The organism is Nocardia amamiensis NBRC 102102 (genome assembly GCF_001612745.1).
Lineage (GTDB): Bacteria > Actinomycetota > Actinomycetes > Mycobacteriales > Mycobacteriaceae > Nocardia > Nocardia amamiensis.
Genome location: NZ_BDBA01000018.1, coordinates 1 through 57248 on the forward strand (window position 1 = coordinate 1; position 57248 = coordinate 57248).

At 68.5% G+C, this 57248-nt stretch carries 51 protein-coding genes (1 of these 51 running past the window's edge); 19 read left to right on the top strand and 32 right to left on the bottom strand.

Translation table 11 applies throughout. The features are described from left to right. Positions 1–287: 287 nt before the first annotated feature. Entirely contained in the window at positions 288–1253 is a 966-nt protein-coding gene (locus tag NA4_RS04800; RefSeq protein ID WP_067464447.1) for an AraC family transcriptional regulator, read from the bottom strand. Positions 1254–1503: 250 nt separating this feature from the next. Here NA4_RS04800 and NA4_RS04805 point away from each other — a divergent pair, with 250 nt between their 5' ends. The 3 genes from NA4_RS04805 (at position 1504) to NA4_RS04815 (ending at position 5504) form a co-directional block, all read left to right on the top strand. After that, positions 1504–2760: a PucR family transcriptional regulator gene (locus NA4_RS04805; protein WP_067464450.1), complete on the top strand. Its 1257-nt coding sequence runs from the start codon at positions 1504–1506 to the stop codon at positions 2758–2760. A 282-nt stretch (positions 2761–3042) separates the two neighbouring features. Continuing rightward, positions 3043–4635 carry a long-chain-fatty-acid--CoA ligase gene (locus NA4_RS04810; protein ID WP_067464453.1) on the top strand — a complete coding sequence of 531 codons (1593 nt, stop codon included), beginning with the start codon at positions 3043–3045 and terminating at the stop codon, positions 4633–4635. Between the two features lie 92 nt (positions 4636–4727). Then, entirely contained in the window at positions 4728–5504 is a 777-nt protein-coding gene (locus NA4_RS04815) for an AfsR/SARP family transcriptional regulator (RefSeq protein ID WP_067464456.1), read from the top strand. 36 nt (positions 5505–5540) lie between these two features. Here the strand turns inward: NA4_RS04815 and NA4_RS04820 are convergent, their stop codons facing one another. From NA4_RS04820 to NA4_RS04840, 5 genes are all read right to left on the bottom strand, one after another. Next, a complete protein-coding gene (locus NA4_RS04820; protein ID WP_067464458.1) occupies positions 5541–12293 on the bottom strand; it encodes a type I polyketide synthase in 6753 nt (2250 codons plus the stop codon). Between the two features lie 107 nt (positions 12294–12400). Continuing rightward, positions 12401–13702 (bottom strand): protoporphyrinogen/coproporphyrinogen oxidase, encoded by a 1302-nt coding sequence (locus NA4_RS04825; RefSeq protein WP_067464461.1) that lies wholly within the window; start codon positions 13700–13702, stop codon positions 12401–12403. A 2-nt stretch (positions 13703–13704) separates the two neighbouring features. After that, positions 13705–16188: a type I polyketide synthase gene (locus NA4_RS04830; RefSeq protein ID WP_067464464.1), complete on the bottom strand. Its 2484-nt coding sequence runs from the start codon at positions 16186–16188 to the stop codon at positions 13705–13707. Positions 16189–16191: 3 nt separating this feature from the next. Continuing rightward, the gene (locus tag NA4_RS04835) at positions 16192–17325 is read right to left on the bottom strand and encodes a 3-oxoacyl-[acyl-carrier-protein] synthase III C-terminal domain-containing protein (protein ID WP_067464598.1); all 1134 of its coding nucleotides are present in this window, start codon (positions 17323–17325) and stop codon (positions 16192–16194) included. Positions 17326–17330: 5 nt separating this feature from the next. Further along, positions 17331–17597, bottom strand: coding sequence for an acyl carrier protein (locus tag NA4_RS04840; protein WP_067464467.1), 267 nt, complete (start codon positions 17595–17597; stop codon positions 17331–17333). Between the two features lie 246 nt (positions 17598–17843). Here NA4_RS04840 and NA4_RS41260 point away from each other — a divergent pair, with 246 nt between their 5' ends. After that, positions 17844–19142 carry an FAD-dependent oxidoreductase gene (locus NA4_RS41260; RefSeq protein ID WP_169810976.1) on the top strand — a complete coding sequence of 433 codons (1299 nt, stop codon included), beginning with the start codon at positions 17844–17846 and terminating at the stop codon, positions 19140–19142. 11 nt (positions 19143–19153) lie between these two features. Further along, entirely contained in the window at positions 19154–20248 is a 1095-nt protein-coding gene (locus NA4_RS41265) for a methyltransferase (protein ID WP_067464473.1), read from the top strand. On the opposite strand, the gene NA4_RS04855 is transcribed toward NA4_RS41265, so the two are convergent. Then, complete coding sequence (locus tag NA4_RS04855; RefSeq protein ID WP_067464476.1) at positions 20226–20990, bottom strand: thioesterase II family protein; 765 nt, start codon at positions 20988–20990, stop codon at positions 20226–20228. The two genes, NA4_RS41265 and NA4_RS04855, sit on opposite strands and share 23 nt — an antisense overlap. Next, positions 20984–23170 carry a helix-turn-helix transcriptional regulator gene (locus NA4_RS04860; RefSeq protein WP_067464479.1) on the bottom strand — a complete coding sequence of 729 codons (2187 nt, stop codon included), beginning with the start codon at positions 23168–23170 and terminating at the stop codon, positions 20984–20986. The genes NA4_RS04855 and NA4_RS04860 overlap by 7 nt, the downstream gene beginning before the upstream one ends. A 301-nt stretch (positions 23171–23471) precedes the next feature. Here NA4_RS04860 and NA4_RS04865 point away from each other — a divergent pair, with 301 nt between their 5' ends. Both NA4_RS04865 and NA4_RS04870 read left to right on the top strand, forming a co-directional pair. Further along, positions 23472–24071, top strand: a complete 600-nt coding sequence (locus tag NA4_RS04865) for a chorismate--pyruvate lyase family protein (RefSeq protein ID WP_084496815.1) — start codon at positions 23472–23474, stop codon at positions 24069–24071. A 106-nt stretch (positions 24072–24177) separates the two neighbouring features. Continuing rightward, positions 24178–25062, top strand: coding sequence for an AMP-binding protein (locus NA4_RS04870; RefSeq protein ID WP_067464487.1), 885 nt, complete (start codon positions 24178–24180; stop codon positions 25060–25062). Between the two features lie 15 nt (positions 25063–25077). Here NA4_RS04870 and NA4_RS04875 read toward each other — a convergent pair whose 3' ends face one another. From NA4_RS04875 to NA4_RS04910, 8 genes are all read right to left on the bottom strand, one after another. Next, positions 25078–25992 carry a cutinase family protein gene (locus NA4_RS04875; protein ID WP_067464493.1) on the bottom strand — a complete coding sequence of 305 codons (915 nt, stop codon included), beginning with the start codon at positions 25990–25992 and terminating at the stop codon, positions 25078–25080. 297 nt (positions 25993–26289) lie between these two features. Further along, positions 26290–27285 carry a DUF4185 domain-containing protein gene (locus tag NA4_RS04880; RefSeq protein ID WP_084496816.1) on the bottom strand — a complete coding sequence of 332 codons (996 nt, stop codon included), beginning with the start codon at positions 27283–27285 and terminating at the stop codon, positions 26290–26292. Positions 27286–27473: 188 nt separating this feature from the next. Then, positions 27474–28883 (bottom strand): AMP-binding protein, encoded by a 1410-nt coding sequence (locus NA4_RS04885; protein WP_067464495.1) that lies wholly within the window; start codon positions 28881–28883, stop codon positions 27474–27476. Then, complete coding sequence (locus NA4_RS04890) at positions 28876–29478, bottom strand: energy-coupling factor transporter transmembrane component T family protein (RefSeq protein WP_067464498.1); 603 nt, start codon at positions 29476–29478, stop codon at positions 28876–28878. Before NA4_RS04890 ends, NA4_RS04885 begins: the two co-directional genes overlap by 8 nt. Beyond that, positions 29475–30155 carry an energy-coupling factor ABC transporter ATP-binding protein gene (locus tag NA4_RS04895; protein ID WP_067464500.1) on the bottom strand — a complete coding sequence of 227 codons (681 nt, stop codon included), beginning with the start codon at positions 30153–30155 and terminating at the stop codon, positions 29475–29477. Before NA4_RS04895 ends, NA4_RS04890 begins: the two co-directional genes overlap by 4 nt. Then, a complete protein-coding gene (locus NA4_RS04900) occupies positions 30152–31279 on the bottom strand; it encodes a thiolase family protein (protein WP_067464502.1) in 1128 nt (375 codons plus the stop codon). The genes NA4_RS04895 and NA4_RS04900 overlap by 4 nt, the downstream gene beginning before the upstream one ends. Further along, positions 31276–32397 (bottom strand): AMP-binding enzyme, encoded by a 1122-nt coding sequence (locus NA4_RS04905; RefSeq protein ID WP_067464505.1) that lies wholly within the window; start codon positions 32395–32397, stop codon positions 31276–31278. Before NA4_RS04905 ends, NA4_RS04900 begins: the two co-directional genes overlap by 4 nt. Further along, entirely contained in the window at positions 32390–32974 is a 585-nt protein-coding gene (locus NA4_RS04910) for a biotin transporter BioY (protein ID WP_174552906.1), read from the bottom strand. The genes NA4_RS04905 and NA4_RS04910 overlap by 8 nt, the downstream gene beginning before the upstream one ends. A gap of 173 nt (positions 32975–33147) precedes the next feature. Between NA4_RS04910 and NA4_RS04915 the strand changes: the two genes are divergently transcribed. After that, positions 33148–33600 carry a CBS domain-containing protein gene (locus NA4_RS04915; protein WP_067464506.1) on the top strand — a complete coding sequence of 151 codons (453 nt, stop codon included), beginning with the start codon at positions 33148–33150 and terminating at the stop codon, positions 33598–33600. A gap of 268 nt (positions 33601–33868) precedes the next feature. On the opposite strand, the gene NA4_RS04920 is transcribed toward NA4_RS04915, so the two are convergent. After that, the gene (locus NA4_RS04920) at positions 33869–35074 is read right to left on the bottom strand and encodes an esterase/lipase family protein (protein WP_067464507.1); all 1206 of its coding nucleotides are present in this window, start codon (positions 35072–35074) and stop codon (positions 33869–33871) included. Positions 35075–35640: 566 nt separating this feature from the next. On the opposite strand from NA4_RS04920, the gene NA4_RS04925 reads away from it, so the two are divergent. Beyond that, entirely contained in the window at positions 35641–36699 is a 1059-nt protein-coding gene (locus tag NA4_RS04925) for a fused (3R)-hydroxyacyl-ACP dehydratase subunits HadA/HadB (RefSeq protein WP_067464510.1), read from the top strand. On the opposite strand, the gene NA4_RS43195 is transcribed toward NA4_RS04925, so the two are convergent. The 11 genes from NA4_RS43195 to NA4_RS04975 form a co-directional block, all read right to left on the bottom strand. Continuing rightward, positions 36700–36831, bottom strand: a complete 132-nt coding sequence (locus NA4_RS43195) for a hypothetical protein (RefSeq protein ID WP_281179971.1) — start codon at positions 36829–36831, stop codon at positions 36700–36702. A gap of 84 nt (positions 36832–36915) precedes the next feature. Then, the gene (locus tag NA4_RS04930; RefSeq protein ID WP_067464512.1) at positions 36916–37959 is read right to left on the bottom strand and encodes an alpha/beta hydrolase; all 1044 of its coding nucleotides are present in this window, start codon (positions 37957–37959) and stop codon (positions 36916–36918) included. After that, positions 37956–38363, bottom strand: coding sequence for a ferritin family protein (locus tag NA4_RS04935; protein WP_157128812.1), 408 nt, complete (start codon positions 38361–38363; stop codon positions 37956–37958). Before NA4_RS04935 ends, NA4_RS04930 begins: the two co-directional genes overlap by 4 nt. A 58-nt stretch (positions 38364–38421) precedes the next feature. Continuing rightward, a complete protein-coding gene (locus NA4_RS04940; protein ID WP_245671113.1) occupies positions 38422–39369 on the bottom strand; it encodes an RsbRD N-terminal domain-containing protein in 948 nt (315 codons plus the stop codon). A gap of 582 nt (positions 39370–39951) precedes the next feature. Then, complete coding sequence (locus NA4_RS04945) at positions 39952–40533, bottom strand: Rv1733c family protein (RefSeq protein ID WP_157128813.1); 582 nt, start codon at positions 40531–40533, stop codon at positions 39952–39954. Further along, positions 40515–41174, bottom strand: a complete 660-nt coding sequence (locus tag NA4_RS04950) for a TetR/AcrR family transcriptional regulator (RefSeq protein WP_067464519.1) — start codon at positions 41172–41174, stop codon at positions 40515–40517. The genes NA4_RS04945 and NA4_RS04950 overlap by 19 nt, the downstream gene beginning before the upstream one ends. Positions 41175–41262: 88 nt before the next feature. Further along, complete coding sequence (locus NA4_RS04955; RefSeq protein WP_067464521.1) at positions 41263–42222, bottom strand: Sco1979 family transcriptional regulator; 960 nt, start codon at positions 42220–42222, stop codon at positions 41263–41265. A gap of 87 nt (positions 42223–42309) precedes the next feature. Further along, positions 42310–43254, bottom strand: a complete 945-nt coding sequence (locus NA4_RS04960; protein ID WP_084496818.1) for a Sco1979 family transcriptional regulator — start codon at positions 43252–43254, stop codon at positions 42310–42312. A 180-nt stretch (positions 43255–43434) separates the two neighbouring features. Beyond that, on the bottom strand, positions 43435–44496 hold the full coding sequence (locus tag NA4_RS04965; protein WP_067464532.1) for a fused (3R)-hydroxyacyl-ACP dehydratase subunits HadA/HadB: 1062 nt from the start codon (positions 44494–44496) through the stop codon (positions 43435–43437). Positions 44497–44587: 91 nt separating this feature from the next. After that, complete coding sequence (locus NA4_RS04970; RefSeq protein WP_067464537.1) at positions 44588–45991, bottom strand: lipase family protein; 1404 nt, start codon at positions 45989–45991, stop codon at positions 44588–44590. Between the two features lie 229 nt (positions 45992–46220). Next, positions 46221–47396, bottom strand: coding sequence for a lipase family protein (locus NA4_RS04975; RefSeq protein ID WP_067464608.1), 1176 nt, complete (start codon positions 47394–47396; stop codon positions 46221–46223). Positions 47397–47741: 345 nt separating this feature from the next. On the opposite strand from NA4_RS04975, the gene NA4_RS04980 reads away from it, so the two are divergent. Next, a complete protein-coding gene (locus NA4_RS04980) occupies positions 47742–47984 on the top strand; it encodes a hypothetical protein (protein ID WP_067464542.1) in 243 nt (80 codons plus the stop codon). A gap of 10 nt (positions 47985–47994) precedes the next feature. On the opposite strand, the gene NA4_RS04985 is transcribed toward NA4_RS04980, so the two are convergent. After that, positions 47995–49104, bottom strand: a complete 1110-nt coding sequence (locus NA4_RS04985; RefSeq protein ID WP_067464545.1) for a lipase family protein — start codon at positions 49102–49104, stop codon at positions 47995–47997. Positions 49105–49306: 202 nt separating this feature from the next. On the opposite strand from NA4_RS04985, the gene NA4_RS04990 reads away from it, so the two are divergent. The 4 genes from NA4_RS04990 (at position 49307) to NA4_RS05005 (ending at position 51408) form a co-directional block, all read left to right on the top strand. Further along, the gene (locus NA4_RS04990) at positions 49307–49825 is read left to right on the top strand and encodes a DUF2599 domain-containing protein (RefSeq protein WP_067464548.1); all 519 of its coding nucleotides are present in this window, start codon (positions 49307–49309) and stop codon (positions 49823–49825) included. A 34-nt stretch (positions 49826–49859) separates the two neighbouring features. Next, entirely contained in the window at positions 49860–50519 is a 660-nt protein-coding gene (locus NA4_RS04995; RefSeq protein ID WP_067464550.1) for an NAD(P)H-binding protein, read from the top strand. 84 nt (positions 50520–50603) lie between these two features. Further along, positions 50604–50885 (top strand): putative quinol monooxygenase, encoded by a 282-nt coding sequence (locus tag NA4_RS05000; protein ID WP_245671114.1) that lies wholly within the window; start codon positions 50604–50606, stop codon positions 50883–50885. Between the two features lie 217 nt (positions 50886–51102). Beyond that, positions 51103–51408, top strand: a complete 306-nt coding sequence (locus NA4_RS05005; RefSeq protein ID WP_157128815.1) for a hypothetical protein — start codon at positions 51103–51105, stop codon at positions 51406–51408. Positions 51409–51645: 237 nt separating this feature from the next. On the opposite strand, the gene NA4_RS05010 is transcribed toward NA4_RS05005, so the two are convergent. After that, the gene (locus NA4_RS05010) at positions 51646–52533 is read right to left on the bottom strand and encodes a Sco1979 family transcriptional regulator (RefSeq protein ID WP_067464557.1); all 888 of its coding nucleotides are present in this window, start codon (positions 52531–52533) and stop codon (positions 51646–51648) included. A 90-nt stretch (positions 52534–52623) separates the two neighbouring features. Beyond that, entirely contained in the window at positions 52624–52845 is a 222-nt protein-coding gene (locus NA4_RS05015) for a DUF397 domain-containing protein (protein ID WP_067464616.1), read from the bottom strand. Between the two features lie 320 nt (positions 52846–53165). Between NA4_RS05015 and NA4_RS05020 the strand changes: the two genes are divergently transcribed. From NA4_RS05020 to NA4_RS05035, 4 genes are all read left to right on the top strand, one after another. Continuing rightward, positions 53166–53963, top strand: coding sequence for an SAM-dependent methyltransferase (locus tag NA4_RS05020; RefSeq protein ID WP_067464619.1), 798 nt, complete (start codon positions 53166–53168; stop codon positions 53961–53963). 222 nt (positions 53964–54185) lie between these two features. Further along, positions 54186–54422, top strand: a complete 237-nt coding sequence (locus NA4_RS05025) for a hypothetical protein (RefSeq protein ID WP_067464559.1) — start codon at positions 54186–54188, stop codon at positions 54420–54422. A 238-nt stretch (positions 54423–54660) separates the two neighbouring features. Then, positions 54661–55923: a PucR family transcriptional regulator gene (locus tag NA4_RS05030; protein WP_084496819.1), complete on the top strand. Its 1263-nt coding sequence runs from the start codon at positions 54661–54663 to the stop codon at positions 55921–55923. A 102-nt stretch (positions 55924–56025) separates the two neighbouring features. Continuing rightward, complete coding sequence (locus tag NA4_RS05035; protein WP_067464561.1) at positions 56026–56460, top strand: CBS domain-containing protein; 435 nt, start codon at positions 56026–56028, stop codon at positions 56458–56460. Here the strand turns inward: NA4_RS05035 and NA4_RS05040 are convergent. Further along, the gene (locus NA4_RS05040) at positions 56457–56888 is read right to left on the bottom strand and encodes a pyridoxamine 5'-phosphate oxidase family protein (protein WP_067464563.1); all 432 of its coding nucleotides are present in this window, start codon (positions 56886–56888) and stop codon (positions 56457–56459) included. The genes NA4_RS05035 and NA4_RS05040 overlap by 4 nt on opposite strands. A gap of 187 nt (positions 56889–57075) precedes the next feature. On the opposite strand from NA4_RS05040, the gene NA4_RS05045 reads away from it, so the two are divergent. Then, positions 57076–57248, top strand: the 5' end (the start) of a protein-coding gene (locus tag NA4_RS05045; RefSeq protein WP_067464565.1) for an aminotransferase class V-fold PLP-dependent enzyme. The gene runs 1033 nt beyond the window's last position; the window shows 173 of its 1206 coding nt (coding positions 1–173); its start codon is at positions 57076–57078; its stop codon lies beyond the right edge, outside the window.

Genomic DNA, 57248 nt, shown 5'->3' on the forward strand with positions numbered 1-57248 from the left:
GCTCGCGGCTGGCGGCGCCCGCACTGGTCGACGGGGGCGTAGGCATCCTGGTCGCGCCGCACGGCCGGCTCCTGCTGGCGCTCAGGGTCGCCGTGCGGTGCGACCGCGTCGACGCCTACGAAGTGATCGCCGATCCCGCCCGGCTGCGGCGGCTGACGATCACCATGCTGCCCGACTGATCCCGATCAACCGCGTCCTTGCGCCGACGGCCGCTCGCGCTTCCCGTGCAAACTGAATCGGCCGCGTAAGCGCGGAGGGGAACCACTCGCCGGGCCACTCCCGTTCGATCAGCGCGTGGCCAGCGGCTCCCGATCGCCGTTGGGCTCGGCCAGTTCCGCCAGCCTGCGTCGGCGGAAATCCCGTGGTGTCTCACCGAAGCGCGCCTTGAACGCCGAGGAGAACCACGCGGGGGTGAATCCGGCGTGGACGGCCAGTTCCTGGATCGGGACTTCCTCGCGGGCCGGATCCTCGAGCAGATCACGTGCGGCGCGCAGCGCCTCGTCCCGCCGCACGTCGCGGTAGGTGGTGCCCATTTGTTGCAGCACCGACCGCAGCTGCCGCGGCGACCAGCCCAACGCGCGCGCCACGGCGGGCAGTCGCAGGTCACCTCGTCCGACGTTGGCTCGCACGTACTGCCGGACCTGCGCGGCGATCTTGGCGTGATGGGCTCGCTGCGGGTGGGTGTCGCCGAGCGAGATCAGGCACAGCAGCTCGGCGATGCGGTCGCAGACCGCGTTGAACTCGCGGTCGGAGAGGTTCTCCTGTTCGGTGTGGGTGCTGCGGATCATGGCCTGCGCGACGCGGCCGAGGCCGGAGTCCAGGTCGATCGTCATGCTCCGCGCGGCAATGGGTCCCGCACGGTTATCCAGTTCCGCGCGCGGAACCTGGAAGGCGTACGCGGACAACAGCGGGATGTGCAACTGGCACAGGTCGTCCAATGCGGTCACCGCGGCCTGGCCGGACCGCGCCTGCGTCACCTCATCCCGGTATCGAACCGAGTACACGCCCTGCTGGGGGACGACAACCCAGTAGAAGTCGTCGCACGGCTCATGGCGGATGTTCGTCCGCGTGCGATAGGACGTAGAGATGCCGCGCTGCTCCCAGCGCAATAGTCGATAGACAGCCGATTCCTGAACCGTCAGCCCCGAATACCACCGCTCGGGATCGCCGTACTCGTAGTCCATGGGAACGAAGCTGTTGGCGATTGTGGTCCACGACTTCGCATCGCTCGCGGTCACGCCATAGCACTTCATGGTGACAACCTATCGCCGTCGGTTCACCGATGCCCTATTGTCCACCAACACAGCACGATCCGCTGGTGTTCCACGCTGCGCACCCGCCCCATCGAGGACCAGCAGTGTGCCCATCCTCTGTGACCGTTCACAGCGACGCATCGACCGGCCTCCCGTGCTCGCACAGAACCCGTGGATCGGGTCCGTGACGAGGATCGACGGATTAGTGTGAATGCGCTGCACACCAATTGTGGGCGGAAGGGAGTCGCCAATGTCCGTCGACAGTTCGGCCCGGCCGAGCCTCACCCTGTCCGGGAAGCCGATGTCGTCCCCGCTGAAAGACGTCCGCGGGGTATCGCGTCAGATGGTCGGCCACTTCGTCGAGAACGTCATCCCGTGCGGCACCCTGCCGGGCGATGCCATCTCCGGCGACGTCACCACCATCACCCGGGTCTGCCTGGAGCTGGCGGTGAGCATGCTGGACGGACAGGACCTGCCGGAGAAGCTCCAGCGGCTCGGCGACGCCGCGGCGGGATGGGCGCGCGAGGGCGTGCCGATCGACACCATCCACCACTCCATCCACGAGGGCTTCAAGATGGGGCTCGACCTCGTGGTGTCCAACGCGTCGATCAAGGACTACGACAACCTGGTCGACGGCGCCAAAATGGTCGTCGAGATGCTCGACATGATCAACTCGGCGGTCTCCTTGGCGTACGTCCGCGAGCTGCGGGCAGTCGTCAGCGAGCACCATACGGCGGTGCACACGCTGACCTCCGCGCTGCTGGGCGGGCACAGCACCTCCACCATGGCGCGCGAATGCGGCATCGCCATCGCGTCCTCGTATGCCGTGCTGGCCGTGGCGATTCCGCCGCACCGCGAGGAACGCAATCCCATGGTGGACGGCAAGGTGGTCGCGCGCAGGAAACTGCGCCGGGTCCAGGCCGAGCTGGCCACCCGGTGTGGCGAGGCCGCCCTCTCGCTGCTGAGCGTGGACGGCGGCACCGTGCTGATCCCGACCGGCCACCTCGACAACGACCAGCTGGACGCGCTGGTCACCCAGCTTTCGCACGCCGCGCAGGTAGGTATCACCGCGACAATGGTCGAGGCCGCCCCCGCACAGATTCCCACCGCCGCCGACCAGGCGCACGAACTGCTCGACATGGTGCAGCGGTTGCAGGCGGTAGCCGGACTCTACCGCTTCGATGAGCTGGCGCTGGAATACCAGCTGACCCGGCCGGGGCCCGGCCGGGAATACCTCGGCTCCCTGCTGGACCCGCTGGACGCACACCCCGAGCTGCTGGAGACGCTCCAGCGGCACATCGCCAACAACCTCAACCGGCAGCGCACCGCCCGCGTGCTGCACGTGCACACCAACACCGTGGACTACCGGCTCAAGCGGATCGGGCAGCTCACCGGTTTCGATCCGACGCAGCCGTCGGGCCTGTGGTACCTGCGCTCGGCGCTGGTGGCGCGCACGTATCGCCGCACACCGATGGCCACGTCAGCCGATTCCGACCGCTCGAGCTGACCGGCGCGACTAGCTAGGTCATGTCTCCTGATAGCTTCAGCCGTTCAACCGCAAGCGCCATGACAATCCCGGCCCGATAGCTACAGGCCGGCTTGTCATAGCGAGTCGCCACACCACGCCAGTGCTCGGCCTTGTCGAACGCGTTAGCGCGCGAACGGCGAACCCACCCACGTGCTTCCGCTGAAACTCCCCTCCGAGCATCGGCGTTACCCGTGGATTACCGGCCATCCATATCGTGTCAGGCAGGGGTTCGCCCGCAGCACAACAGTTTTGGGACGTATCATGACTTCGCACCCAGTCGCGGTTTCCGGTCCGGTCACGGTGGGGCTCGCTTCGGTGATCGCCGAGCACAAAGCGCGCCGTCCCGATGCCGTCGCCCTGATCTGCGGTGAGCGGGAAATCACCTATTCAACCTTGCATCGCGTTGCATGTCGTGCTGCCAATGCGATCCTGGCTGCGGGACTGGAACCCAGCGCCCGCATCGGTTATCTCGGCCTGGACAGTGCACGGTACTACCAGTTGCTTGTCGCCGCGGCGCACACGGGGGTTGTGCTGGTGCCGATCAACCGTCGGCTGACCATGAATGAAATTGCCTATGTTCTGGACGATTCCGATTGCAGCCTGCTTTTTGCCGACAGTGCTCACGAGACGGTCGCGCGGCAGGCGGTGCGGGGCAGCGCTGCCGATACCCGCCTGCTGCTCCTCGACGGCGACGGTACCCCGGGCTCGGATTTCGCCGCATGGTGCGCCCCATTTTCCGAGCACTGTCCTGAGTCCGTTGTCCCGCAGCATGATCCGATATTGCAGCTGTACACCAGCGGCACCACGGGACAGCCCAAGGGTGTGGTCATTTCGCAGCAGACCCTGTTCGCGGTGCGGGACATGCGGCGCGCGCCGGACATGCCCTGGCTCGCGGTGCCGCAGGGCGAGCGGTGCCTCGTCGCCATCCCGGGTTTTCATATGGCCGGGCTGACCTGGGTGGTCCAGGGTTTGCTCGACGGCATCACGACCGTTGTTCTCCCGGAGTTCACACCCGGCTCGGCCGTGCGCACGATTCGGGAGCGAGCGGTCACCGCACTCTGTGCGGTTCCGGCGATGCTGGCGCTGCTCATCGCCGAACCAGATGTGACCGAAGGGGATTTCGCGAGTCTGCGTCAAGTGGCCTATGCGGGTTCCCCGATACCCGACGATGTGCTCACCCGCTGTCTGGCCCGGTTCGGCTGCGACTTCCTCCAGTTCTACGGCATGACCGAGACCGGGACGCCGATCACGTTCCTGTCGCCGCAGGACCACGTCCCAGGCAGCCCACGGCTCCGGTCGGCGGGCCGCCCGCATTCCCTCGCCGAGGTCATGGTGGTCGATCGGACCGGAGATCCCGTGCCGCCCCGAGAAGTCGGAGAGATCGTCGTGCTCGGTCCGGCACCGATGCTCGGCTATTGGAAACGTCCCGATGCCACCGCGGCCACCCTGGCCGACGGCTGGGTCCGCACCGGCGATGCGGGCTGGCTGGACGAGGACGGCTACCTCTTCATCAGCGACCGGATCAAGGACGTCATCATCGTCGCCGGTGAGAACGTCTATCCGGCCGAGGTCGAGAACGCGATCGCGGCGCATCCGGCGGTGCGCGAGGTCGCTGTCGTCGGCGTGCCCGACGATCGCTGGGGCGAGGCCGTGCGCGCCTTCGTCGTACTGACCTCCGGGCAATCGGTCACTCCGTTCGAATTGACGCTGCATCTACGCGACCGGCTGGCCTCCTTCAAGCGCCCCGGACACATCGAGTTCGTCGACGCGCTGCCACGCAATGCCGCAGGCAAGGTGCTGCGCCGCACCCTGCGCGATCCGTTCTGGTCCGGCCGTGAGCGAGCGGTGAACTAGCGATAAGGGGGCGCGGCATAGGGGTACTGCGCCGAGCGGCCGTGCTGCTACACCTGGGTGACCGCATTGGTCACTGATCGGGAGGCGGCAGAATGGAATTCCGTATGCTCGGCGCGCTGGAGATCAGGGCCGACGGCGACCGGATCGTTCTGGGCGGCATCACGCGCCGCGCCGTGCTCGGTTATCTGCTGCTGCATGACAATCAGGTCGTCGCGACCAGCCGGATCCGGGATGCGCTCTGGCACGGCGATCCACCGCCGACGGCGCGCAAGATCGTGCAGAACGCGGTGTCGGCCATCCGCAAAACGCTTCCCGACGGCGACGGCGCCCCGCGGCTGCTGACCGAAGCACCGGGCTACCGGCTCCGCGTCGACCCGGAATCGATCGACCTGCATCGCTTTCGGAGATCGAGCCGGCTCGGCCGGGCGGCGCTGGCCGCCGGGGCCGCCGAACGCGGTCGGGTGCTGCTGCGGGCGGCGGTGGGGATGTGGTCCGGGGACGCGCTCGCCGATCTGGTGGAAGGCGGCATGCTGTGGAACGAGCTGACCGCACTCGAGGACGAACGGCTCACCGTCCACGAGGACTGCCTGGAGGCCGAACTCGCCTGCGGGCGGCACCGCGAGATCACCCCGGAACTGGAGATGCTCACCACGACGACGCCGCTGCGGGAGGGTTTCCACCGGCAGTACATGCTTGCGCTGTACCGGTCGGGGCGCCAGGCGGACGCGCTGGCGGTGTATCACCGCTCCCGCGCCGCACTCGTCGACAGCCTCGGCATCGAGCCGGGCCGCGAGCTCCAGCGGCTGTACCAGCTGATCTTGGAGCAAGATTTTTCCTTGCAAGCCACCGCTTTTCGGCCACCGGCCTGATCCGGCCAGGGGCGGGGATCACCCGCCCCGGCCGGGTCAGTCCAGCTGATCGATGAACTCGAACAGCTCGCTGTCGTCGGCGGTGCCGAGATCACCAGCGAGCACAGTCTCGGGAGTGTCGTCGTCGAGTTCCCGAAGCACGGCCCGCAGGCGCGCCGCCAGATCGCGACGGTCCTCGGCGGACAGTTCCGCCGCGGCGCAATCGTGGGCCAGCGCCTCCACCTCGCCCCGCAATCGTGCGGGGGCATCGTCGACGGGCGCGATCTCCTGCCGGATGTACTGCGCGAGCGCGGCGGGCGTGGGGTGGTCGAAGACCACCGTGGCGCCGAGGTTGATCCCCACGGCCGATTTGAGCCGGTTGCGGAATTCGAGGACACCGAGGGAGTCGAAACCGAGTTCCTGGAACGGCCGGTTCGGGTCGATCGCATCGGGTGTGGCATGGCCGAGCACCGCGGCGGCGTGCGCGCGGATGGCGTCGACGATGACGCGGGTCTGCTCGGCTGGATCGAGACCGAGCAGGCCAGCGGCGAATTTCGCCGGTTCACTCGACCGTGCCGCCGCCGCGCGGCGGGAGGTCCGGGCCAGGCCCCGCAGCATCGCGGGTAGCTCCGCCGGATCCATGGCCGACAGGACCGAAGTGTCCAGCCGGGCCGCCACTACCGCGGCCTGCCCACTCCCCAGCGCGGCGTCGAACAGCGCCATACCCTGTTCGTCACCGATGGGCAGCATGCCCTCCCGCCGCATCCGAGCCCAGTCCTGGTCGCCCAGGTGGGCGGTCATTCCGCTGCCGCTGCGCCAGGCGCCCCAGGCAACCGCGGTCGCCGGGCGACCGGCCAGACGCCGCTGCCGGGCCAGTGCGTCGAGGAAGGCGTTGGCGGCGGCATAGTTCGCCTGTCCGGGGCTGCCCAGCACACCCGCGATCGAGGAGTACACGACGAAGGCCGCGAGGTCGGCGTCGGCGGTGAGCTCGTGCAGATGCCACGCGGCATCGACTTTGGGGCCGAAGACCGCGGCCAGGCGCTCGGCGGTCATCGATTCGAAGGTACCGTCGTCGAGCACACCGGCGGTGTGGATCACCGCCGTCAACGGATGCTCCGGCGCGATCGCCGACACGACGCCCGCGAGCGCGTTCCGGTCGGCGGCATCGGCGGCGACGATATCGACGTGGGCCCCGTGTGCGGTGAGTTCGGCGGCCAGCTCGGCGGCGCCGTCCGCCGCCGGACCACGGCGGCTCACCAGAACCAGGCGCCGGGCCCCGCGGGTGGTGACCAGGTGGCGGGCAGCCACGGCGCCGAGGCCGCCCGTGCCACCGGTCACCAGCACGGTGCCCGCCGGATCCAGCGGCACGGGCACAGACAGGACGTTCTTGCCGATGTGGCGCGCCTGACTCATGAAGCGGAACAGATCGGGCGTTTCGCGGATATCCCATGCGGTCACCGGAATCGGTTGCAACGCATCGGATTCGAACAGCATGGCCAGGGCTCTCAGCATCTCGCCGAGCCGGTCGGGCCCGGCTTCGGCGAGATGGAAGGCACGGTAGCGCACTCCGGGATGGTCGCGGGCCACCTCGTCCGGGTCACGCCGGTCGGTCATGCCCATCTCGATGAACCGGCCGCCATCGGACAGCAGCCGCAACGACGCGTCCACGAAGTCACCGGCGAGCGAGTCGAGGACGACGTCGACGCCGCGGCCGCCGGTGGCGGACCGGAATTTCTCCTCGAAGTCGAGGGTGCGTGAGTCGCCGATGTGCGCGTCGTCGAATCCCAGGCCGCGCAGTACTTCCCATTTCGGTGTGCTGGCGGTGACGTATAGTTCCGCGCCCAGGTGCCGCGCCAGCTGCACCGCTGCCATACCGACTCCTCCGGTGGCGGCGTGCAGCAGCAGCGTCTCTTCTGCCCGTAGTCCGGCCAGATCGACGAGCCCGTAGTAGGCGGTGGCGAACACCACCGGTGTCGACGCGCCCTGCGCGAAGGTCCACCGCTGCGGCATCCGCACCACCAGACGCCGATCGGTGACGGCGGTCGAGCCGATCCCGGGCAGGAATCCCATCACGCGGTCGCCGGGCGCGAAATCCGTGACGTCCGGGGCGACCTCGATGATGACACCGGCGCCCTCACCGCCGATCGTCGCCTCCGGATCGGGATACATGCCGAGCACGATCAGCACATCACGGAAGTTCACGCCGACTGCGCGGACGGCGATGCGGAGCTGACCGGGCAGCAGCGGTGCGGACGCGTCGGGATCGGCGGCGAAGCCGAGGTTGTCCGCGCTCAGGGTGCCTTTTCCGAGGGGCCGCAGCTGCCAGGCGGTGGTGTCGAGCAGCTCGCTCGGCTCGATGGTCTCGGTGCTCGGCCGGCTCAGCCGGGTGGTGAACAGGACGCCGCGGCGCACGGCCAGCTCCGGCTGCGCCGTGGCCACCGCCCGCTGCACCGCATCCCGGTACCGTTCGGGGTCGTCGAGGTCGAGCAGCACCAGGCGTCCTGGGTTTTCGTTCTGCGCGCTGCGCAGCAGACCCCAGACCGCCGCGCCCGCCGGATCGGGAGCCTCGGCGTCCTCGACGGCCACCGCCCGCCGGGTCACCACGATCAGTGTCCGGTCTGCGACGGCCTCGTCGACCAGCAGCCGCTGCACCCGCTCTTGGACGGCGCTCACTTGCCGCAGTGTGAATGAGGCTGCGCTGCCCGCGCTTTCACTTTCGGTGCCGTCCTCGAAGGCGAACACCACCGCGACGGGGCGGCCGTTCACGGTCACCGTGGCAGCGGCGGCGTCGCCCGGCGCTACCGGCGTGGCCGACCACGGTTCATCGAGGGCGGCGGCCGCGTCCGGCACCTGCGTCCAGCTCGCTACCAGCAGATCGGTGTTGGCCGCCCGCTTGACCGTCAGCGATTCGCGCGGCAGCGCCCGCAGCGATAGCGCGGCCACCTTGCCGACGGGTGCGCCGCCGGCGTCGGCGAGCGTCAGCGCGATGCGGTCGCCGCCGGGTGCGGTCAGCCGGACGCGCAGCGATGAGGCGCCCACGGCATAGAGCGACACTCCTTCCCATGAGAACGGCACCGATACCTCGGCGCTGTCGTCGGCGGGCGGTGCGCCCAGGGCAATGGCGTGCAGCGCCGCGTCCAGCAGGGCGGGATGCAGCCCGAAGCGCTCCGCCGCCGACCGTGCCTGTTCGGGCAGATCGACCTCGGCGAACAGGTCTTCCCCGAGCCGCCACAGTGCGGTCAGCCCGCGGAACAGCGGTCCGTACCGGTAGCCGCGCTCCGCCAGATCCCGGTACCCTTCCACGAGGTCGACCGGTTCCGCTCCTTGCGGCGGCCAGGTGGTGAGTTCGCCTGCGCCAGAATGTCTTTCAGTATCCTCGATCGGTGCTACGAGACCGGTCGCATGGCAGGTCCAATCGGCGCCGCCGCCGGGTTCGGCCTGCGGGCGGGAGTACACCGTGAGCGACCGTTCGCCGGTGTCGTCCGGCTCTCTCGCCACGATCCGCAATTCGACGCCGCCCGCCGCCGGAATCGGCAGCGGCGCCTGCAACACCAACTCCGCCAGCCGCGGGCAGTCCACCAGAGTGCCCACGTGCAGGGCCAATTCGACGAAGGCCGTGCCCGGCAGCAGTACCGTGCCGCCGATATCGTGGTCGGCCAGCCACGGGTGACTGCGCAGCGACAGCAGGCCGCTGCACACGACCTCCGCCGAGTCCGGCAGTCGCACGACCGCGCCGAGCAGCGGATGTCCGGCATCCTCCAGACCGGACTGCCGCACGTCGGCGGACCCGCCCGGCTCCAACCAGAAACGCCGGTGCTGGAACGGATAGGTCGGCAGTTCGACCGCCCTGGCCCCGCTGCCAGCAAACACTTCGGCCCAATTCACCTGCGCCCCAGCGCAATATCCCGCAGCCAGCGCGCCCATCAGCGCCACCGGCTCCCGATCCGTGCCGGGGGTGCGCAGCAGTGGGCCCGTGGTCGGCCGGGCCGGGCCGGTCGCGGCGGCCTGCTGCATCAAAGTGGTCAGAGCCGCGCCGGGGCCGGCCTCCCACGCCACGGTGACCTGTTCCGGACCTAGTAGCCGCTGCGCCGCAGCGAAGAACCGCACGGGCTGGCGCACCTGGCTCGACCAGTAAGCGGGCGAACGCAATTCGTCGTCACTCGCGGGTTGCCCAGTGACGGTCGAGACGATCGGGATCGCCGGACGATGATAGGTCAGGCCCGCGCAGACCCGTTCGAACTCGGCCAGCATCGGATCCATGCGAGGCGAATGGAAGGCGTGGCTGACGATCAACCGCTTCGTCTTCGCACCGCTCGCCGCCAGGATCGCGGCGATCTCGTCTACGGCATCCTCGTCACCCGAAAGTACCAGCGACCGTGGCCCGTTCACCGCGGCGATACCGACGCGATCGGCGCGGTCGGCGACGAACTCGGCGACCTCGGCCTCATCGGCGGTGACCGAGACCATGGTGCCGCCTTCCGGCAGCGCCTGCATCAACCGCGCCCGCGCCGAGACCAGCGTGCACGCGTCCGACAGCGACCACACCCCGGCCACATAGGCTGCGGCGATCTCGCCGATGGAGTGGCCCACGAGGTGATCCGGGGTCACGCCCCAGGATTGCAGCAGCCGGAACAGCGCGACGCTGATGGTGAACAGGGCGGGCTGGGTGTATTCGGTGCGATCCAGCAGCGCCGCCTGCGCAGTGCCGGGCGCGGCGAAGATCACCTCACGCAGGCGCACCGGCCAGTCCCGGTTGGTGGTGTCGAACTGCTCGCAGACCTCGTCGAACCGTTCGGCGACCACCGGATAGGCCCGGTAGAGACGGGCGCCCATGCCGGGCCGCTGTGCGCCCTGGCCCGGGAACATGACCGCGGAGCGGACGTCGCGCCCGGCGGCGCCGCGCACCACAGCAACCGAGTCCTGCTGTGCCGCCAAGGATTCCACGGCACCCAGTAGTTCAGCGCGATCGCTGCCGAGCAGGACGGCACGCTGCTCGAATTCCGCCCGGGTGACGGCCAGGGCATAGCCGATGTCACCGGCATCAGCATCCGGTTCGTCCTTCAGGCGGGCGAGCAGCCGTTCGGCTTGCGCCACCACCGCCGCGTCGGTGCGGGCCGACAGCACCCACGGCGTCACGGGAAGCGAAACCTTCGGCGGCACAGCGGTTTCCGGCGTGATCGCGGGCGGCTCCTCGATGATCAGGTGCGCGTTGGTGCCGCTGATGCCGAACGACGACACCCCCGCCCGGCGCGGTCGGTCGCGCCGCGGCCACGGTCGCGCCCGCGTCAGCAGGCGCACACTGTCGGCCCAGTCGACGTGTTCGGTGGGCCGGTCCACGTTCAGCGTGCGCGGCAGCGTGTCATGCCGCAGCGCCAGCACCGTCTTGATGATCGCGGCGACGCCGGCCGCCGCCTGCGTATGGCCCAGATTCGATTTGACCGACCCCAGCCACAGCGGGCCGCCGCGGCGCGCCCGCCCGTAGGTGGACAGCAGCGCCTGCACCTCGATGGGATCGCCGAGCACCGTTCCGGTGCCGTGTCCTTCGACCATATCCACATCGGTGCCGGAGATTCCGGCATCGGCGAGTGCGGCGCGCACCACCCGCTCCTGCGCCGGGCCGTGCGGCGCGGCCAGGCCGTTGGAGGCGCCGTCCTGATTGACCGCCGAGCCCCGGACCAGTGCGTGGATGCGTCGGCCGTGGCGGAGCGCGCGCGAGAGCGGCTCCAGCACCAGCACGCCGACGCCCTCCGACCAGACGGTGCCGTCCGCGTCGGCGCCGTAGGGTTTGCACCGGCCGTCCGGGGCGAGACCGCGCTGCATGCTGAACGCGAGGAACGGCTGCGGCCGCGACATCACCGTGACACCACCGGCGAGGGCCATATCGCATTCGCCGCGCCGCAGCGCCTGCGCGGCCAGGTGCACGGTGACCAGCGACGACGAGCACGCGGTATCGATGGTCAGCGCCGGTCCCTCCAGCCCCAGCGTGTAGGACACCCGGCCAGAGGCCACACTGCCCGTCGTTCCGGTCATCAGATGGCCCACCAGCTCCGGTGGCACGTTCTCGCCGGCGTAGTCGTGGTAGAACAGGCCGGTGTAGACGCCGGTCGCGCTGCCGTGCATCGACGTGGGGTCGATCCCGGCGTGTTCCAGCGCTTCCCACGACACCTCCAGCAGCAACCGCTGCTGCGGGTCCGTCGCCACCGCCTCGCGGGGGGAGATTCCGAAGAATTCGGCATCGAACTCCGCGGCGCCGTCGAGAAATCCGCCGGTACGCACATAGGACTTGCCGAGCGTGCCCGGTTCCGGATCGAATACGTCCGGCCAGCCGCGGTCGGCCGGGAACTCCGACAGCACCGCCCGTTCCTCGGCGAGTACCTGCCACAGATCCTCGGGTCCGGCGATGCCGCCCGGATACCGGCAGGCCATGCCGACGATCGCGATCGGTTCCTCCGATCCGGTGCCCGGCGGCCCGGCGGCGCCGTCCGCGACGGGTCCGCCGTCGATCAGTCGCGCCCGCAACAGTTCCGCGAGCCGGTCGACGGTCGGATAGTCGAAGGTCACCGCCGCCGTCAATGCGATGCCGGTGACCGCACCCAGTCGGTCGCGCAGTTCGACGGCCGACCGCGAGTCGAAACCGAGGTCGCCGAAGGAAGCCGTGACATCGATGACGTCCGGGCCTGCGGCGCCGAGCACGGCCGCGACCTCTCGGACGATCAGCTCGCGCAGCAGGCGTCGCTGGTCGCCGGGTGACCGGCGGCCCAGCTCGTCCCGCATATCGCCTGCGCCGTGCCCGCCATTCGCCTCTGGCATTGCGATCTCCTCGAATGTCGTTGCGCTGCATGCCGAATGGTCTTCGTCGACCGGTTCGAGCGTAAGGAGGCGCCGGTCTGCGACCGTCCACCGTGCGGTAATCGCCGTTACCGCTGCGCTCCGGCGAGCAGCTGTTCGGCGGCGCCGGCCCCGGATCGGACGCACGCCTCGAGCGACGTGCCCAGCAGGTAGTCACCCGCCAGTGCCAGGCCGGCGGCGACCGGAACCTCGTGGTTCAGCCTGCCCACGAATTCGCCGTGGAATGGCAGGTAGGCGCAATACGCCCCGGGCCACCGCCATACGGCCGCCCGCCGCCGCACGACCGCCTCGATCCCGAGTTGGGCGATGGTGCGCTCCTCGGCGCGCGCCAGCCACGTCCGCAGCGCGGCCGGGGACGGTACCGGCCGGGCGGCGCGACCGGTGAATGTGTAGCGGACGAGCTCGCGCCGGTCGGCTCCGTAGGGGGCGACGGTGCGGCACGGCCCGTCGTCGAAGGTCAGCGAAGCGATGCCGGGGGCGAAAATCGGGCGCCGGTACTCGGCCAGCACCACGGTGGCGGGCAGGTACCGGATCTGGCCGAGCAGTTTGCCCAGTGCCGGGAAACCGTCGGAAACCAGGCCTGCGGCAATCGGCGCCGGGGTGGCCAGCAACACCGCGTCGTACGAGTATTCCCGTGGCGGACCGCCATTCTCGGCGAGTTCGAGGCCGTGTACGCGTTCGCGGCGGACCATGAGCCGGTGTGCGGCGGTGCGCCGCCGCAGCGTCACCCGCCGCGACAGCGCCGCGATCACCGGCTGCAACCCGTCGGTCAGCTGGTCGAAATCGTCCAGCACAGTGGCAAGGGTGGCACCGAAGGCGCCGAGATACATCTCGTCCGGTTCGGCGCCGTGGGTCCACACCGTCATCGGGCGCAGCGCGGTTTCGGTCACTGTGGCGCCGAAGTGCTGGCTGAGCGGTTTGTGGTCGCTGAGCGCGGCGAGCTTGGTGTAGTAACCCGATGGCAGCAGCCCGCCGGTGTCGCGTGCCTGGCGCGCCAGGTAGGCGAACTTGGCGATATCGGGTGGCGCTGCGCCCATGCGGAACAGATAGCGCAGTGCGGCGGGACCGTCGCGGTGGTCGACGACGACCGTTGTGTCGTCGGTGCAGCGCAACGGCAGAGTCGCGAACGGTTCGAGCGCGAACGGCCCCAGCGCGGTGAGGAATTCGCGGAACGCCGTGTATTTGCGCCCGATGAGCCGCCCGCCCGCCATGACCGGTCGCCCGCCGAGCCGGCTGACGCCGCAGCGCCCCCCGGCCTCGCTCTCGCGTTCGATGAGGTCCACGCGGTGGCCGGCCCGCTGCAGGTGGTAGGCGGCCGCCAGTCCGGACACGCCCGCGCCGACGACGGCGATATGCAGACCGGCCGCCACGGCTATCCGCCGAGCCAGTAGGCGCGGTGTTGGAAGGCGTAGGTCGGCAGCTCGATCCGCCGCGCTCCGGCTGTGCGGTACAGAGCGCCCCAGTCCACCGGGGTGCCTGCCGCGTGAGCGCGGGCCAGAGCGGTGGCGAAGGCGACGGTCTCACCGGGTGGCGCACCGTCGCCGGGGGTGTCGAGGACACCCGTGGTGACGACGTCCGTGTCGGCCGCGGTGGCGGCGGCCACGAGGTCGCGTACTCCGGCGGCCGACGCGCCGGAACCGAGCTCGACGATGATGGTGCCGCCCTGCCGCGCCGCCCAGCCGACGCCGTCGCGCACCGACGCGCTCGCGTGCGTGGCCCAGTAGTCGGGCGCGCGCAGCAGGTTCACGTCGGCGCGCTCCCCCGTCGCGCTCGATATCAGCGGCGTCCCCGGTTCCCGGGGAGCGAGTCCGGTGGAAATCCGCTGTCGATCGGAGGAGCTTTCCGCACGGACCAATCCGGCCGCGTCACGCAACGACCAGGCGCCGGCGACGTGTGCGGCGGCGATCTCACCGGTCGCTTCTCCGAGCACGTAATCCGGCCGGAGACCGAATGATTCGAGTAGCCGGTACAGCGCCACCTCGTTGGCGAACGATGCGATACGCACGGCCTCGGACCCGGCGGGAGCAGTGTCCAACAGCGTCTGCGGCGGGCACCCGAAAATCTCGCAGATTTTGTCGAACGCCGCACGGAATACTGGGAAGTCGCCGTACAGGCCGCGGCCCGCACCGGGTGGCAGGGCGGCTTCCCCCGGGAACAACACCACGGTTTTCGCCACCGGTGAGGACTGCCCCCGGACGACGGCCGGGGTGGCGCGCCCGGCTTCGAGTGCTTCCAGACCGGCCACCAGATCGTCGTGCTTGCGGCCGATCACCAGTGCTCGGTGCGCCATCCGGGTCCGCGTCACCGCCAGCGAGATACCGACATCGCTCGGATGCGGCGGGGTATCCCTGGCGAGGAACGCCGTCAGCCGCCGGGCCTGGCCGGACACGGCTCGTGCCGAACGGGCCGACACCACCCACACCTGCACGGGCGGATCCTGGCGTTCGGCATACGCTACTGCTCGTGGCGGAGCCTCTTCCAGGATGACGTGGGCGTTGGTGCCGGTGATCCCGAAGGACGACACCGCGGCGCGGCGCGGGCGCCCGGTCTGCGGCCATGGCTGTGCTTCGGTCACCAGGCGGATATGCCCCGCCGCCCAGTCGACGTGTCCGGTGGGCTCGTCCACATGCAGGGTGGGCGGCACGATACCGTGCCGCATCGCCAGCACCATCTTGATCATGCCGGCCACGCCTGCGGCAGCGAGGCTGTGCCCCATATTGGATTTGATCGACCCCAGCAGCAGCGGCTGCTCGCGACCGCGGCCGTAGGTGTCCAGCAGGGCGTTCGCCTCGATCGGATCACCCAGGACCGTGCCCGTCCCGTGCCCCTCCACCACCTCGACGTCGCGGCTGGACACTCGAGCGGCGGCCAGCGCGGACTCGATCACCCGCCGCTGCGCGGCACCGCTGGGCGCGGTGAACCCGTTGGACGCACCGTCCTGGTTGACCGCGGTGCCGCGTACCAGCGCCAGGATCGGGTGTCCGTTGCGCTGCGCGTCCGAAAGCCGTTCCAGCAGAAGTACTCCCACGCCCTCCGACCAGCCGGTGCCGTCGGCGGCGGCCGCATAGGATTTGCACCGGCCGTCCGGCGCCATCCCGCGGTCGGTGCCCGAGGCGAACAGGTCGGGTGTCGCCATCACCGTCACACCGGCCGTCATCGCGAGGTCGGACTCGCCGGATCGCAGCGAACCGACCGCTTGATGCAGCGCCACCAGCGACGACGAGCAGGCCGTGTCCACGGTCAGCGCGGGACCTTCCAGCCCGAACGCGTACGAGATGCGCCCCGATGCCGCGGCCGCGGACATTCCGGTCATGAGGAATCCGGTGAGCCCGGCGAGTTGCTCCGCGGTCAAAGTGCGATACGACCCGTCGACCATCCCGTAGGAATTGCCGAACATCCCGACGAACACCCCGGTCCGGCTGCCGCGCACGGTCTCAGCATCGATGCCCGCCCGCTCGAACGCCTCCCAGGTCACCTCGAGCAGCTGGCGTTGCTGCGGATCCATCGCCATTGCCTCGCGCGGGCTGATACCGAAGAATCGTGCGTCGAAATCGCCTGCGCCATCGATGAATCCGCCCTGCTCGACATAGGTGACCCGATCCGGATCCAGCTCGGCCAGTTCCTCGGCGCGCCAGCCGCGGCCGGACGGGAACCCCGAGATGACATCGCGTCCTTCGGAGACCATCTGCCAGAGGTCGTCGGGCGAGTCGACGCCGCCGGGATACCGGCAGCCCATCCCGATGATCGCCACCGGCTCGGCGGCACGGGATTCCCACCGCAGCAGCCGCTTTCGTGCGGTCTGCAACTCCCGTGCCGCGGTCCGCAGATACGACCGCAGCTGCTGTTCGTCCGCCATTGCTCAGGCCGCCGCGTCGACCGCCGTCAAATGCATGAACGACACGATAAAGCGGCCGGATTCGGGCACCATGCACAGCAGCGTGTCGCCCTTGCTGATCAAACCCTCGCGCAGCATCTCGTCCAAGATGAGATAGATGCTGGCGCTGCCGATATTGCCCACCCGGGTAAGGTTGCTGTACCACCCCTCCAGCCGTCCCGGATCGATGCCGCGGCGCTTGAACTCGCCGAGCAGCAGTTCCTTCATCCGCTCACTGGAGTAATGCACCGGGAACCACGTCACCCGTGCCGGATCGAATTTGCCCGCGGCGATCAGCCGCTGATATTCGGTGATGCCGACCTCGACCAGGTGCGGAAGCAGGGACAGCTTCTGCCGTGGAGCCAGTGCACCGTCGCGCACCGCCTCGGTGGCGGTCGGATAATCGCCCCAGGTCTTGGCGCAGTCATTGGCGTTGCTGCCGAAGAACATGCACGCCTGTTCGGTATTGGCGTAGGAGGTCAGCGTGATCCAGTCGATGCGCAGGCTGATTCCCGCCGCATTCGGCCGGTCCGTCAGCACCGCGGCGCCGGCGCCGTCGGAAAGCATGTAGCGCAGGAACGCCGTCTCCATCGGCAGCGAACCATCCTCCACCACCGATTGCATCTCGGCGTAGCGGGAACTCTTGAAACCGCGAGAGGCGAATTCGCTGGCCACCACCACGGCATTGCGCTTCTCGCCTGCCACGACCTGAAGGTAGGCGTCCTTCAACGCCATCATTCCCGAACTGCAGATGCCGTGTGCGGTCATGACTTCCATCGGTGCGTAACCCAATTCGCCGTGGATCATGCTGGCGTGCCCGGGCCCGAGCAGGTCCGGAATAGTGGTCGCGGCGGCGAGCATCTCGACATCGTCGGGACCGAGCCCGGCGCGTCCGACCGCCTCTCGGACGGCGGCCGCGGCCATCTGCGTATTCGAGAACACCGTCTGCTGGTTCTTGTCGATCGCGTAATGGCGGGTCTTGATACCGCTGTTGGTGAGGATCATCTCGCGCAGATCAGCCGATGCCAGACCGGCTCGGCCGATGTAGTCCTCGATCTCCTCGTTCGGCACCGGTTCGCCCGGTAGGAAGCGTCCGGTCGCGGTGATGTAGGCGCCCATCTCGTTCACGCTCCCGCACTGGTCTCGCGAGCCGCCGACTTGAGTGCCAGCAGATCGGTGAAGTCCCCGAAGGTGCGCACCGAGGCGATCCGCTCGTCGTCCAGCTCGATGCCGTACTTCTTCTTCACGAGGTCCGCGATCGCGAGCAGCCCCAGCGAATCGACGCCGAGCTCGTTCAGAGCGGAATGGCTCTTGATTTCATCCGGCTCTATCCCGTAATGCGATTCGAGATAGTCGAAGATATCCTTCTGGATTTCGGCGACGACCGACATTTCGTACCTCGTTCCATGCGCGGCGACCGGCCACGAATTTCCACGGTCCTATCCGCGCCCAGTCTGGCACCAGCGATATTTTCCGTCAAGGCCGCGGTTTCGAAATCGCTTGCGCAAGGCCATATTCGGGCACGTGTCAACCCCTAATCGACCCACCCCTATACCCGGGAATTCGCGCTCTTGACCACACCAACCGGCCGCCGATACAGTTTCGACGCGATTCGATTCCGAAAGTTGGCGCAGCTCATGGATTCCGAAAAAACCTCCGACGGCGGCGCGCGGCGTGCGGTCGTCTTCTCCTACTCGCAGACCGGCCAGCTCACCGAAACGGTCGAGGCATTCACCGGACCGCTTCGGGCGGCCGGCTGGGCGATCCGCCACGTCGCCGTCGAACCCGCGCGGCCCTATCCGTTTCCATGGCCGGTGCGCACGTTCTTCGGCCTGTTTCCCGATTGCGTCGACGAACACGCCGTCATCGACCTGGCCACGCCTGCCGAGCAGTTGCGCACCGAACCGGGTGAACTGGTGATCCTCGCCTACCAGGTCTGGTATCTCGCGCCGTCACTGCCGGTTCGCACCCTGCTCAACGACCATCCCGCGCTGTTCGCGGGCCGAGAGGTGCTGTCGGTCATCGCCTGCCGCAATATGTGGTATTCCGCGGCGGTCGAGGTCGATCGCCGGCTCGGTGATCTCGGCGCCCGCCATCTCGGTGCGATCGCGGCCATCGATACCCGGCCGCAGTTCGTCACCCTGGTCACCACGTTGCGCTGGCTGCTGCGCGGACGCCGGGACGGGCGCGGCGTCTTCGGTCGCGCCGGTGTCGACGATCGGGAGCTCGACCGGATCCGCGGCTGCGGTGCGGCATGGGCCGACGGCGCTGCCGAGATCGACGGGGCCCGGGTCGAGTACCCGGTCGCGGCGCCCGATCTGGTGGCGGGCCGGATGTTCCGCCGCTGGGGTGCGCTGATTCGCGCGGCGTCTCGGCGCAGCGGAGTCCTGCGGGGCGTCGCGCTGACGGCGTTCGTGTGCTGGCTGGCGTTCTCGCTGGCGCTGATGCCGCTGATCGCGCTGCTCGTCCTACCCGTGCACCGCCGCATCGACCGTGCGATCGACCGCACTCTCGCGGGCATCACCCCCGCGCGCACCGGCACACCGGCCCAGAACGCACCGGCCGCACCGGATCAGGTGGTGCACAGCGTCGACGGCGCGGTGCCGGTGTGGGCGCTATCCCCGGACTCGCTGCTGCTGCTGTTCGGCGACGACGCCGAGACGGCGTGGCGCGACGCCCTCGGCTACGTGCACATGATGGACACCACCCCGCTCGCCGGAATCGCCCTCACCCGCACCGGCGCGCCGGATGCCGGACGCTGCCACGACCCCTCCGGCGCCGTGATCGCCGAGTATGGGCTGCAGCACGGCGCCGCCGTCCTGCTGCGGCCCGGTGGGACGGTCGCGGCGGCGCTGCCCGGCGTGGATCCGCACCAGGAACTGATCCGCGCTCTCGGCCACCATACCGATCGGGCGGGTGTCACCAGGGCCGACTGATCGGCACCGCGATGTACCGACCGAAAGTCATTGCGCCTGCGCATGTCACATTCCTCGCCCAACGCCTGCACGCCCACCTGCGAGGCTTGCTGCTGCGGGCGTTGCCGGCTCCGGTCGCCGTTCTGGACATGGCCAGCGGCTGGCTGGTGACCCAGGCGCTGTACACCGCGGCCCGGCTCAGTGTCGCCGATATGCTCGCCGACGGACCGCTGCCCGCCGATGCGATCGCGACCCGAGCCCGCACCGACCCGGACGCGACATACCGGCTGCTGCGCACCCTCGCCGGGTACGGCGTCTTCGCCGAACTGGCCGGGCGGCGTTTCGCGCTCACGCCACTGGCCGATCCGCTACGCGCCGATTCCCCGCGGACGGTGCGCCCCATACTGCTCGCCTTCGGGCACCCGGCGGCGTGGGCGACCCAGGGTGAACTACTCGGCGCGGTGCAGACCGGCCGATCCGGACACGAATTGGCGCACGGCGCGACGGGCTTCGACTATTTGGAGGCAAATCCGGAGATCGCGGCCGATTTTCACGAGGCCATGCGGGTGACCGTCGCGATGGCGGAGCGGCCGCTGCTCGCGGCCTACGACTTCACCCGTTTCGAGTCCGTCGTGGACGTCGGCGGTGGATCCGGATACCTGCTGGCGGCCATCCTGCGCGTGGCGCCTCGCGCCAGGGGCACCCTCTACGATCTGGCAACGGCGACCGTTCGAGCGAGTGAAATCCTCAGCCGGGCAGGAGTTTCGGATCGCTGCGCGATCGAGAACGGCTCGTTCTTCGATGCCGTGCCGACGGGCGCGGACGCCTACGTGCTGAAGAACATCGTCCACGACTGGGCTGATGAGCCCGCGCTGCGGATCCTGCGGTCGGTGCGCGATGCCATCGCCCCGCGCGGACGGCTGCTGCTGATCGAGTGCGTGGTGCCGGATCGGCGCGGTCGGCCGCACTTCAGCCTGTGGCTGGATCTGGAGGTACTGCTGCGCATCGGCGGCCGGGAACGCACTCGCGACGAATACGCACAGTTGTTGAGCCAGGCCGGTTTCCGGCTGCGTCGAGTGGTGCCCACGGCGAGCCCGCTGTCGCTCATCGAAGCGGTCGCGGTGTAGGCTCCGCGCCCAGCTGTCGTTCCACGGTCTCCGCGACCGCCTTCAGGTGGTCGGTGAGGTAGAAGTGTCCGCCGCGGAACGTATGCAGCGCGAACGGTCCCGTGGTGTGGGCTCGCCACCCTTCGGCCTCGGCGCGGGTGACGCGCGGATCCCGATCGCCGACCAGCACCGTGACGGCGCAGTCGACGCGCGCGCCCGCGGGGCATCGGTAGGTCTCCACCGCCCGGTAGTCGCTGCGGATCACCGGCAGGAACTCGCGCGCCACCTCGGGATCGTCGAACAGCTCGATGCCGGGCCCGCCCAGGGTCCGCAGCTCCGCCAGCACACCGGTGTCCGACCGCAGGTGCACCGCCTCGTGGCGGACCGCCGATGGCGCCCGGCGGCCGGACGCGAACAGCGCGCACGGTGTCAGGCCCTGCTCGGCCAACAGCCGGGCGACCTCGAAGGCCACCACCGCGCCCAGGCTGTGGCCGAACAGGGCGATCGGGCGATCGGCCTGCTCGAGCACGCTGGGCAGCGCACCCGCGGCCAGCGCGGCAACCGTGTCCAGGCAGGGTTCACCGCGCCGGTCCTGCCGCCCCGGGCTCTGCACGCCCAGCACTTCGATCGGGCTGGTGCAGGCCCGCGCCAGCGGTGTGAAGGTGCTCGCCGAACCGCCGGCGTGCGGGAAGCAGATCAGGCGTGTGCGGGAATCGGGCTGGGCGCGCAGCCGCCGCAACCACGGGCCGGTCGGGCTCAGCATCGCGTGCTCAGCATGAAGCGCAGCTCGGTTCGCCTGCGCACCTTCAGTTTCCGGTACACTCGCGTCAGATGCTGTTCCACCGTACTGGTGGTGATGCCCAGTTCCGCGGCGATGTCGCGGTTGCGCATCCCCTTCGCGGCGAGGTCGGCGACCCGGTGCTCGGCCACGCTCAGCGACCCGATATCGCCACCGCCGCCGCCCGCCGGGTCGGGAACCGTGGTCTCACCGGACAGGCGCCGCGCCAGCGGTTCGGCGCCACAGTGCCCGGCCAGGCGCAGCGCGGCGCGGCGCAACGACCGGGCGCGCTCGGATTCGCCGATCAGTTCCCATGCGCCGCCGAGATCGGCCAGGACGACGGCCAATTCGAACCGGTCATCGCCGCGGCGGCTGATCGCCTCGGCCTGCCGCAGCAGCGCCACCCGATCCGGCGGCGCCGTGGTCGCCGCGATCAGCCGCAGCGACACTCCGCCGGTGCCGTGGCGGCGCGGATCCCCCAGCTGCTCGAGGTGACGCTCGGCCCAGATCCGGGCGCGGCGGTGATCACCCGACAGCAGATATCCGAGCGCGAGGTCGTTGCGCCAAGCCACCAGGCCGGGCACATCCATGTCCCAGCGGCGCATGAGGGCACCGCACAGTTCGAAGTCGACCAGAGCTTCCTCGACGCGGGCGGTGGCCAGCGCCAGATGGCCGCGCGCATGCAGATACGGCAGTGCCAGCCGGGAATCGAACAGGCTCAATGGAACCTCGCGCTCCAGCTGTGCCCCGGCCTCGTCGTAGCGGCCCGCGACGGTGAGCGCACGCACGTGATACGACAGCGGCCGCGCCACCACCGTGCCCTGATTCCCGGCCGGTATCTGGTTGAGCGCCTGCACGGCATGGTCGGCGGCGACATCCACCCGGCCCTGCCGCAGCGCGATCTCCGCGCGCAAACCGGCGAAGACTGCCCGCCAGGTCGGCGACGAGCGAGCCACCGCCTCGGCCAGCAACGTATCGCACCACGCCGCCGCCACATCCAGTCGCCCGGTGTAGATCAGCGCTTCGAGCGCCGTCGTCAACGCCTCGACCGTTCCGGAGTCCAGCCGATGCCGGGACAGCAGTCCGTGTGCCATGGCGACAGTCGCGTCCGGGTCGGTCTGGGCGGTGATCCGGGACAGCAGCGTCGTGCCCAGGTGATGCGCCGACGGTGCGGTGTCCGCCGACGATAGGGCACCGGCCAGGGCTGACGATTCGGCAGGCTCCGGCGCGGTGGTGGTCTCCGTCATCCCGGCGAAGGCCGGGGGTGTCTCTCGGTCGGCCGGGCTTGGGCCGTCGCCGCGATGACGAGGAGTCAACTCGGGATAGGTGTAGGCGATCCACGACCGCAGAAAAGCCGACTCCGGACCCGTGCCCGCATCCCGTTTCAGCAGTGTCCACGCCGATCGGGCGTCGTCGAAGCGGCCGTGCCACAGCAGATAGCGGACCGCTCCGCGTAGTGCGGGCACCGACAACGTCCCGGCCCGGACCGCGGCGTGCAGGCGGGCGAAATTGCGTGTCGCCGCGGAAGGATTCACGCGCCACTCCAGCGACGCCAGCGCCGCCGCGATCTCCGCCCGGTCATTGGCGTCGGCGCTCGTGCGGTACGCCAACTCCAGGCAGTCGCCCGCACGGTCGATCCGGTCCAGCGCCAGTGCCTGTTCCGCCGCCGCCCGCAGCACCCGCGGTGCCCATTCGTATCGGCTGTCACCGGAGCGGATCAGATGATCGGCCACCGCCGTCGCGCCCGCTCCCTCCGCGTACAGTATTTCCGCGGCCCGGTTGTGCAGTTGCCGCCGCACGTCCACGCGCATCCCGCGCAGCAGGCATGGCACTACGTCGCGATGCGGGAACGCGGTGTGGTCCAGCAGTTTCGCCGCCGACAATTGCCCGCAGATGCGCCGCACCGCAGCAGGTTCGGCCCCGAGGATCGTCGCGACGGTGTCGGGCGAGGCCGCCTCGCCGAGCACGGCGATCGCCTCACCGACACGAAGATGATCCGGGCCGTAGCGGCGCAGCCGATGCACGATCGCCTCACCGATGTCACGGACCTCCGTCCGCGAATCCGGTTTCGAGGCAGGAGCGGAGGTGCGCCGCGTCGCGGACCGGGCGGTCGTCGCGGCCTCCGCGTCGACGGCGAACTCGTCCGCTCCCACGGCGGTGGCCAAGACGGCGCCCCCGACCTGTCGTGCGGCGATTGCGGATGATCGTCTGTGTTTTCCCCCGTGCGGCATGAGCTGTCCCATTTCTGTACCCGGAATTCCTCTTCGCGAATTGCTGGGAAGAGTGCGTTGGGCGACAGCGGTGTCGCTATCCAGCAGCGGATTCGTCAGTAGCGCAGCATGTTTCGGATAACCCCAGGAAACCCCACGTCGTGAAGGCTGTCAAGCAACCGAATCCGGGGGGACGGTGCCGTAGGGGAATGATCTAGGGGTTTCTGCGTGATCACAGCGGGGCCAGACTCGCGTCATGAGTTCGGAAAAGACGACGGCGATCGTGGATCCCGGCCCGGCCGGTATCGGGGATAGCGCGATGGTGACCGACGTCGCCGCCGACACCCTGGTACGCCGGCACTTCCACGCCCCCTCCGCCCGCCCGCCGGGGTGGGACGAGATCTCCGCCACCGCCCTGAGCGCCTACCACCGCAGCGTCCTGCTCACCGATGGAACCGTTACCCGCACTGTCGAGGCGCATGTCCTGGAACCCATTGCTGCCCAGACTATTACCCAGTACGAGACGACAGCCGACGTGGACCGCGGCGGGTGGCTGGACGCCTCACCCGGCGAGGCGGTACTGGTGCGGCAGGTCGATCTCGTCGGCGGGCGCACCGGTGTCCGGTACGCGCGTGCCGAATCGTTGATCTCGCTCGCCCGGTTGCCGACGACGTTCTCCGACGCGCTGGCACGTGAACCCGCCGGCATCGGCGCCGCGCTGCAGGCGGCTGCCGCCGAGTCCTATCGCCAGCTGCTGTACTACGGGCGGACCCGGGATGCGGTATGCGCCCGCTGCTATCGCATATTCATCCAACGGAAACCGGCGCTCGTCATTCGGGAATGGTTCCTGCGCTGACGCGAAACATTTCCCACCCATAGCCCATCGCTATCCGAAACTCACGGGATAGCTGTATTTCTCCGGCAGCCGGAACGGCCACCCTATCCGGAAACGGCGGATCACTATGTTTCGTATCACATTGCTGCGTCCCGTCGCCGCACTGCTGACCGACCGGGCCCGTCGCATAGGCGATCGCATCGCCTTCCAGGATCGGGTGCGTGCGGTCGACTATCGTGCCCTCGAGGTACGCACCGCCCGCATCGCCGGGCATCTGGTAGACGCCGGTCTACGCCCTGGCGAGCCGGTGGTGGTCTGGCTGGACAACCGGGTGGAAGCCGTCGAGGCCACGCTGGCGGTGACCCGGGCGGGCGGCATCGCCATCCCGGTGCGCCCCACCGTAGCCGACCGCCAGGTGTGCCAGCTCGCGGTTCAGCACAACGCCTTTGCCGTCTTCGCCGCCCACGACCGCCACCAAGTGTTCCGATGGGCACCGACGCGCGTGATCGCTGTCGCCGAGGACGCGACGACGTCGACGGACGACCCGCCGTCTCGGTTCGACGCTCTCGTCGCCACCAACCCCCTGGCACCGCCACGGGACGACCTCGGTATCGACGACCCCGCCTGGCTACTGCACGGCACCGGGGAGTCGGCGCCGCTACTGGCGACCCAGCGCAGCAGCGTGTGGTCGGTACTGGCCTGTTTCGACCGGATCCGCGGCCGTCGCGCGCTGCCGCTGGCGCTGCCCTACAGCTACGCCCATCTGATGTGCATTCTGGGTGTCATCGCCCTCGGCGGCACCGCGCGGCTGGCCACGTTCAGCCCCGACGAGATCCTCGACGCCGCCGGTGGTCGCGACTACACGCTGCTCACCGGGATCGACCCGTCCGTGGAGCGGAGCGAGCCGCCCGCGGTGCGCGTCTGCCTGGCCACCGGCCGACCGATGGACGGACCGGCCGGCGAGATCGCGGGCAGTCGGCCCGGCGCCGCCGTGCCGCTGGCCATCGCCTAGCAGCGGCGACCGCGTTCAGCGGCGCGTTGCCTCGATGAGGCGCTGGCGCAGCCAGGTCAACGAGGTGGCGCCACCGGGACCGACGGTGTACAAGGGGTAACTCTGGTGCGCGCCGGACTTCAGGAAGTCGTCGACCTGACGCTTCCGCTCTTCGTAAGCGGACGCGTTGAGCTGGTCGGATAACAGGCCGAGGCCCCCTGCGGCCAGTGCGTCGCCGATGAGGTCGTTCGCCTGCTGCTGGTAGCTGTCGATCTTCGCCGGGTCCGGATTGGAGATCTGGACAAAGAAGCCGGCGATCCGTCCGGCGAAGTCGCCATCCGGCATCGCGCAGTACAAGTCACCTGGGACGCAGAAGGTATAGGTCCGTGGGGTGAGCCAGCCGAAACCGCCTAAGCGAGGCCCGCCCGCGCCCGCGCCTGGGACGGGTGGGCCGATCAGGTTGTCGCTGGGTGACCGACGCGGATCGGCGATCAGCCCGACCAACACGACCCGATGCGCTGGCACAACGCCCAAACCGGTACCGATCTCGGCCGCGAGATCACCGGCGGCATCCGCACCTTGGCTATAGCCGAGCAACGCGATCCGGGTTGCTTCGCACGACTGCGCCATCGCCGAGACGAAGCCCCGTGCTTTATCGATCGCCTCATGCTTGGAGCGACCGTACACTTCCCCTTCCCAAGGGAAGGCGGTCGCCGCGTAGTGGACGTAGTCCACCTGGACGTCCCCGGGGAGATCGTCCAGGGTCATCGCGAGCATGCCCCTGCCCGGGTCGGAATTGGACGTTTCCCATGTTCCGGGAATCGCCACGACATACATATCGGGACAGTGGCGTGGCGCACCCTCCGCGACGGACGCGCCACCGAACTGGAGGGCAGCGGTCACCATCGCGACTACGCACGCAGCGGCGTTGGTCTTCAATCCTGTGAACATGTGTGCTCCGTGTATTCCCTACCGAAGATCACTCGGTCGAACCCGTGCCCGACGTCAGTGCGGTTTACAAGGTACATCCCCGGATGCGCAGCGCGCCCGACTCCCACGTGGCGACGCGACAACGTGTCGCGTCGCGCGTCCCGTCCGTGACCAATGCGTGGCAGCGGCCCGGAGCTGCTCGAGAGTCGACTCGACCGCCTGCTGCACCCGATCCAGCAGGATCGACGGCGGCCGGCCCGGCCGCTGCTCATCAGCCGACCCGGCAGGCCCGTACTCGATGAACCGGCGCAGGCAACACTAGCTGAGCGGGACCGCCGCACTGATGCCGAAGATGCGGAACTGCATGGCGCGATAGGGCATACCGGATTCCGCCCACTCGCTCACGATCATGCCGAACGCGCCGTCGAATCTGCTGTCCGGGTGGACATAACAGCCGTACAGGCGCGGCACGATGTCCGGGCCGCCCGGCGCCCAGAACGACCCCTTCACGGGCCGGTACGTACGCGCCGTCCACCAATTGTCGGTGATCCTCCCGACGACTTTGACGAAGGCACCATAGGCTCCGGCGTCGAAGCCGGACATCACCCAGTTCCCCTGTATCCGGCGCAGCCCGATCTCGCCGAGCCTGGTGCCGTCGGGCAGGATGCCGAATCGCGGGTCGCTACCCGGATTTCGGCCCCATCCCCAGTTCTGGCCGTTCCAGCCCCATCCCTCCCAGGCGGCCGGGTCGGTGAGCGCGGCGTGATTCTCGCGCACCCGCCACAGCAGCATGTTCTTGTTGCGAGCGAGCCCTCCGGTGGAGATGACGTAGACATAGCCGTCACCACCGCGCTCCCAGGAGATCATGGTGCGCTTGCCGCCGAACGCGGTGGTCGACCAGCGAACCCCGCTGTCGGTCCAGCTCTCGCCGTTGTCGTCGGAATACCGGATCTCGCACCATCGCTCGTTACCCAGACCCTGGGTGACCATCACCCACACATAGATTCGGCCGCCGATGGTGATCGCGTCGCAGGGCAGGACCGTGGAGTACTCCGGATTGTCGTGGACGTAATCCCAGAGCTGCCGAGCGCCGCGCGCGGCCGACTGGAACTCGATCGGTCTGGACAGATCGTGCGTGTTGCTTCGCAGCAGCATGGGCGAACGCCAGTTCGGCCCGCCAACTCTCGGCTCGGTGCCGGAAAACGTGTCACCGGCGAGGAATCCGATGTCGCCGCTCGGCATCCGAAACGGGATGAACAGATCAGAGCCGCCGATGTCGGCCATCGGGAGTGGATTCAGATTCTTGATCTTCATAGCCGGAATCCTTGTCGATTCTTGGTGCGTCTCGCTTCCCAGATCGGCTCGTAGGGGCTTGCCTCTGCTCGACCAGTATCGGAGGTCGGTAACCGCGGCGTTGCCCGTTCGGGCGAATCTCCTTGCGCGACGCGCCGAAGAGATTCCGTGCTCGGCCATGACGAGAACCGGTCGCGTTGCCGACTGCGTCAGTGGTGGGCGCCGCCGGCCTCTCCGCCGCTGCGGTAGGCCGCGAGCGTCACGGCCAGTGCCTGTCGATCGAGCTTTCCCCGCGGCGTGCGCGGCAGGCTGTCCACGGTCAGAATCTGCACCGGCATGCTGGGACTCGGCAACGTCGCACGCAGACGCCGCCAGATCTCGTCAATGCTCGGTGCGGCGCTGTCCACGACAATTGCGGCCGCGGGCGCCTGCCCCATGCGTGCGTCCGCGATGGGAATGCAGGCGGCTTCCGCGATACCGGGTATCGCGGTGAGCGCCGCTTCGACAGCCGCGGGTTCCACATTGAGTCCGGCCCGGATCAGCATCTCGGAGTCCCGGCCGAACAGGTACAGCCGGTTGCCGATCACCCGGCCCCGGTCGCCCACCGTCAGCCACCCGTCCACCGGGCCGTCCACCACGCCGTCCGCGGTGAGGTAGCCGCCGAACAGCATGTCGCTGCGCACATAGACCAGGCCGTCACGGATCCGCGCCTCGACGCCGTCGAACAGTTCTCCTGCCGAGTTCTCGTCGGTGGCCCCGAGTCCTCGGTCGTAGGACACGAAACTCAGTTCGGAAGCACCGTAGAAGTGCACGAGCGAGGCGTTCGGCAAGACCTCCTGCAACGCTCGACGTCCCGTGCGCGGCCAGCGGGCCGCCGAGGACAGCACCTCACGGACGCTCTCGAGCGGACCGATGCCGGCCCGCACCACGTCCCACGCGATCGTCGGCACCGAATACAGATGTGTCGCATCGTCGGTCAGCGACTGGACGACCGGCCGCAGATCCACCGTCGCGCCCCGGGTCAGAGCATGCAACGCGCCGTACAGAAAGTGCGTGTGGTCGAGGACGCCGGGCACCGACACCCGATCGCAGGCGCCGATGCCGAACGTGCGGTCGGAGCGATCCAGTGTGGTGGCCCACGAGCGCTGGTCGCGCACGAAGAGTTTCGGCTCGCCAGTGGTGCCGGACGTAATCCCGACCAGCAGTTCGCTATCCGGCTGCGCACCGCCGACCACGCCGGCGGATTCCAGTGCCGCCGCAGTCCGCACGCTCCCCTCGAATCCCAGCCTGCGCAGCCGCCGATGCTGGTGCGGCGCGGCCACGACCGCTGCGGGCTCCGCGAGTTCCAGCACCCTGCTCAGCTGGGCGGGCAGTAGATGGCGGTGCAGCAGTACGACACTCACGCTTGCGTGCATCGCCGCCGTCACCACCACCAGCGATTCGATATCGGACGTGGGCAGCACGGCGATTCGGCGCATACCGCCGAGCCCCGCGGCCGTGCGGACCACCCGGGACCAGAAATCTTGGTAGTCGATGCGCTCCCGCCGATCGACCACCGCGCTCGCGCGCGGGATCTTCGCGGCCTGTCCGGCGATCCGCGCGGCAAGCAGGTCAGACATCGTCGGCTCCCCTCGCCGCGAGGGCATCGCCCATCGCGTCGGCGGTCCGCAGCGCCCGCACCAGCGTCGGCGTGACCAGCGCCGTCATCGACCACTGCACTCCGCGGGCGCGCCGCGCCTCGGCGACGTCGTGCACGATACCGGCCAGCAGCGGGACACACCGGATGGCCAGAGCCAGCAGCAGACCGATCCGCTCGGGATCGACGCCGAACCTACGCAGCGGCCTCAGTCCTCGGGTGACCGCGTCGAGCAGGTCCGTCACGCGAGTGGTGAGCGTGACCAGCGCCGCGAGCGCCACCGAGATCACCAGGACTCCGCACACCACCGCGGCCCGCGCAGGCGACGTGATGAGCACCTGGAACACCGCGATGAGCGCCACCATCCACACCAGCGGACGCAGCTGCGCCACGACGACTCGCCACGGAATCCGGGCCACCGCGAACAATCCCGCCACGACCACGGCGACGATCAGGACCTGCAGCGGGCTGCGCACGAACACCGAGACCGCAACGATCGAAACCAGCAGCAGCACCAGTTTCGGCCCGGCGGGCACCCGGTGCAGCAGCGAATCGCCCGGACGGTAGACGCCGATCATTCGACCGAGGCCTGATACGCCGGGACGGCGTCGGCGGGAGCGCCGTCGAACGCCACCGCGCCGTCGTCGATGACGATGACGCGGTCGAAACCCTCCAGCAGCGACAGCTGATGCGTCACCACGATCACCTGCTGATCCACGGCGTCCAGCGCCTCGGCGATCAGCCTTGTGTTGCGCAGATCCAGCAGCGTGGTCGGTTCATCGGCCACGATCACCTCCGGCCTGCGAATGAGCACGGCTCCGATCGCGAGCAACTGCTTCTGCCCACCGGACAACAGGTGCGCGGGGTGCTCGGCGTGGTCGGCGAGCCCGAACCGCTCCAGGATCTCCCGGACACGCGCCGCGACCTCTCGTTTGCTCAGGCCGGTTCGCCGCAGCGAGAAGGCCAGATCCTCCGCGACCGTGGGCATCACGATCTGCGTATCCGGGTCGGTGAACACGAACCCGACCTTCCGCCGCACCTGCGCGCCTTTGCGGGCGGCGTCCACACCGTCCACCGTGACCGTGCCGGAGGTCGGCGTCAGCAAGCCGTTGATCATGCGCGCCAAGGTGGACTTGCCGGAACCGTTGGCGCCGATGATGCCCACGCGGCGCTCGCTGATCCGCAAGTCGATGTCGCGCAGCACCTTTCGGTCACCGAAACGGTGGTGGACCGAGTCGAAGACGATGTCACTCACGACACACGCTCCACAAGCATTGCGATGCCCTGCCCACCCCCGATGGCACAGGCCGCGAGACCGAGCGCGGGGCCGTCCGCACGCAGCATCTGACTGGCCAACCGCACCAGCAGAATTGCTCCGGACGCTCCCCAAGGATGCCCCATCGCGATCGCACCGCCTTGCGGGCAGATCCTGGCTTCGTCCAACCCCAATTCGTCCGCCACCGCCAGCACCACCGATGCGAACGCTTCGGTGATCTCGATGACGCCGAGATCCGCCACGGTGCATCCGGTGCGCCGCAGAAGTTTTCGGATCGCGGGCACAGGACCGAGCCCGGGCAGCGCCGGATCGGATCCGGCGACCGCGCAGCCGAGGATTCGCAGCGCGGGCAGCCCCGCCGCTACGGCCTCGCTGGTGACCGCCATCGCCGCGGCGCCGTCGGAGATTCCGCACGAATTGCCTGCGGTGGCCGTGCCATCTACACCGAAACTGGGGCGCAGCCGCGCGAGCCGGGTCTCGGTCATGCCCGCGCGGATGCGCTCGTCCCGGTGCACGTCACCGATCGGCACGATCTCCGCGGAGAAGTCGGCGGCCGCGGCGAGGGTGTGCGAGCGTGCCGCGTACGCGTCCTGCCGCGCACGGCTGATGCCGCGCGCTCGGGCGAGATCGTCGGCGGCCACCCCCATATCGGGGTCGGGAAAACCTTGTGGCGCAAAGGGAGCACGGGTGTATCGCACGGGGTCGGCGTCCGCGACCGGGGGCCAGAAGCGCCATGGTGCCGTGCTCGCCGATTCGACGCCGCCGGCGAGGATGAGGTCGTCCGCGCCGCTGCGCACGCGCAACGCCGCCTGCATCACCGCGTCGAGGCCGGATCCGCACTGCCGGTCGACGGTGACGCCAGGAACGTACACGCCCAGACCCGCCCGCAATGCGGCGACCCGCGCCGGATCGCCGCCCGGACCGAGACAGTTGCCGAGGACGACGTCGTCCACCTCGCCGTCGATCCCGGCGCCGCGCAACGTCGCAAGCACCTCGCGCAGCACAGGAGCAGCCAGATCGGTGGTGGTCAGATCGGCGAATCCGTGCCCGGCGTTGCCGATCGCTGTGCGATGCGGCGCAACCAGAACGGGGACGGGGCTCATGTCAGCAAGTCTTTCAGCTGACCCCTGGCGACCTTTCCTGCGGCAGTCCTCGGCAGCGCCGAAAGCGGCACCCACCGACGCGGCATCGCCTCTTTCGTCAGCACCCGCCGCGCTCGCGACCGGATCTCGTCGAGGCCGGCCATGCCGTCCAGTTGCACTGCGGCCGTGACAGTTTCACCGAAAACGGCATGGGGTGATCCGATCACCGCCGCGGCGGTGATTCCGTCGAGCGCCTCCAGGACCCGCTCGACATCCTCGGCAACCACCGTGGTGCCGCCCACGTTGATCGCGCAGTCACCTCTGCCCCGCACCGTCAGCGTGCGGTCGTCCCCCACTTCGGCGAGGTCACCGACCCCGAACCACTCGGGCGCGCCGAGCACTGTGTAGGGCGATCGAACGTAGAGCAGGCCGCCGCGCACGTCGGCCTCGACTCCGTCGAGCAGGCGCAACGGCTCGGGAACATGCCGCGCCGCCACCAGGGAGACTTCCGAGGACCCGTAGTACTCGACGACATCGAGGTGGCCGGCGGCGGCCAGTGCACCGTCGTCCACCGCGATGCCCGCGACGATCGCGGTACGCAGGTGCGGGCAGGTACGCGCCACCTCACGCAGCACCGCGGGTACCGCATGCACCACGGTGGCCCGCGACGCGTCGTCGGTGACGCAGGCGCCGCGCCACAGCGCGTGCAGCGCGCCGAACAGATGCATGGTCGCGTGCAGCGGGCCGGTGATCAGTACGCGGTCGGCCTGCGCCACGCCGGTGATCGCGGTGAACGCCGGGAAGCTGTCGTACCAGGAGGCGGCCGTCCGGGCGAGCGGTCGCGGACACCCGGTCGACCCGGACGTCGCCACCAGCAGAAACGCCGAAGGTGGAATGCTCGTCCGGTGCGGACGGGCGTCCGGATTCTCGACCATCACCGGGATGCCGCGCCGGACCGCGGCACAGACACAGATCAACGCGTCCGGAACCGAGAGGGTCGAGGCGTCGTACACGGTCGCGTCACCCTGCGCGGAGATCCACTGCTCGATCGCCCGGTCGAGGTCGCGATAAGTGTGAATGCGGCCGTCGAAGTCGAGGGCAGGCGCATCGCCCGTGCCGCCGAGTTCGGGACTAAGCACGGATCAGACCGGGATACGCACGGTGGACCCCCTTGGCCACCACCGTCGCGACGACTACTTTTGCCAGGTCGCCGGGAATGAACGCGACATTGGTGGAGATCGCGGCCCCGATCCCCAGATCGGTGCGCAGCAGCAGACCGACGATGCCGCAGAGGTAGATGACCAGCATCCCGCCGGCGGCGTTGCTCAGCAGGCCCAGCACGATCGGGTATTTCGGCAGGATGCGGGCGGTGAGCAGCCCGATGAGCAGCGCCGCGGGAATCCAGCCGAGCAAGTATCCGGCACTGGGCCCGGCCAGCGCGGTCAAACCGGTTCGGCCGCCGGACAACAGCGGTAGACCGATCATCGTGAGTGCGAGGAAGACCAGCACCGCGGCCGTGCCCTTGCGCGCCCCCAGCACCGCCCCGGCCAGGATGACACCGAGAGTCTGCACGGTGATCGGCACGCCACTGAAGCCGACCGTGATAGCCCCGGGCAGACCGAGCGCGGCGATCAGCGCCGCGAAAACAGCGATCTGCGCCATATCGCGCGCCGGAATACCGGCCCTCGACTCCCGGGAGTTCTCGACACCCTCCACGACAACCCTCCGCTGAAACTTGAACGACGTTCAAGATAGCAGGCCGGGGTGGTGGCAGGCGCATCCCCCGCGCCGAGAATTCCGCGACAACGGTGACCTTGTCCTCTGGCGCCGGAACCGGCTTCGAGGGATTGTCGAGTGGCAATCGGCCCGTCACGTCGAGGAGGTTCAGCATGATCACCGCCGGAACTGTCATGCGCCCCGATGTCGAGTGCATCAGCGTGCGGGACACCATGGGCTTCGCCGCCGAGCGGATGCGCCAGCTCGACGTCGGCGCACTCCCCGTCTGTGATGGCGAAGGCCATCCGGTCGGAATCGTGACCGATCGCGACATCGTCGTGAAGGTTGTCGGTGTCGGGTTGAATCCCGGGACGACCACAGCGGGCGAACTCACCCAAGGCGCGGACAAGATGCACACCGTCGACGTCAGCGCGGACATCAGCGACGTTCTCGCGTGTATGACCGAGTTCCGTATCCGCCGGCTCCCGGTAACCGCTCAGGGCCGCCTCGCCGGCATCATCACCGAGGCGGATCTGGCCCGGCAGCTGCCCGAGCACCAGGTCGGCGAATTCGTCGAAGCCATTTGCGCCGCGAATCTTCCGACTCCGGGCGAAAGCACGTCTTGACACACGTCACAACATATTTCGGGCGTGTTCGAATGTTCTGGTCAGCACACGTCGTGGGTCGACACCCCCGTGCCCACCGAGCGGCGGGTGCGAAGGTCCGCTCGGTGGGCTCACCGCCGCGCGCCGGAATGTGCGCGCCAGGACAGGGGCGGGTTCTGAGGGATCCTGTCCGGCGAGCAGCGAACGCGAGGCGGCCGGTGCCCTCGTCGAGCAGGCGCGAAGTCGGGCACAGTGCACGCCGCGCGACGAAGGCAGGTCTATCGGGTGGTCAGAGCGAGCCTCCGCCGCCGATCAGCCACGGGTTGAAGGTGCACTCCAAGTTGGGGTGGCCGACCGGGTCCAACGCACGCAGCGCGATGGACAGCGCACGCGGCGAGTACATGATGGTGAGGTGGTCGGACACGTCCTGCTCGCATCCGTCCTGCAGGGTGATATTCCGCACCGACACACCGGGCGCCGCCTTCAGGAAGGTCAGGTCGTAGGGGTTGGTGATCTCGTCGTAGCGGGTGGCGACGATGGTGTAGTCGACGCCGGGGATGGTGTCGCCGTTCTCGTTGAGCTTGTTGACGAAGTCCGAGCCGACCGTCTGCTGGATGCCCGCGTGGCCGACGAAGATCTCGATGAAGCCGAGGATGTCGATGCCGAAGTTGTTGATCGCCCGGCCCAGCGCGCCGATGCCGATCAGGCTGGTGCCGTGGTGCGTGGCTCCGTAGGTGACCAGGTTCCCGACCTTGGCGGCGCCACCCTCGAACTTGGTGTACCAGTTCGACATCGAACCACCCTGAGAATGCGCGACGATGTCCACTTCGGACGCGCCGGTCGCGGCCAGCACCCGGTCGACGAACGCGGCCAGCTGCTCGGCCGAATCCTGGATATAGCCGGTGCCCATCACGCCGGGGAGCACCGACCCGAGACCGCCTCCTTCGAGCAGGTTCGACCGGCCGTAGTTGACGGCGAACGTGCAGAAGCCGGCGTCCTTGATCGGCTGGCTCATGTACGCGAACCCGTTGTAGGCGTTCATCCAGGTGCCGTGCACCATGACTACCGGGCGCGGATGCTGGGCCGTCGGTGTGCAGTTCCAGTCGTTGGCACCGGGTGGAGCAACGTCCGGATGCGTCAGCCCGTAACCGAACGCGGCCAGCCACGACGTCATCGGCGGGCCGTAACCCACGGTGTCACTGGCGTATCCGCCGGAGGAGCCCGAGCTGCTGCCCGACCCGCCGTAGCAGTTTCCGGAACCGTTGCCGGATCCCGCGCCGCTGCCCGACGTGCACGCCGAGCCGGTGCCCGAGCTGCCCGAATCGGCGATCGGAGCGGCCTTGCGCCCGGCCGCGATGTAGTCCGCGAGCGTCTGCTCGGTCGGCTGATCCTCGGGCGCGGCGTTCGCGCCGGCGCCGGTCGAACCGACAGCGAGCACCGACACGCTCACCAGCACCGCCGCGATAGACCAGCGCCCGTGGGTACTTCGTTTCATTACCTGCCTCCTGCGGAACCGCGATGTTCGAGGGCCGGTGCCGTTCCTGCGGGTCGGCGGCACCGAAACTGCGCCAACGCTAGAACCGCGCGGCGCGAGCTGCCCACGCCGAACAATCGAATCTGGAGAGCTCACGAATGCCTTTGTCGTGGCTAGGGATACGCCACAAGGTAGCGACAATTCCCGGTATCGGGAGCCGACCAGGCAAGCGGCACAAAAATTCCGCGACGAAACGGTGAATTCTCCAGATCACCATGCGATCACAGTTCGGCATCGGCGTGCGGGGGCATCATGGACACAACCCGCACTTCGCCGTCGGTGGCCATCTGATGGCTAACCGCTTGGAGATCCTATGTCCGTCAGCATGGTTCCAGCACATGCGTCGGCTCTCGCGCGAAGCCGTGCGCCGTCGACCATATCGACTGCGGGATGGCTCCCTTCACGACGGGGACGTCGGCATCGCCGCCACCATGACAGCCGAGCGGATGCCTTCGCCAGTCCGGAGGATCGGCCCGCTCACCACCGGAGCCCGCCGGCCAGCACTGTTTCGCAATACAGGAGCAACCATGAACGAGACCGCCGTGAATCCGGCTGATCAGGCGAGGGCGCTCGTCGACCACCGTTATCGTTCCGCCGTCCCCTACCAGGTGGAACGGGAAGAGATCCGGGAATTCGCCCGCGCTATCCAGGATTACCATCCGGCACATTGGAGCGAGGCCGCCGCGGCCGAACTCGGATTCTCCGGGCTCGTCGCGCCCCCGACCTTCAGCTCGATAATTCTCACCCGGATGCACCGCGAAATCATGGATTCGCTGATCACCGGATACGACCCGACCCGGATTCTGCACGCGGACCGGGTATTCGATTTCGGCAGGCCGCTGGTCGCCGGGGACCGCCTGACCTGTGACGTCTACGTCGAATCGTTCCGGCACTTCGGCGACTACAACGTTCTCGCGATCAAGAGCGTACTCATCGACCAGGACGGCACGGTGGTGCAGACCGGCTCCAGCGCGCTGCTCGCACGCGTCGGCGGCCCCGATCCGGGGCCGGCCGAGGCGGTACGCACGGTCACCACCATGTCCCCTGTCACAACTAGACAGGGCCGAACCGAAGCCGTCGTCCCCGCCGCGGCCGACTCACTTGCGCCACCGCCCGGGCCCCGGATCGCGCAGCCGGATGTCGATTTCGCCGACCTCGCGGTCGGTACGGAATTGCCAACGCGGACCATGCGCTTGTCTCGTGAGGACCTGGTCAACTACGCCGGAGTGACCGGCGATGCCGATCCGGTGCCCTTCGACGAACGAAGCGCCGTCGCCAGCGGTCTGCCGACCGTGGTCGCACCCGGCATGCTGAAGCTCGGCCTGGCCGCTTCGTTCCTCGGCGCCTGGCTCGGCGACCCCACGGCGCTCACCCGTTTCCGCGCACAGTTCGCGCACAACACGCACTACTTGCGCATTCCGCCCTTGGCGGCTGGGACGGTCGAGTTCCGCGGCCGGGTCATCTCGATCGATCCGCGCAGGCGGCGAGCGACCGTAGCGGTCGACGCACGAGCCGAAGGTCGCAAACTGTTCGGCTACGCCGCCGCGGAAGTGCTCTTCCCGCACGCGATTCGGGCTGGCGACTGATCACGCCACCCCGTCGGCCCGGCTCATATCCGGTCCGTCGACCCGGGCGCGGCCACGCAACCGGCCGGTGACCAGTGCCAGCCTGCGGTGCGATGCCAAGCGGGCAGCACGATCATAGGTACTGGTGTGCACCGAAATCTCACTGCGCCGACGGTGCTCGCCGCCGCGACATCCCGGATCCGGATCGGCACCGGCGGCGTGATTCCGCGGCGTCGTTCAGGAGGACTCGGAAACCTCGAGTGCCGACGCGAGCACTTCCCACATCTTCGGCAGCTGGGCCTGGAAATCCGGCCAGGTGTGCATCCCCGCGGCGAAGTATTCCACGGTGGCGGGAATCTTCAGTTCCGCCAAGCGCGCGGCAAAGCGCTCGGTGCACGCTCGGGCGCCCGCCTCCAGCGCGGCGCCGCCACCCGCGGTGCGCAGCGCCTCCGCGATCGTCGGCGAGCTCGCGACCGCGACCAAGTCGGCGCCGGTGGGCAGGCCGGTGGCCGCCGACAGGTAGATCCCGGTGCCGCGCAACCCTTCCGCGTGCAGCAAGCTGTCGTGCGCGGACCATTCCGGTGAGGTCGGCGGGCCCCAGAGGTTGTCGACGTTGCCGCCGCGGGAGGCCACGGTGATGGTGGTGACGGCGTGACCGAGCGGGTCCGAAGTCGAGTAGCAGCCGCTCATCCCGGCCACGGCGCGATACCAGCCGGGATGGCGCTGCGCCAGCATCATCGCCGCCTGCGCTCCCATCGACACCCCCGCGATCGCACGGCGGCCGTCGGTGCGCAGCAGCGATTCCACGATGGGTGGAAGCTCGGTGGTGAGAAAGGTCTCCCAGCGATTCAGGCCGAGCGCGGTGTCGTGGCGAATCCAGTCGCTGTACATGCTGCCGGTGCCGCCGCCGGTCAGCACCACGTCGACCGGCTTGTCCGCGAAGAACTCCGCGGCGTTGCCCTTGGTCAGCCACGCGGAGGTGGCGTCGCCGTCGACGCCGTCGAGCAGATACAGGACCGGCCAGGGCCCCGTGCCGGTACCGCGCAGCACGTCGACGGTGATGATCCGGCGCATGGCCGCCGATGCGATCGCCAGCCGTTCCCGGCGCGGCGCGACTTTCTCTATCGAGATCAACCCGGTGCGGGTCATCGAGGGGTCCACGGCGGGCGGCGGGGCCACCGGTGCCTGCGGGGCAGGCGTCACCGGATCGGCCAGCACGGGCGCGGCAACCACCGCGGCGATGACCGCCATCGCCGCGGTGATCGGTCCACGCGGCCTCATAGCGCCGTGGCGGCCCGTTCCGCCTGCCGGGCCGCTGCGCGTTCGCACTGCTCCTCGAATCGGTGCGCCTGAATCTCGAGTTCGTTCTCCTCGGCGCTGCACCGGCCGCTCCGGGCAACCCACACGCCGTCGCAATCGAAGGACGCCGAGATCTTCCTGTGATAAGATGACACCCCGTCTGGGATACGCAGCTTCTCGATGACCGCGGTTTGCACTACGCCGGGAAATTCGGATCGGCCCGGCTCCTGATCAACTCGCCCCATCGCGCTGAATTCGCGTCGATCGCCGCACTGCACGGAATCATGCGGATTCCAGGCCGTGGGCTTGCGCAGATGATCGCTGGGTGGGCGTTCGGCGGGCTCGAGTTCGCGCGGAATATGGCGATCGGACAACGCGGTGGTCACTCGCACTCCTTAGCTCACCCTCGACAACAGGGCACAATCGACAATAGCGGATGAATAGTCATGCGGAGCGTCCAATTACGTGATCGTTGGGCGCGGTGACGATGCTCATAGGCCCCTGCTGGGGTAACTCACAACCCGGACCTTCGTCACCTTCGGCCACCCGGTACAACCCCGGCGGCCCGCCCGCCGCCCGCAGCCGGTCCAGGAGATCGTGCGCGTGACCGGCGAGTTCGGGGATGCGCGCGGTGCGGCCGGTCGCGACCGCGGCGGTCAACGGCACCTCGGCGGCGTCACCGACCATGGCCAGTACCTCGTCGGTCATGCTGAACGATCCGGTGCGGGCGAGCGCGTCATCCAGGGGCACCAGCACCGTGCCGCCCGCGGCGGACAGCACCGACAGTGCCCGGGAGCCGAGCGGACCGGCCAGCGCGGCCTGGACACGGCGGAGCTTGCGGCGGGCGGCGAGCGCGCCCGCGCCAGGTCTTCGCTCGTCCGGGTGCGCGGGAATGCCCAATGCCACCACCTGGTAGCACCGCGCGATCGCAATGCCGGTCTCCCGGGCGAGCTCGCCGACCGCCTGTCCGCCGAGCAAGGCCGAGACCAGCGTCTGAGCAGCGGTCTGATGTTCCCGAGCGACCGCGCGATGCTCGTCGACATAGGCGGTCGACGCGGCCATGGTCACCATTTCCAGCACGCGGACTGCCAGTCGGGCGCCGGCGAGAAAATGATCGGCCCGCTCGTCGGCGACCTGGTCGGCGAGGAATTCCAATCCGCTTCTGATTTCGTCGTGGTACGCGCCCAGCACCGTTTCCAGCGCGATTCCCTCGCGTGCCCACCGTGCGGCGAATCCGGCGATCTCCTGAGCCTGCGGTTCAGCCGGTGACGTGCGTGGAGCGAGGAGTTCGACGGCCGCGGCCAAACAGTTTCGCGCGGCGGTCGCCACATCGCCGGACGCGTCGTGGCCGGAGTGCCCGGCCAGATGTGCGACGAGTTTCGATGTCAACATCTCGGTACTCGTTCCCGGCTGCCTGCCCATCATGCCTACCGAATGTTAGCGACTGATCGTGATGAAATCGAGATATGCCCGGACGAATCGGGAAACTCATCAGGGACCACCCGGCGTGTTGGGTGGGATCACAAGCACTCGAGCCGTTCGGCGAATACCGCGGCCCAGTTTCGGATTTCCGGCACGCGGCCCGCGGGGTGCGAGGTAGGTGACGCAGCGCCGACCGCGCTTCCGGCGCTGCGTCGTGGTCACCCTAGAGCCGTGCCGGCTGCCCTGAGAAGCCCCGGTCCGCGCCCTCAGGAGGGATCATCGGCACCGGTCACCGCGATTGGGACATCGCACAAGCCGCGGCGCGCCGGCGTCTCACGGCATTCGTGGGCACTCGGGTTATGTTGTGTCACAACGCAAGCAGATGGCCATAGTGGGATCTCTGACGATCGGCGCCGGAACGGGCGAACCCGCCGGTCTTGGCTTACCGTCGCAGCAGTGCCGGGCCTCTCGTTCGCCGCGTTGCGGCCCGGCACGCGACGTGCCCGCTGCGCGGGTCCCTACCCTCGCCCGGCGGGCACGCCGCACTCGGGCTCAGCCGTGCCCCCAGGTGAGATCCGCGGCAACCCATTCGGATTCCCAGCGCCGCAGGCGCCGCCGGTCCAGGCCGCGGCGGAGGAGCCAGTAGCTCCCCCCGAGCACGACCGAGACGCCGAGCAGCGCGCCCGCGGTGAGCAGCACCGCCGCGCTGGCGGCCTGGGTCGAGGACGGCGGCTCCACGATGGCCCCGCCGTCGTTCAACCAGATCGACACGGTGGAACCCGGTTCCACGACCGTGGTCGACTGGTAGTCGGACGTGTGCGTCCCGCCTTCGGCGTCCTTCCAGGACACTCGTGCGGGCACGACCGGCGCGTACAACGGCGCTTTTCCGGTCTCGATCACGGTGGCCTCGACCTGGTGCAGCCGCGCCGTTTCGGCTTGCACCGCAGCCGTTTCCACCCGGTAGACGGTGCCGCCGACGGCCACCGCCAGCACCGGAACGACGATCAAGAACACCATGGCGAGCAGCGCGGCCACGCCGGTTTGCAGGCGGTCTTCCCTGCGGCGCAGCGGATTTCGGTCCAGCCCGACGCGTCGGCACGCCCGGCGGTACCTGCTCACCGACCCGGTAGACATGACGGTGACTCCTCGGAACGGAATTCGGCAGTGAGGGTGACGAGGGTGTCGAAGAACTTTTCGACGAGGCCGGGCAGGCCCATCGGGTCCGGTCCCGACGCCCAGCTCTGCAACGCCGCGAGCAGCATGCCCGCACCGGCGGCGACGGCGGCGGCCGGACGTGGATCCGTCAGCGGATCCACCTCCAGCCTCGCCGCGATGATCCGGACGGATTCGCGCTGTCCGTCGATGCGGATGCGCTGATAACCGGCGAACAGCCCGGGCTCGTCCTCGAAACGCTGGAACAGTGCCCAGCGCCGCGCCAACAGCGCGGCGCGGGCGCCACCGTACTCGGTGGCGAGCCAGTCGTGCACGGCGTTGCGATAGGCGACCAACGGCGGCTCGGACGGCGGTCGACGGCACAACGCCTCGTTGAACAGGTGCACGTCCTGATCGACATCGCCGAGGACGGCCTCCTCGATGGAGGCGAAGTGCCTGCTGAAGGTGCGCCGGGTGACGCCGGCACGCACCGCGATGTCTTCCACGGCGACCGCCTCGAGCCCCCGCTCGGTGAGCAGGTCGAACGCCGCGCGCGACAGCGCCTCGCGGCTGCGGCGAGTGCGCAGCCGACGGCCGTCCAGACCGACTCCGTCGTCGCCCATGGACCCAGACTACGCCTTATTGTCCCATTGGGACAATACACCACTGTGGCCCAACTCACTCCACGCGCGACCACGCACGGCCGTGTCGTCAGGCTCCCGACTCTGTCACGCGTGCGCGGGTTCCTGGTTCGTCGACCGTCGGCGGCGCGTCGTCGCGCAGCGCTTCCAGTAGCCGCCGGGAGTGCTCGGGCGGCGGCGCCAATACCGAAAGCTGGTTGAGCACGGCGTAATACGCGTCCAGATCGGCGACCTTGTCCAGATACAGCGCGCCGGTCAATTGCTGAAGGTAGACGATGTCGGGCAAGTCCGTCTCGGCGAAACGCAATACGGTGAAGGCGCCGTCGGCGAGTGCGGGCCCACCAACGTGGTCGGCAAGGATCTGGATGGTGATGTGCGGCCGCTGCTCCGCCCGCAGCAGATGGTCGATCTGGGCACGCCAGACGGTGGAGCCGCCGATCCTGCGGCGCAGCGCGGCTTCCTCGATGATCATCCAGAGCTGTGCGGGTTCCGGCCGGGACAGGACCTCCTGCCTGCGCATACGCAGAGCGACACGACGCTCGATCGACGCCGCCGATTCGCCCGCATGGGCCAGGCCGAGCACCGCGCGGGCATACGCCTGCGTCTGCAGCAATTCGGGCACCGCTCTGGGCTCATAGCTGCGAATCAGCCGCGCCGCGTGCTCCAAACCCAGGTAGGTGTCGAACCACTTCGGCAACCAGTCGTTGTCGCGCGCCCACCAGCCCGAGGCGTTGGCTTGCCTGGCCAGCTCCAGATATCGCTCCCGCTCGCCGGGGTCGGTCACCCGATAGAGGTCGAGCAGGTCCACCAGGTCACGCTCGCGGCAGCCGGTGCGCCCGAGTTCCAGCCTGCTGATCTTCGAATGCGACCCGCGAATGGCTTCGCCCGCGGCCTCCCGGGTGAGGTTGCGGTCCTCGCGTAGGCGGCGCAGGCGGCCACCGAGCACCATCCGCAGAACCGTGGGACCGCCGCCGGCCACAGGATGGTCACCGGAGCCGAAATCCACCTGTCGCACCTTCGAAGGAGGCATCTCCCGAGTGTGCCACGGGCGCCCATCGTCAGCTACGCCCGAAATGCCTTGTACGCACGGGTATTCATGGTACGCGGGCGGATCCGGTCAGGCCGGGCCCGACGGCCGGTCCATGGTCTCCGGTTGACGCTCGCGCAGCGCCGCGACGAGTTCCCTGGTGTATTCCGGTGGCGCGGCGTGCACCGAAAGCAGGTTCGCCACCGCGCGATAGGCGGCGAGATCAGCCTGCTTGTCCAGATACAGCGCACCGGTGAGCTGCTGGAGGTAGACGATGTCGGGCAGGTCCGCCTCGGCGAAGCGCAGCATGGTGAAGGCGCCGTCGGCGAGCGCGGGACCGCCGACGTGATCGGCCAGCACCTGCACGGTGATGTTCGACGCGTCCGCGGCCCGCAGCACATGCTCGAGCTGGGCCAGCCACACCTGCGACCCGCCGATCCTGCGCCGCAGCGCCGCCTCCTCGACGATCAGCCACAGCTGCGGCGGGTTGGGTCTGGCCAGGATTTCCTGGCGGCGCATACGCAAGGCGACGCGTCGCTCGATCGACTCCTCGTCCTCATGGGGATGGGCGAGAACCAGCAGGGCACGCGCGTAGTCGGGAGTCTGCAGCAGTTCGGGTATCACCCGCGGCTCGTAGCAGCGAATCAGCTGTGCCGCCTGTTCCAGCCCGAGGTAGGTGTCGAACCACTTCGGCAGCCAATCGGAGTCGCGGTGCCACCACCCCGAGGTGTTGGCCTGCTTTGCGAGTAGCTTGAATTCGGCCAGCTCCTCCTCGTCGGTGACGCCGTACAGCTCGAGCAGGTCGACCAGATCTCGTTCCCGAAACCCGGTCCGGCCCAGCTCCAGCCGGCTGATCTTGGAATGCGAACCGCGAATGGCCTCGCCCGCCTCCTCGAGCGAGATGCCGCAAGCCTCGCGCAACCGTCGCATCCGCCCGCCGAGAATCATCCGCAAAACGGTCGGGCCACCCTCGACGGCCGGAGCCGTTGTGCGAGCGATGGTTTCAGTTCGGGGCCGCACTACCGAAGCACGCATGTTTCGAGTCTCCCATGTGCGTTCGCGACACTCCAGCACCAACCCGGTGGAATCGAAGCGTATGCGCAGGTGTAAGCACATCCGCAAGATCAGGGCCAGCCCAGCCGCTGATCCAGTGGACTCCACAGCGATGGCGACCGATGCCCTCTGCCAACCTGAACGGGATGCCGCTGCGAGGTATCAGCGCAGCAGCACTGTCGCTGTCGCCCGCCCGAACAACTTGCGCCCCTCGGAAGTGGCACTCAGTGCGATGGTGGCGGCACGACGCTCAGGATCCAATTCCTTTACCCGGCCATGAAATTCGATCGCACTCGCCTTGGTTGCCGGAACCGGTGCGAACCCGGCGAATCGGACCGCGTAGTTCACCATGGCGGCTGGATCGCCCAGCCATGACGTCAGGTACCCGGCGCCGAGCCCCATGGTGAGCAGTCCGTGCGACACCACGTTGGGCAGCCCCGCGCTGCCTGCCACCAGGTCGCTGAAATGGATCGGATTCGAATCACCGGACACACCAGCGTAATTCACCAGATCGCCACGGGTGAGCAGCGTCGTTCGAGTGGGGAGCGCCATACCGACGGACAACTCCTCGAAAGCGGGGACCGACCGTGGCGTTCGCGGCTCGTCGGACGAATCCGGTTGCGCCGGCTCGTCGAAGCACTCGACCAGACCGGCGTCCTCGATCGTTCGCGTCGCCGCCGCTGCCGACCGGTCGGCAGCGGACTGCCCGGTCATGATCACACCTTCGACCGTGGCGCGCAGGTCGGGGGCGAGATCGACCCCGGTCTGCGCCACCGCGGTGCTGTACGCGGTCTGCAACACGTCTTTGTGCTGGTTGGTGAGCACATTCTTGGTGACCATGAAGTCCTTGTCACCGAACTGCCGGAACGACTCGATATAGGAGTCGCAGCGCAGTTGGTCGCCCGCGACGATCGGGCGGTGCACCTGGATGGACTGCTCGGTCTGCAAGACCTGGCCGAGATCGTAGCCGGTGAGCACAGACTCGAACATCTTGCGCTGCACCAGCAGCAGGACGATCGAGGAGAAGGTCGCCGGCGCGACCAACCGGTCGAAGCCCAACTCCGCGGCGGCGTCCTCGTAGCGGTGCGCCGGATGGTCGTCCTGCAGCGCTCGCGCGAACTCACGGATCTTCTCTCGGCCCACCTCGTAGTGGTCGGTCAAGCGGTAGTGCCGTCCCACCAACGCCATTGCCTGCTCGGACGCGGTGGTCGTGCTGTCGTTCATGTGCCCTCTCGCGGATTCAGCTTCCCCCGCCCAGACCGGCACACCGCTGCCATACCGCGTTACCCGATACCTCCCCCGCGCCGTCACATGGTCAGCACTCGTCGGGAGCCTGGATCCCGCGCAGCCGATCGTCCAGCCAGATCATGGCCTCCGGATAACCGAGCGCCCCCGCAATGATGTGCTCACCGAAAACACTACGGTACACGGCGGGCACACCGAGGCGGCACTGTTCCCAATAGAGGTTGTACGCGCCCTCGGCCGGGATCCAGAACTCCTGCTCCCCGTTGTAGATATAGAGCGGCGCCGCCGACTTCATCCCTTCCATCCTGGTCACCCGATAGATGTCCCCGGCCAGTGCCGAGTTCAGCGGATCCGGGATGTTCGCCGCGACATCGATCGGCAGCATCAGCACTCCTACCAGTCCATAACTGCTGCCGCACATGTCTTTCACCGGCGAGGTCGCCACCCACTGGGCGAGATTGTTCATCCTGGCGAGGATTTCCGGCCGCTCGCGGCCGATCCCGAACACCGCGCCCATGAACACCGCCGACGCGAGATTTCCGTTCATGCTGCGGGCCAGGATCTCGTAGTCCGCGGGCACACCGCCCAGCGCAGCGCCCACGATCACATCCGCCAATTCCGGTGCGTAACTCGCGATCAGCTTCACCGCCCCATGGGTCGCGATGGCTCCGCCGGAATAGCCGGCCATACCGAACTTGCTGGCGCCGAACTCCTCCGGCAGCAGTTCCCGCACCGCCCTGATCGAGTCGAGCACCGCGTGACCTGCCACGAACGGCTCGGCGTAGGCCATCGACGGACCCTCGTGGTCGGGAATCAGCACGGCGTACCCGCGCAGCGCCGCGATATGCGTTGTGGGCGGGATGAAGTCGGTGATGCTGGTGTCCGGGTGCAGCCCGTGGGCGAGGGTGTACCCCGGGGTGCAGACACGGCCGAGTGCGTCGATCGGCAAGTTGTTCACCACCACCGGCCGCGGGCCCGGGCCCGCCCAGGCCGCCGCGGGAACGACCAGCGTGGCCGTGGCGTACGACGGCGCGCCGTGCGCATCGGTGGTGCGGTACTTCACCAGCAGGGCGCGCTGGATCGGGAGCAGCATCAGTGGCGCGGTCGTCGCGCTGACGTCACGGACATCGATGACCTGACCCTCGCTCAGCTCGCCGAGGTTCGCAGGGCGGTGATCGAACATCGGGTCACCGACGGGCGCGGGCAACGTGGCCAGGCGCAGCGCCGCCAGCGACGGCGACAATGTGGTGGCTTGCTGCGCCGGCGAACTCGACTCCGGCAGCGGTGCGATCGGCGGCGGTGGGATCACCCGATCGATGAGCTGTTGCAACTCGGGCAGCAGCCCACCGGGCGGCGGGAAGACTCCGGACACGTCGGGCAGGGGCGGCACGGGCGGCGGCTCCGCGGCGGCAGGGCCGGCCAGGACCGAACCGGCGGCGAGCAATGCGACGGCAACGGCACGCAGATATCTCATGGCACACGCCTTTGGGTGCGACGGCAAATTTCTCTGGCACCCGGGCGTTACGGCGTTCGACCCCCGAATCTCCCCCTGTCGGACCGGGAGCCAGGACGTCAGGCTACGTCAGTACCCGCAACTCGAGGCGGGAATGCGCTCGAGTTGTGTTGTCGCGTATCCATATCGCAACAACCGGGCCGAGACCCGTGCGGAGACAACCGGTCCGGCTCGGCCGTCGCGTGCTCGATCAGCAATTGCTCGGTGCGGGCTCCCCTCGGAAACGGGCGTCCAGCCAGTTCAATGCCGCCGGAATGCCGAGGACCGCCGCCGTCAGGTGGTCGGGTACCGGGATATGCTCGGATTGCACCTTGACGCCGGCGGCACACCACCGCTTGTCGGTGTTGACGACCGAGTCGATCGGGATGAGACCGTCGATCGGCGAATGCCATTCGAAGATCGGCGTCTTGGGCACACCGTCATAGAGCTCGAGGCTGTTCTCCTCGACGACCGCACGCGCGGTGTCGTCGTTCATCATCGAGGTCGTTTTGGCGAAGTCCAGCGCACCGCGGCCTGCGCCCGCGGCCAGGATGTCGTTGGTGCAGCTGTTGGCGATCTGCGCGCGAGCGGCCAAGCCCCGCTCGTTCAGCTGGTCGCTGAGCGGGAAGCGCTGCGGATATTCCCGTTCCAGCCCGAATCCCGCGGCGAGCGCGAGCCCGAACACCGGATGCGGGTTCAATCCCAGCCCCTCGAGCATCTTCACCAGATTCATCGGCACACCGCCCATGGCCGCGCCGGCGATGTCCAGCTCCGGCGCGTATTTCGGCTGCAGGGCTGCGGCCCACGCGGTCGCCATACCGCCGCCCGAGTATCCGACCATGGACACCGGGCTGCGCTGCACGCCGAGTTCGGCGACCTGCTTCACGGCGCGAATGCCGTCCAGGGTGATCTGCCCGCCGAGTTTGGCCGCGCCGTAGGCGAAGTTCGGCCCGAGGTGGTCGGGCAGCGCGACGCTCCAGCCCCGGGCGAGCAGCACGTTCCAGCCCGGCGCTTCCCGCACGACCAGGTTCGGGTCGCCGGTGTAGAGGACACGCGAGACCGAGCACTCCGAGCCGAGCCCGTTGATGATGTGCTGGAACGACAGCAGCGGCCCGTCGGCACGGTGCGCCTTCGGGGTGAGCACCGTGGTGGTCGCGGCGATCGGCTTGCCCTCCGAGCTGGTCGACCGGAACCGCACCACGGTCACGGTGGTGTCCGGGAAGACCGCCAGCGGTGGCATCACCCGGGTCGCGAGCACATCGCCCGGCTTGCGGTCGGCGATGTTCGCGGGTGTCGCGTAGAAGGGATCCGGATCCGGCTCCGGAAACAACGGGGCGCTGGTTGCCGCCCCGGCCATGCTCACCACCAGCGCCAGGCCCGCGGCCATCGCGCCGATCGCACGTGCGAGACGTCGTCGCCCCACTCCCCTACCCAACGAACGTGGGTCCTGACTCATCGAACGTGTGCCTCCTGATCGTCCAACGCTGTGATCATCCTCGACAACATGACCCGCGTAAGGCACCCTTGCACCACGAATATGTTGACAATTCACAAGTTTGGGGTATCGAGCCGGTGGCCGCGACACTGCCCGGCTCGTGACTGTACCTCACCGCCGGGTGCCCGATCTGTGAAATTTCCAGCCGATAACCTGGAACATGTTCTCAGCATTGGCGGCCCTCTACCGTCAGGGGGTACGGCGCGGTTACCGCGCCGTCCGGAAGGAGACGGTGGCATGGACGGCACTGCGCAACGACTCGCCCACGGCGAGAACACCCAGGAGGCGCCGACCCGGCGGATCACTGTCTACTTCGACGGTTCCACCCCCGAGGACACGTTGATCCTCGAGTACGCGGCGACTCGGACCGAGGCGTGGGAGTTCACCTCGGCCGCCGTGCATGCCGGGCTCACCGTCACCGTTGACGGCGATGTCCGACCCGACCTGCGCAGGCTACCCTGCCGCTCGCTCTGGCGCTGAGTACGCGAACTCAGGGCCGATCCAGCACCGCACGCAGGAACGCGAGCGCGTCGGGAAACGCTTCGCGCGCCGTGCCAAGATGATCGCCGGGATACCAGCCCACGCGCAGATCGGTTCCGGACGAGCGCAACTGCGCGATCAGTTGCAGCGTCAGCGGCGCGGGCACCTCCAGGTCCGTCAGCCCCTGACCGAGAAACAGCGGCACCGAGTAGCCGCTCGTCGGCACCCGCAGCATCGCCCGCAGCGCGGCGAGCAGGGCGGGATCGTCCAGCGGCCGCGACAGCATGGCGCCGATGCCGATACCGGAAACCTTCGCGTCCGCCTCGACCGCGCACTCCGCTTCCACGATCCGCAGCACGTCACGGCCCACCGGCGTCAGATACCCGTCGATATCGAGTTCCGGTGCGTTCGACCGCAGCCCGGCCAGCAGCATGCCGAAGTAGGCGGTGGTCTTCTGCAGCGGCAGCCGCGGCAGCCACGGCCCGGCGAGCGGAGCCACCAGATCCAGATTCGACGGCGTCCCGGTGGCGGCCGCGCCGCGTAACTCGAGCTCCGGCGCGTCATCGGGTGCGAGCCGGGCGGTGAACATCGCCGCATGCCCGCCTTGGGACTGGCCGAACACCGCCCAGCGCGTGCCGAGGGAGGGGGTCACCGCGCGCGCGGCGCGCACGCCGTCGATGATGCTGCGAGCCTGCGCCGGCCCGTCCAGATAGGGATGGACGCCGGGCGTGCCGAGCCCGACGTAGTCGGAGACCACGACCGCGTACCCGGCGCGCAGGAGATCCGGGTACACCGACGTCAGGTAGTAGTCCCGCGGTTGCAGCGTGAACGCGCAGTGGTCGGCGATGCCCGACGTGCCGTGCGCGTAGGCGACGATCGGCCACCCGCCGTGCGGCGGCCTGCCTTCGGGCAGGTACAGCGCGCCGGTGCTCTGCATCGGCCCGCGCGGGCCACGCGACCAATAGGTGAACCGCTCGGCTGTCACGGCTCCCTGCACATGCAATCGCCCGGCCAGTTCCACCAGATTCGTCACGGTCCCCGGCGCCTCGCCCACCCGCGCCTCGGCGGGCCCGCCCAGCACCACCGTCATCGAGACCACGACCCCCGCCGCCCCCGCCATGATCCGTCCACAACGCATGACCGACTATCTCCAGCCCGGGCCGCACCGGCAAGCCACAACAATCGGTGGCGCCTGCCTCCCAGCCGGCGACCTCCGCTTTCGCTCCGCCCGGTGCGGGCTGGGACGGACCTCGTCCGGCCGCGCCCATTAAGCTCGACAGAGCACGCCCGACGGTGCCGAGGAGAACACAGGAGGTTCGATCGTGGCGCAGCGGTACCCGCATCGCCTCGTCCTCTGGCGCCGGGCCGCTGCGGCGTTGTCGATCGGACTACTGCCATTCACGGCGTCTTGTGGTTCCGATGAGCCCATCTCGGCGACGACCACCGACGCGACGACCACCGCCACGCCCGTCCCACCGGCATCCCCGGCGCCGACCCCGCTGGGCGCGGCCCCGACCGCCGACCCCTACGCGGGGCAGCCGCTGGTGGACCACGTCACCTGGACCGAAACGATCGACGGCCCCCGGCTGCTCGTCGTTCCGACCCAGGCAGGGCGACAGACCACCTTCCCCGGCTCGGACGAGCGGGCGTGGCAGGAGGTCCTGGCCCGCTCCGCGGACGCCGACGCGCCCGGTATGCGCGACCAGTTCCTCTGTCACTGGGCGTGGGCGCGGCTGGTGCAACCGGACAAGCCGAGCTGGAATTTGGAACCCTGGCGTCCGGCGGTCGGTTATCCGGCCACCGTCGAAGCACGCTGCAATCCCGGCGGGCCCGAGCGCTAGTGCGGGCACCGCCCAGACGGAAAGGAGCGATTCCATGCGCGTCGTCATCGCGGGCGGACATGGGAAGATCGCGTTGCTGCTCGCCCCCATGCTCACCGCGGACGGCCACGAGGTCGCCGCGCTCGTCCGCAATTCCGAGCACGCCCCCGAGGTGCGCGCCGCCGGCGCCGATCCGGTCGTGTGCGACCTGGAGAAGGTCGCCAGCGACGACCTGGCTGACGTCGTAAAAGGCGCCGACGCGGCGATATTCGCCGCCGGCGCCGGTCCGGGCAGTAGCGTGGAACGCAAGTACACCGTGGATCTGGGCGGATCGGTCCGGCTGGCCGAGACGGCCGAGCGGACCGGAGTGCGTCGCTTCCTGCAGATCTCCACGATGGGCGCCGGTCGGCCGCCCGCGCCCGGCACCGACGAGGTGTGGGCCGCCTATGTCGATGCCAAGACCCAGGCCGAAGACGACGTGCGAGGACGGGATCTGGACTGGACCATCCTGCGTCCCGGCGTGCTGATCGATTCCCCCGGCACCGGACTGGTGACTCTGGCCCCGCCGCCGGTCGGGCGCGCGAAAATCCCCCGCGCCGATGTGGCGGCCGTGCTGGCCGGGCTCCTGCCCGCCGCGCACACCTTCGGCAGGACGCTCGACCTCGTTTCCGGCGACACTCCGATTAGCCAGGCGATAGCGCAACTGGCCGACTGAGCCGGACGAACCTCGCTGCAGCCCTTGCCGATCGACCCAAACGGTCACGATGGGAGAACAACCGTGTTCAGTCGTATCGTCTCGATGAGGATCCGCCCCGGCTCCCGCGCCGAGTTCCTTGCGGCCATATCCCGCAGCGCCGACGCCTCCGTGCGGACCGAGCCCGGCTGTCTGCGTTTCGACATCTGCGCAGATCGGGTGGACCCCCACCGCTTCTTCCTGTACCAGTTGTACACCGACGACGAGGCGGCCGAGGCACACCGTTTCACGGAGCATTTCCTCGCTTGGCGGGAAGCGGCCGATCAATTCGTCGAGCCGGGTACACAGATCGATTACAGTACGGACGTCCTATTCGGTCGCGAGTGAATTCTTCTCGCGAGCACCACGTCCGCAAACTTACGCAGCCGAAATACCCGCTGCGCACGTGCAATCGATCGTGCAAATGTGCTTGCATCTGAAAGCCGCAGCGGCATAAACTCAGTGCCGCAACGCTTTACAGGGGACCACCAAGGGGAGGCGTGTTGGCGAGCCGAAGGCCGAAGTCGCCGCGGGTCCGCTGCCGCCGAACAGCAGGGGCATTCGAATGGAACAACCACTTACCGGCGGCAGGCTCGGATCAGCCGACGCCGCACTGGCCGACCAGCCAGCGAGTGACAGAGATATGAGTACATACTCGGCCCGAAGCGGCCACGCGACCACCACGTTCTCCCGGGAAACCGCCGTGGCGTACGTCATCGATGCCGTCGAATCCACCGGTGCGGCAACACGGCACGACTTCGACATAGAGCGAATCGTCACCACCGCACACGCTATGGCCGACGATTGGGATCTCGACGCACTACAGCCCGCGACGTTCTGGCGAATCGCCTCCAGCTGCATCAAGCAGTAAACCGCCGGTCCCGCCGTCCGATGCCCGGCGGGTACCGAAACAGGTTGTGCCGTACGGACTTCCGTCGCGCACGCCCGACGCCTGCGCAGAGTCGGCTGCGAGCGGCGCCGGGCGTTCACCCATGTCCACCGTCAGTGCGATCACGAGCGCGTTGTAGCGAGAACATGCCGACGTCCACCCCGATTCCGGGGTGGACGTCTCAGGGTTTCGAGCCGTTCGGCATGCCGCCGCGCGGTCTCAGCGACCGGCGGCGTACTGCGCGATGATCTCGATCGATTTGTCCGGGCGTTCGGCCTGGACACTGAGCCGGTCCATGACCGACAGATAGAGCGCCAAGTCCTGGCGCCGTTCCAGATACAGCGCACTGGTCAGGTGTTCGAGATACACGATGTCGGGAAGCTCCGATTCCGCGAAACGCAGAATACTGAACGAACTGCCCGCCGCGGCGTGCTCGCCCGCGGAATACGGCAACACCTGGATCGTCACGTTCGGCAACTCGGCCAAGGTGATCAGGTGCAGCATCTGCGCCCGGTGCACCTGCGCGCCGCCGACCGGCCGGTGCAACGCAGCCTCATCGATCACCGCCCAGACCACCGGCGGGTCGGGCCGGAACAGGATCTCCTGCCTGCGTTGCCGCACCGCGACCCGCCGATCCGTGTCGGCGTCGTCATACCCGAGCGCCACGACCGCCCTGGCGTATTCGGGGGTTTGCAGCAGGCCGGGCACAAGATGCGCCTCGTAGGTGCGGATCTTGCTCGCGGCCTGTTCCAGACCGAGGTAGGTACCGAACCACTGGGGCAGCAGATCGTTGTAGCGATGCCACCACCCGGGCTCATTGGCCTGCCTGGCCAATTCGAGGAACGACTCGCGCTCCTCTTGATCGAGGACGCCGTACAGGGTCAGCAGGTCCCGGATATCGCGTTCCTTGAAACCGGTACGGCCCAACTCGAGACGACTGATCTTGGCGTGCGAACCCCGGATCGCATCACCCGCTGCCTCGCGGGTGATGCCCTTCTTCTCCCGGAGCTTGCGCAGCTGGCCACCCAATGCGATGCGTAGCACGGTCGGACCACGTTCTGCGACAATGGATTGTACGTGGCCATCATCATTGGGTTCAGCGATCATCGAGTTCGTCTCCGATACTCCGGGGTTGCCCACAGTGTGTCACAACCACCAGTCGCGAAGACACACCGCACCGACCGCTAATGCTACCGCTCAGCTAGTCAAATAGTCGAACTCCCCGGCCTTCGCGCCGCGGACGAACGCATCGATCTCCGGACGCGTATAGAACAGTACACCGCCTTCCGGATCCCGCGAGTTACGGACCGCGACCTGGCCATTGGACGCTTCGGCCAGCTCGACGCAGTTGCCGCTCGGGTTGCTGAAGGAACTCTTGCGCCACGTTCCGATGATCTTGTTGGTGGATGTATCCGACATCGTGCCCACTCCTCGGTTACCGCAGTTCGGCGAATCGGTTCGTGCAGATGCACGCTCAAACGTTCTTGCATTTGCACCAACACCGGACGATAGCACGAAGTTCGCCCCTTGCGCCCCTGCGCATTCGGGCCACGGGGGCGCAAATGTGAAACACGATTGCGTCGGTGCCCGAACGCAGTGATCAGCTCGCCGATCCCACCGGACGAGGGATCCCGAATCTTGTAGTGTCACAGTGCACATCGGATGTACCAGTCATTCGCGACACCCGCAGCGCCCACCCGCACGGCAGTGCCGCACATATGTTTCGCGAGGAGTCCCTCATGCCCGAAGACCACAGCCCCCTCATCCGGACCGACATCCCGCACTCCGCGCGGATCTGGAACTACTGGATGGGCGGAAAGGACTACTACGAGATCGACCGCATCGCCGGCGACGCGGGCATCGAGGTCGACCCCGACATCACCACCATGGCGGTGCAGTCGCGCCAGTTCCTCATCCGCGCGGTGCGCTACCTCGCGGGCGAGCAGGGTATTCGCCAGTTCCTCGATATCGGAACCGGCCTGCCCACCATGCAGAACACCCACGAGGTGGCCCAGAGCGTCGCGCCCGAATCGCGGATCGTCTACGTGGACAACGACCCTCTGGTGCTCACACACGCGCGGGCACTGCTCACCAGCACGACACCGGAAGGCGTGACCACCTACATCGACGCCGACTACCACGACCCCGAGCGAATCGTCGCCGACGCCAAGAACGTCCTGAACTTCAATGAGCCGATCGGCGTGATGTTCATGGGCGTGCTCGGCCACGCGAAGACCTATGACGAGCTCCTGCGGATCGTCCGGACCGTGCTGGACTCGGTGCCCTCCGGCAGCTATCTGGTGATGTGGGACGGCACCGACGACAGCCAGGCGTATGTCACGCTGTGCGAGAACTACACCGGCACCGGCGGCACTCCGTACATTCCCCGCCCCCAGGCTCAGATCAAAGCCGTCTTCGACGGTTTGGAGTTGGTAGAGCCGGGTTTCGTGTCCATTACTCAGTGGCGCCCGACCGAGACCCAGGTGGGCGAGATCCGTCCGATCTCGGCCTATGGCGCGGTCGCCCGCAAGTCGTAAGGCCCCTGAACGCCAAACCACAAGCGGCACAGCGGCGATCGCCGGTACGACACCGACGATCGCCGCCGCTTTTTCTACCGCCGATCGTGCAGATGTACTTGCATCTGCAAGTGACGGAGGCATAGACTCGGGTATGAAATCAGGGAGGTACGCAGGGAGTTCGATCCCGCGTCGCCAGCACGTCAGCCTCCCACCCGCACGTTGGACGCAAGGGGCAGTCGAATGATCCAGCCATTCCGAACTCCCCATCCGGTTGGCGTCATCAATGGCACCGGTGCCGAGCCCTTGCGTCAGTACCCGGCACCGGATTTCGCCATGTCCGACTGCGCCGTGGAGCCACGCGGCCTCACCTATCGGCAGGCCCGCGACATCCTCACCGCCCATGAGGTGCACGGACCGCAATGCAGGCAGTGGCTGGCCGCCGCCGCCTACCTATCCGCCGGGCTGGATGACGAGTAGATCCCTGAATCCGTGGCATGCAAAAGTTTTGGCATGCCGTCGCGCTACATTCCAGCGCGCGTGACGTACCGGCCGCAATGGACCGTCTCGAGTCACCCAGCAGCTCATCCAGCAATGCACTAGGTCGCAATCGATCTCAGCGATCACTCCCCGCGGACACGACCGTTTCGTATAGTGATCCGATCGACTCGGGCACCATTTTTCGCACGCCTGATGTGGCATTTGGAGCGAACTCGTCATGACCTACTCCGCGTTGGACCTGTCCGCTGGTTCGTCCGACCCGGCGCTGGAGATCGCCGGACAGCCGGCTTCGGTGCCGCTCCAGAACACCGACCGCGTCGCCTCCCGCATGGTCGGATACCTGGAGAACAACATGGCCCCCTGCCGGACGCTGCCCGGCGAGCACTTACGCGGAGACGTCACCAAACTCACCCGAAGCTGTCTCAGCCTGGCCGCCGAGATGCTCGACCGGCGCGCCGTGCCGAACGACGAACAGCTCGGCGCGGTGCGCGCGGCCGCGACCCGCTGGGCCCGCGAGGGCGTGCCGCTCAGCACCATCCTGCGCGCCTACCACGAGGGGCTGCGCATCGCGCTCGGCCTGGTCACCGCGCGAGCCGAAGCGGATGACGTGGGCGAGGTGCTGATCGCCACCGACCTCATCCTCGAACTCCTGGAGGCGATCACCGCGGCGGTGTCGGACGCCTACGTCGAGGAGCAGCACCTGGTCGCCAAGGAACACCAGACGGCCGCGCAGACCCTCGCCTCGGCACTGCTCAGCGGTCGCGGCAGCTCGGCACTGGCACGGCAGACCGGCATTCCGATCACGGAGTCCTATCAGGTTGTCGCGCTGTCGATTCCGGAGCACCCGGACGAGCGCGATCCGCGCGTCGACGGCAATGTCGCCGCGCGCCGCAAGCTGCGCAGGCTGCAGTCGGAGCTGGCCACCGTGTTCGCCTCACGCGCGCTCGCGCTACTCAGCATCAAGGGCGGCACCCTGCTCATCCCGCTCGGCGACGAGGCCGACAGCGCCCTCACCGACGCGACGCTCGACCTGCTGGCCATCGCGGCCGAGGTCCCGCTCACCGCGACGGTGGTGGCCAGCGAGACCGATCGGATACCGGAATCCGCCGATCAGGCCCACGAGCTGCTCAATCTGGTCCGCGTCGGCGACAGACCGCCCGGTCTCTATCAAATGTCGGATCTGGCCGTCGAATACCAGCTCACCCGCGGCGGCCCGGCGACCCGGCGGATCGCGACCATCCTCGATCCGCTCGACGCCCATCCCGAACTGTTCGACACCATGCGCGCGTACCTCGGCAACGACATGAACCGCCAGCTCACTGCACGCCAGCTCTACGTGCACCCGAACACCGTCGACTACCGGCTGCGGCGCATCGCCCAGCTGACCTCGATCGACCTGGCGACCTCGGCGGGCATCTCGCAGGCGGCGATCGCGCTGCTGGCGCGCGACCTCGACCGCAGCGTCGCCCGGCGCCTCTGAGGCCCGCGCCGTGACCGAATCGTGGCCTGTAACGGATTCGTGCTGGTCACCGGGCCGTGAACTTGCGATCCTGGTAGTGCCGCGACGTCTGGATGGTGAAATATGCAAATTTCGGAGATCCTGCGCAGGAAGGGCAGCGACGTAGCCACGGTCGCACCCGACACGACGGTGCGCACGCTGCTCGCCGCGCTGGCCGAGCGGAATATCGGCGCGGTGGTCGTCTCGCCGGACGGGAACGCGATCGCGGGCATCGTCTCCGAGCGCGACGTGGTGCGCAGTCTGCACGCCCGCGGTGCGGACCTGCTGGACACGCCCGTCTCGGAGATCATGACCTCCGACGTGCGCACCTGCGCCCTCGACGACCGGGTCGACGGCCTGCGCCGGATCATGACCGAGCACCGCATCCGGCACCTGCCCGTGGTGCACGAGGGCAGGCTGGTGGGCATCGTCAGCATCGGCGACGTGGTGAAGAGCGCGATCTCCGAACTGGCGGACGAACGCGAACACCTCGTCGAGTACCTGCAGGGCCGGTACTAGTACTGACTGAGGTCGCCCAGATCGGCCGAGAGCCAGTGCTCCGGCCGCAGATAGACCGCGACCTGTTCACCGAAGGCCTCGGCCGCCCTCAGGTACCCGTCGACCGACTCGGCGGGCAGGTACCGCGCGACCATCTCGCGGTGCATCTCATCGGTCATCGGGGTGATCCGGGTGACCGGACCCTCCACGCTCACATACCGGACGGTCGGCTCGAGGCACTGCGCCATCACACTGAACCGGCCTGCTTCCCGGATGTAGCGCATCTTCTGCGACTCCGGGCCGGTCAGCACCCACACCTCCCCGCCGGGACGGTACTGATACCAGATCGGGACGGTCAGCGGGCCACGACCGGCTCCCGCGGACACCGAGAACGCCGCGATGTGCGGCCGCGCGAGAAACTCTTGACGCTCTTCCAAGGTCAACGGCATGTCGACCAGGCTAGTCATGAAAGCCGTTGTCCACGACAAAACTTCGTAGTCCGTACCAAAAATGCGTATCGTGGGTGGCGTCCGAGCAGCCGATGAAGGGAGCGTCACGTTGCGGTCCCCTGCCTCGAGATCGCCGATCGCGCAGGCGGAGGCTCCCCGGCTATCGGCAGCATCGGCCCCTGCCGCGGTGCGGTCGCTGTTCCCCGCGCTCGCCGACGCCACCGAGGTCTACCTCGACAGCGCGGCGACAACACAGAAACCGCTGCCGGTCATCGAGACTATCCACCGCTATCACAGCGGCGGCACCGCCAATGTGGGACGCGGCACCTACCCGTGGGCCACCGGCCTCACCGCGCGGAT

What these genes read in the sequence shown, in the direction of transcription:
- NA4_RS04800 (WP_067464447.1), bottom strand. Translation starts at nt 1,253, where the DNA reads ATGAAGTGCTATGGCGTGACCGCGAGCGATGCGAAGTCGTGGACCACA.
- NA4_RS04805 (WP_067464450.1), top strand. Translation starts at nt 1,504, where the DNA reads ATGTCCGTCGACAGTTCGGCCCGGCCGAGCCTCACCCTGTCCGGGAAG.
- NA4_RS04810 (WP_067464453.1), top strand. Translation starts at nt 3,043, where the DNA reads ATGACTTCGCACCCAGTCGCGGTTTCCGGTCCGGTCACGGTGGGGCTC.
- NA4_RS04815 (WP_067464456.1), top strand. Translation starts at nt 4,728, where the DNA reads ATGGAATTCCGTATGCTCGGCGCGCTGGAGATCAGGGCCGACGGCGAC.
- NA4_RS04820 (WP_067464458.1), bottom strand. Translation starts at nt 12,293, where the DNA reads ATGCCAGAGGCGAATGGCGGGCACGGCGCAGGCGATATGCGGGACGAG.
- NA4_RS04830 (WP_067464464.1), bottom strand. Translation starts at nt 16,188, where the DNA reads ATGGCGGACGAACAGCAGCTGCGGTCGTATCTGCGGACCGCGGCACGG.
- NA4_RS04835 (WP_067464598.1), bottom strand. Translation starts at nt 17,325, where the DNA reads ATGGGCGCCTACATCACCGCGACCGGACGCTTCCTACCGGGCGAACCG.
- NA4_RS04840 (WP_067464467.1), bottom strand. Translation starts at nt 17,597, where the DNA reads ATGTCGGTCGTCGCCGAAATCCAGAAGGATATCTTCGACTATCTCGAA.
- NA4_RS41260 (WP_169810976.1), top strand. Translation starts at nt 17,844, where the DNA reads ATGGATTCCGAAAAAACCTCCGACGGCGGCGCGCGGCGTGCGGTCGTC.
- NA4_RS41265 (WP_067464473.1), top strand. Translation starts at nt 19,154, where the DNA reads ATGTACCGACCGAAAGTCATTGCGCCTGCGCATGTCACATTCCTCGCC.
- NA4_RS04855 (WP_067464476.1), bottom strand. Translation starts at nt 20,990, where the DNA reads ATGCTGAGCCCGACCGGCCCGTGGTTGCGGCGGCTGCGCGCCCAGCCC.
- NA4_RS04865 (WP_084496815.1), top strand. Translation starts at nt 23,472, where the DNA reads ATGAGTTCGGAAAAGACGACGGCGATCGTGGATCCCGGCCCGGCCGGT.
- NA4_RS04870 (WP_067464487.1), top strand. Translation starts at nt 24,178, where the DNA reads ATGTTTCGTATCACATTGCTGCGTCCCGTCGCCGCACTGCTGACCGAC.
- NA4_RS04875 (WP_067464493.1), bottom strand. Translation starts at nt 25,992, where the DNA reads ATGTTCACAGGATTGAAGACCAACGCCGCTGCGTGCGTAGTCGCGATG.
- NA4_RS04880 (WP_084496816.1), bottom strand. Translation starts at nt 27,285, where the DNA reads ATGAAGATCAAGAATCTGAATCCACTCCCGATGGCCGACATCGGCGGC.
- NA4_RS04885 (WP_067464495.1), bottom strand. Translation starts at nt 28,883, where the DNA reads ATGTCTGACCTGCTTGCCGCGCGGATCGCCGGACAGGCCGCGAAGATC.
- NA4_RS04890 (WP_067464498.1), bottom strand. Translation starts at nt 29,478, where the DNA reads ATGATCGGCGTCTACCGTCCGGGCGATTCGCTGCTGCACCGGGTGCCC.
- NA4_RS04900 (WP_067464502.1), bottom strand. Translation starts at nt 31,279, where the DNA reads ATGAGCCCCGTCCCCGTTCTGGTTGCGCCGCATCGCACAGCGATCGGC.
- NA4_RS04915 (WP_067464506.1), top strand. Translation starts at nt 33,148, where the DNA reads ATGATCACCGCCGGAACTGTCATGCGCCCCGATGTCGAGTGCATCAGC.
- NA4_RS04920 (WP_067464507.1), bottom strand. Translation starts at nt 35,074, where the DNA reads ATGAAACGAAGTACCCACGGGCGCTGGTCTATCGCGGCGGTGCTGGTG.
- NA4_RS04925 (WP_067464510.1), top strand. Translation starts at nt 35,641, where the DNA reads ATGAACGAGACCGCCGTGAATCCGGCTGATCAGGCGAGGGCGCTCGTC.
- NA4_RS04930 (WP_067464512.1), bottom strand. Translation starts at nt 37,959, where the DNA reads ATGAGGCCGCGTGGACCGATCACCGCGGCGATGGCGGTCATCGCCGCG.
- NA4_RS04940 (WP_245671113.1), bottom strand. Translation starts at nt 39,369, where the DNA reads ATGTTGACATCGAAACTCGTCGCACATCTGGCCGGGCACTCCGGCCAC.
- NA4_RS04945 (WP_157128813.1), bottom strand. Translation starts at nt 40,533, where the DNA reads ATGTCTACCGGGTCGGTGAGCAGGTACCGCCGGGCGTGCCGACGCGTC.
- NA4_RS04950 (WP_067464519.1), bottom strand. Translation starts at nt 41,174, where the DNA reads ATGGGCGACGACGGAGTCGGTCTGGACGGCCGTCGGCTGCGCACTCGC.
- NA4_RS04955 (WP_067464521.1), bottom strand. Translation starts at nt 42,222, where the DNA reads ATGCCTCCTTCGAAGGTGCGACAGGTGGATTTCGGCTCCGGTGACCAT.
- NA4_RS04960 (WP_084496818.1), bottom strand. Translation starts at nt 43,254, where the DNA reads ATGCGTGCTTCGGTAGTGCGGCCCCGAACTGAAACCATCGCTCGCACA.
- NA4_RS04965 (WP_067464532.1), bottom strand. Translation starts at nt 44,496, where the DNA reads ATGAACGACAGCACGACCACCGCGTCCGAGCAGGCAATGGCGTTGGTG.
- NA4_RS04970 (WP_067464537.1), bottom strand. Translation starts at nt 45,991, where the DNA reads ATGAGATATCTGCGTGCCGTTGCCGTCGCATTGCTCGCCGCCGGTTCG.
- NA4_RS04975 (WP_067464608.1), bottom strand. Translation starts at nt 47,396, where the DNA reads ATGGCCGCGGGCCTGGCGCTGGTGGTGAGCATGGCCGGGGCGGCAACC.
- NA4_RS04980 (WP_067464542.1), top strand. Translation starts at nt 47,742, where the DNA reads ATGGACGGCACTGCGCAACGACTCGCCCACGGCGAGAACACCCAGGAG.
- NA4_RS04985 (WP_067464545.1), bottom strand. Translation starts at nt 49,104, where the DNA reads ATGGCGGGGGCGGCGGGGGTCGTGGTCTCGATGACGGTGGTGCTGGGC.
- NA4_RS04995 (WP_067464550.1), top strand. Translation starts at nt 49,860, where the DNA reads ATGCGCGTCGTCATCGCGGGCGGACATGGGAAGATCGCGTTGCTGCTC.
- NA4_RS05000 (WP_245671114.1), top strand. Translation starts at nt 50,604, where the DNA reads ATGAGGATCCGCCCCGGCTCCCGCGCCGAGTTCCTTGCGGCCATATCC.
- NA4_RS05005 (WP_157128815.1), top strand. Translation starts at nt 51,103, where the DNA reads ATGGAACAACCACTTACCGGCGGCAGGCTCGGATCAGCCGACGCCGCA.
- NA4_RS05010 (WP_067464557.1), bottom strand. Translation starts at nt 52,533, where the DNA reads ATGATCGCTGAACCCAATGATGATGGCCACGTACAATCCATTGTCGCA.
- NA4_RS05015 (WP_067464616.1), bottom strand. Translation starts at nt 52,845, where the DNA reads ATGTCGGATACATCCACCAACAAGATCATCGGAACGTGGCGCAAGAGT.
- NA4_RS05020 (WP_067464619.1), top strand. Translation starts at nt 53,166, where the DNA reads ATGCCCGAAGACCACAGCCCCCTCATCCGGACCGACATCCCGCACTCC.
- NA4_RS05025 (WP_067464559.1), top strand. Translation starts at nt 54,186, where the DNA reads ATGATCCAGCCATTCCGAACTCCCCATCCGGTTGGCGTCATCAATGGC.
- NA4_RS05030 (WP_084496819.1), top strand. Translation starts at nt 54,661, where the DNA reads ATGACCTACTCCGCGTTGGACCTGTCCGCTGGTTCGTCCGACCCGGCG.
- NA4_RS05035 (WP_067464561.1), top strand. Translation starts at nt 56,026, where the DNA reads ATGCAAATTTCGGAGATCCTGCGCAGGAAGGGCAGCGACGTAGCCACG.
- NA4_RS05040 (WP_067464563.1), bottom strand. Translation starts at nt 56,888, where the DNA reads ATGCCGTTGACCTTGGAAGAGCGTCAAGAGTTTCTCGCGCGGCCGCAC.